Annotated in this window: 57 protein-coding genes (1 of these 57 cut by a window edge); 25 read left to right on the top strand and 32 right to left on the bottom strand. The window is 67.7% G+C overall.

What is annotated here, in order from left to right; all coding sequences use genetic code 11:
* The 3 genes from IU514_RS18585 to mutM form a co-directional block, all read right to left on the bottom strand.
* Positions 1 to 1036, bottom strand: partial view of a serine/threonine-protein kinase gene (locus IU514_RS18585; RefSeq protein WP_194932644.1) — the 5' portion only. It extends 1787 nt beyond the left edge of the window; the window shows 1036 of its 2823 coding nt (coding positions 1-1036); its start codon is at positions 1034 to 1036; its stop codon lies off the left edge, out of view.
* A gap of 100 nt (positions 1037 to 1136) precedes the next feature.
* Positions 1137 to 1700 carry an ECF-type sigma factor gene (locus IU514_RS18580; RefSeq protein ID WP_194932643.1) on the bottom strand — a complete coding sequence of 188 codons (564 nt, stop codon included), beginning with the start codon at positions 1698 to 1700 and terminating at the stop codon, positions 1137 to 1139.
* A gap of 100 nt (positions 1701 to 1800) precedes the next feature.
* On the bottom strand, positions 1801 to 2613 hold the full coding sequence (gene mutM / locus IU514_RS18575; RefSeq protein ID WP_194932642.1) for a bifunctional DNA-formamidopyrimidine glycosylase/DNA-(apurinic or apyrimidinic site) lyase: 813 nt from the start codon (positions 2611 to 2613) through the stop codon (positions 1801 to 1803).
* A gap of 46 nt (positions 2614 to 2659) precedes the next feature.
* On the opposite strand from mutM, the gene IU514_RS18570 reads away from it, so the two are divergent.
* From IU514_RS18570 to IU514_RS18560, 3 genes are all read left to right on the top strand, one after another.
* A complete protein-coding gene (locus IU514_RS18570) occupies positions 2660 to 3502 on the top strand; it encodes a CHAD domain-containing protein (protein WP_194932641.1) in 843 nt (280 codons plus the stop codon).
* A gap of 156 nt (positions 3503 to 3658) precedes the next feature.
* On the top strand, positions 3659 to 4846 hold the full coding sequence (locus tag IU514_RS18565; protein ID WP_194932640.1) for a DesA family fatty acid desaturase: 1188 nt from the start codon (positions 3659 to 3661) through the stop codon (positions 4844 to 4846).
* Positions 4847 to 4863: 17 nt separating this feature from the next.
* A complete protein-coding gene (locus IU514_RS18560; RefSeq protein ID WP_194932639.1) occupies positions 4864 to 5256 on the top strand; it encodes an EF-hand domain-containing protein in 393 nt (130 codons plus the stop codon).
* Between the two features lie 104 nt (positions 5257 to 5360).
* Here IU514_RS18560 and IU514_RS18555 read toward each other — a convergent pair whose 3' ends face one another.
* Together IU514_RS18555 and IU514_RS18550 are read right to left on the bottom strand one after the other, a co-directional pair.
* On the bottom strand, positions 5361 to 7022 hold the full coding sequence (locus IU514_RS18555; protein ID WP_194932638.1) for an MFS transporter: 1662 nt from the start codon (positions 7020 to 7022) through the stop codon (positions 5361 to 5363).
* A gap of 11 nt (positions 7023 to 7033) precedes the next feature.
* Complete coding sequence (locus IU514_RS18550) at positions 7034 to 8461, bottom strand: DcaP family trimeric outer membrane transporter (protein ID WP_194932637.1); 1428 nt, start codon at positions 8459 to 8461, stop codon at positions 7034 to 7036.
* Between the two features lie 368 nt (positions 8462 to 8829).
* Here IU514_RS18550 and acs point away from each other — a divergent pair, with 368 nt between their 5' ends.
* From acs to IU514_RS18505, 9 genes are all read left to right on the top strand, one after another.
* Positions 8830 to 10782 carry an acetate--CoA ligase gene (gene acs, locus IU514_RS18545; protein ID WP_194932636.1) on the top strand — a complete coding sequence of 651 codons (1953 nt, stop codon included), beginning with the start codon at positions 8830 to 8832 and terminating at the stop codon, positions 10780 to 10782.
* A gap of 109 nt (positions 10783 to 10891) precedes the next feature.
* A complete protein-coding gene (locus IU514_RS18540; RefSeq protein ID WP_194932635.1) occupies positions 10892 to 11560 on the top strand; it encodes a response regulator transcription factor in 669 nt (222 codons plus the stop codon).
* Positions 11561 to 11646: 86 nt separating this feature from the next.
* The gene (locus IU514_RS18535) at positions 11647 to 12684 is read left to right on the top strand and encodes an alpha/beta fold hydrolase (RefSeq protein ID WP_194932634.1); all 1038 of its coding nucleotides are present in this window, start codon (positions 11647 to 11649) and stop codon (positions 12682 to 12684) included.
* Between the two features lie 311 nt (positions 12685 to 12995).
* Entirely contained in the window at positions 12996 to 13418 is a 423-nt protein-coding gene (locus tag IU514_RS18530) for a hypothetical protein (RefSeq protein ID WP_194932633.1), read from the top strand.
* On the top strand, positions 13415 to 14158 hold the full coding sequence (locus IU514_RS18525; RefSeq protein ID WP_228760864.1) for a YidH family protein: 744 nt from the start codon (positions 13415 to 13417) through the stop codon (positions 14156 to 14158). Before IU514_RS18530 ends, IU514_RS18525 begins: the two co-directional genes overlap by 4 nt.
* Positions 14159 to 14256: 98 nt before the next feature.
* Positions 14257 to 15840, top strand: coding sequence for an arylsulfatase (locus tag IU514_RS18520; RefSeq protein ID WP_194932632.1), 1584 nt, complete (start codon positions 14257 to 14259; stop codon positions 15838 to 15840).
* A 107-nt stretch (positions 15841 to 15947) separates the two neighbouring features.
* On the top strand, positions 15948 to 17456 hold the full coding sequence (locus tag IU514_RS18515) for an arylsulfatase (protein ID WP_324187868.1): 1509 nt from the start codon (positions 15948 to 15950) through the stop codon (positions 17454 to 17456).
* 18 nt (positions 17457 to 17474) lie between these two features.
* Complete coding sequence (locus IU514_RS18510) at positions 17475 to 18404, top strand: HAD family hydrolase (RefSeq protein ID WP_194932630.1); 930 nt, start codon at positions 17475 to 17477, stop codon at positions 18402 to 18404.
* Positions 18401 to 19354 (top strand): formylglycine-generating enzyme family protein, encoded by a 954-nt coding sequence (locus IU514_RS18505; RefSeq protein WP_194932629.1) that lies wholly within the window; start codon positions 18401 to 18403, stop codon positions 19352 to 19354. Before IU514_RS18510 ends, IU514_RS18505 begins: the two co-directional genes overlap by 4 nt.
* 18 nt (positions 19355 to 19372) lie before the next feature.
* On the opposite strand, the gene IU514_RS18500 is transcribed toward IU514_RS18505, so the two are convergent.
* On the bottom strand, positions 19373 to 19738 hold the full coding sequence (locus IU514_RS18500; RefSeq protein ID WP_194932628.1) for a hypothetical protein: 366 nt from the start codon (positions 19736 to 19738) through the stop codon (positions 19373 to 19375).
* Between the two features lie 150 nt (positions 19739 to 19888).
* On the opposite strand from IU514_RS18500, the gene IU514_RS18495 reads away from it, so the two are divergent.
* From IU514_RS18495 to IU514_RS18480, 4 genes are all read left to right on the top strand, one after another.
* On the top strand, positions 19889 to 20533 hold the full coding sequence (locus IU514_RS18495) for a MarR family winged helix-turn-helix transcriptional regulator (RefSeq protein ID WP_194932627.1): 645 nt from the start codon (positions 19889 to 19891) through the stop codon (positions 20531 to 20533).
* Positions 20534 to 20624: 91 nt separating this feature from the next.
* On the top strand, positions 20625 to 20861 hold the full coding sequence (locus tag IU514_RS18490; protein ID WP_194932626.1) for a thioredoxin domain-containing protein: 237 nt from the start codon (positions 20625 to 20627) through the stop codon (positions 20859 to 20861).
* A 10-nt stretch (positions 20862 to 20871) separates the two neighbouring features.
* Positions 20872 to 21615 carry a hypothetical protein gene (locus IU514_RS18485; protein WP_194932625.1) on the top strand — a complete coding sequence of 248 codons (744 nt, stop codon included), beginning with the start codon at positions 20872 to 20874 and terminating at the stop codon, positions 21613 to 21615.
* A 51-nt stretch (positions 21616 to 21666) separates the two neighbouring features.
* Positions 21667 to 22212 carry a redoxin domain-containing protein gene (locus tag IU514_RS18480; protein WP_194932624.1) on the top strand — a complete coding sequence of 182 codons (546 nt, stop codon included), beginning with the start codon at positions 21667 to 21669 and terminating at the stop codon, positions 22210 to 22212.
* A gap of 9 nt (positions 22213 to 22221) precedes the next feature.
* Here the strand turns inward: IU514_RS18480 and IU514_RS18475 are convergent, their stop codons facing one another.
* From IU514_RS18475 to IU514_RS18420, 12 genes are all read right to left on the bottom strand, one after another.
* Positions 22222 to 22650, bottom strand: a complete 429-nt coding sequence (locus IU514_RS18475; RefSeq protein ID WP_194932623.1) for an EF-hand domain-containing protein — start codon at positions 22648 to 22650, stop codon at positions 22222 to 22224.
* Positions 22651 to 22719: 69 nt separating this feature from the next.
* Positions 22720 to 23160 (bottom strand): ion channel, encoded by a 441-nt coding sequence (locus IU514_RS18470; RefSeq protein WP_194932622.1) that lies wholly within the window; start codon positions 23158 to 23160, stop codon positions 22720 to 22722.
* 16 nt (positions 23161 to 23176) lie between these two features.
* Positions 23177 to 24226 (bottom strand): DUF2955 domain-containing protein, encoded by a 1050-nt coding sequence (locus IU514_RS18465; protein ID WP_228760863.1) that lies wholly within the window; start codon positions 24224 to 24226, stop codon positions 23177 to 23179.
* A 12-nt stretch (positions 24227 to 24238) separates the two neighbouring features.
* Entirely contained in the window at positions 24239 to 25372 is a 1134-nt protein-coding gene (locus IU514_RS18460) for an HlyD family secretion protein (RefSeq protein ID WP_194932621.1), read from the bottom strand.
* The gene (locus tag IU514_RS18455; RefSeq protein ID WP_194932620.1) at positions 25369 to 26931 is read right to left on the bottom strand and encodes an efflux transporter outer membrane subunit; all 1563 of its coding nucleotides are present in this window, start codon (positions 26929 to 26931) and stop codon (positions 25369 to 25371) included. The genes IU514_RS18460 and IU514_RS18455 overlap by 4 nt, the downstream gene beginning before the upstream one ends.
* Before the next feature lie 6 nt (positions 26932 to 26937).
* On the bottom strand, positions 26938 to 28053 hold the full coding sequence (locus IU514_RS18450; RefSeq protein ID WP_228760862.1) for an AI-2E family transporter: 1116 nt from the start codon (positions 28051 to 28053) through the stop codon (positions 26938 to 26940).
* 201 nt (positions 28054 to 28254) lie between these two features.
* The gene (locus tag IU514_RS18445) at positions 28255 to 31731 is read right to left on the bottom strand and encodes a hybrid sensor histidine kinase/response regulator (RefSeq protein ID WP_194932619.1); all 3477 of its coding nucleotides are present in this window, start codon (positions 31729 to 31731) and stop codon (positions 28255 to 28257) included.
* A 70-nt stretch (positions 31732 to 31801) separates the two neighbouring features.
* The gene (cls, locus tag IU514_RS18440; RefSeq protein ID WP_194932618.1) at positions 31802 to 33223 is read right to left on the bottom strand and encodes a cardiolipin synthase; all 1422 of its coding nucleotides are present in this window, start codon (positions 33221 to 33223) and stop codon (positions 31802 to 31804) included.
* Positions 33224 to 33316: 93 nt separating this feature from the next.
* Complete coding sequence (locus IU514_RS18435; protein ID WP_194932617.1) at positions 33317 to 33640, bottom strand: hypothetical protein; 324 nt, start codon at positions 33638 to 33640, stop codon at positions 33317 to 33319.
* Positions 33637 to 33864, bottom strand: coding sequence for a hypothetical protein (locus tag IU514_RS18430; RefSeq protein WP_194932616.1), 228 nt, complete (start codon positions 33862 to 33864; stop codon positions 33637 to 33639). The genes IU514_RS18435 and IU514_RS18430 overlap by 4 nt, the downstream gene beginning before the upstream one ends.
* A gap of 168 nt (positions 33865 to 34032) precedes the next feature.
* Positions 34033 to 34341, bottom strand: coding sequence for a YkgJ family cysteine cluster protein (locus IU514_RS18425; protein WP_324187867.1), 309 nt, complete (start codon positions 34339 to 34341; stop codon positions 34033 to 34035).
* A complete protein-coding gene (locus tag IU514_RS18420) occupies positions 34338 to 34976 on the bottom strand; it encodes a class I SAM-dependent methyltransferase (protein ID WP_194932615.1) in 639 nt (212 codons plus the stop codon). The genes IU514_RS18425 and IU514_RS18420 overlap by 4 nt, the downstream gene beginning before the upstream one ends.
* A gap of 490 nt (positions 34977 to 35466) precedes the next feature.
* Here IU514_RS18420 and IU514_RS18415 point away from each other — a divergent pair, with 490 nt between their 5' ends.
* Positions 35467 to 35658, top strand: a complete 192-nt coding sequence (locus IU514_RS18415) for a hypothetical protein (protein ID WP_194932614.1) — start codon at positions 35467 to 35469, stop codon at positions 35656 to 35658.
* Positions 35659 to 35711: 53 nt separating this feature from the next.
* Here IU514_RS18415 and IU514_RS18410 read toward each other — a convergent pair whose 3' ends face one another.
* The 12 genes from IU514_RS18410 to IU514_RS18355 all read right to left on the bottom strand — a co-directional run bounded on the left by IU514_RS18410 (position 35712) and on the right by IU514_RS18355 (position 44917).
* Positions 35712 to 36290, bottom strand: coding sequence for a DUF3011 domain-containing protein (locus tag IU514_RS18410; RefSeq protein WP_194932613.1), 579 nt, complete (start codon positions 36288 to 36290; stop codon positions 35712 to 35714).
* Positions 36287 to 36694, bottom strand: coding sequence for a penta-EF hand family protein (locus IU514_RS18405; RefSeq protein ID WP_194932612.1), 408 nt, complete (start codon positions 36692 to 36694; stop codon positions 36287 to 36289). The genes IU514_RS18410 and IU514_RS18405 overlap by 4 nt, the downstream gene beginning before the upstream one ends.
* 192 nt (positions 36695 to 36886) lie before the next feature.
* Positions 36887 to 37054 (bottom strand): 50S ribosomal protein L33, encoded by a 168-nt coding sequence (gene rpmG, locus IU514_RS18400; RefSeq protein ID WP_194932686.1) that lies wholly within the window; start codon positions 37052 to 37054, stop codon positions 36887 to 36889.
* A gap of 7 nt (positions 37055 to 37061) precedes the next feature.
* Positions 37062 to 37298 (bottom strand): 50S ribosomal protein L28, encoded by a 237-nt coding sequence (rpmB, locus tag IU514_RS18395; protein WP_194932611.1) that lies wholly within the window; start codon positions 37296 to 37298, stop codon positions 37062 to 37064.
* Positions 37299 to 37564: 266 nt separating this feature from the next.
* Positions 37565 to 39334 (bottom strand): DUF885 domain-containing protein, encoded by a 1770-nt coding sequence (locus IU514_RS18390; RefSeq protein ID WP_194932610.1) that lies wholly within the window; start codon positions 39332 to 39334, stop codon positions 37565 to 37567.
* Positions 39335 to 39530: 196 nt separating this feature from the next.
* A complete protein-coding gene (locus IU514_RS18385) occupies positions 39531 to 39857 on the bottom strand; it encodes a lipid-A-disaccharide synthase N-terminal domain-containing protein (protein WP_386760312.1) in 327 nt (108 codons plus the stop codon).
* A gap of 73 nt (positions 39858 to 39930) precedes the next feature.
* A complete protein-coding gene (locus IU514_RS18380) occupies positions 39931 to 40653 on the bottom strand; it encodes a glycosyltransferase family 2 protein (protein ID WP_194932608.1) in 723 nt (240 codons plus the stop codon).
* Between the two features lie 10 nt (positions 40654 to 40663).
* On the bottom strand, positions 40664 to 41644 hold the full coding sequence (locus tag IU514_RS18375) for an NAD-dependent epimerase/dehydratase family protein (RefSeq protein ID WP_194932607.1): 981 nt from the start codon (positions 41642 to 41644) through the stop codon (positions 40664 to 40666).
* A 127-nt stretch (positions 41645 to 41771) separates the two neighbouring features.
* The gene (locus tag IU514_RS18370; protein ID WP_194932606.1) at positions 41772 to 42677 is read right to left on the bottom strand and encodes a ParB/RepB/Spo0J family partition protein; all 906 of its coding nucleotides are present in this window, start codon (positions 42675 to 42677) and stop codon (positions 41772 to 41774) included.
* A complete protein-coding gene (locus IU514_RS18365) occupies positions 42674 to 43495 on the bottom strand; it encodes a ParA family protein (RefSeq protein WP_194932605.1) in 822 nt (273 codons plus the stop codon). Before IU514_RS18365 ends, IU514_RS18370 begins: the two co-directional genes overlap by 4 nt.
* Positions 43496 to 43592: 97 nt before the next feature.
* On the bottom strand, positions 43593 to 44258 hold the full coding sequence (gene rsmG, locus IU514_RS18360; protein WP_194932604.1) for a 16S rRNA (guanine(527)-N(7))-methyltransferase RsmG: 666 nt from the start codon (positions 44256 to 44258) through the stop codon (positions 43593 to 43595).
* Between the two features lie 53 nt (positions 44259 to 44311).
* Positions 44312 to 44917 (bottom strand): 4'-phosphopantetheinyl transferase family protein, encoded by a 606-nt coding sequence (locus tag IU514_RS18355; protein ID WP_194932603.1) that lies wholly within the window; start codon positions 44915 to 44917, stop codon positions 44312 to 44314.
* A gap of 314 nt (positions 44918 to 45231) precedes the next feature.
* Here IU514_RS18355 and IU514_RS18350 point away from each other — a divergent pair, with 314 nt between their 5' ends.
* Complete coding sequence (locus IU514_RS18350; protein ID WP_194932685.1) at positions 45232 to 45504, top strand: GlsB/YeaQ/YmgE family stress response membrane protein; 273 nt, start codon at positions 45232 to 45234, stop codon at positions 45502 to 45504.
* An 89-nt stretch (positions 45505 to 45593) separates the two neighbouring features.
* Here the strand turns inward: IU514_RS18350 and xth are convergent, their stop codons facing one another.
* The gene (gene xth, locus IU514_RS18345) at positions 45594 to 46361 is read right to left on the bottom strand and encodes an exodeoxyribonuclease III (RefSeq protein ID WP_194932602.1); all 768 of its coding nucleotides are present in this window, start codon (positions 46359 to 46361) and stop codon (positions 45594 to 45596) included.
* Positions 46362 to 46477: 116 nt separating this feature from the next.
* Between xth and ltaE the strand changes: the two genes are divergently transcribed.
* A complete protein-coding gene (gene ltaE, locus IU514_RS18340) occupies positions 46478 to 47497 on the top strand; it encodes a low-specificity L-threonine aldolase (RefSeq protein WP_194932601.1) in 1020 nt (339 codons plus the stop codon).
* A 180-nt stretch (positions 47498 to 47677) separates the two neighbouring features.
* On the opposite strand, the gene IU514_RS18335 is transcribed toward ltaE, so the two are convergent.
* On the bottom strand, positions 47678 to 49114 hold the full coding sequence (locus IU514_RS18335; protein ID WP_194932600.1) for a coniferyl aldehyde dehydrogenase: 1437 nt from the start codon (positions 49112 to 49114) through the stop codon (positions 47678 to 47680).
* A 119-nt stretch (positions 49115 to 49233) separates the two neighbouring features.
* Between IU514_RS18335 and IU514_RS18330 the strand changes: the two genes are divergently transcribed.
* From IU514_RS18330 to IU514_RS18305, 6 genes are all read left to right on the top strand, one after another.
* Positions 49234 to 49791, top strand: a complete 558-nt coding sequence (locus tag IU514_RS18330; protein WP_194932599.1) for a gamma carbonic anhydrase family protein — start codon at positions 49234 to 49236, stop codon at positions 49789 to 49791.
* A 119-nt stretch (positions 49792 to 49910) separates the two neighbouring features.
* Positions 49911 to 50588 carry an RDD family protein gene (locus IU514_RS18325; protein ID WP_194932684.1) on the top strand — a complete coding sequence of 226 codons (678 nt, stop codon included), beginning with the start codon at positions 49911 to 49913 and terminating at the stop codon, positions 50586 to 50588.
* A gap of 28 nt (positions 50589 to 50616) precedes the next feature.
* A complete protein-coding gene (locus IU514_RS18320) occupies positions 50617 to 51633 on the top strand; it encodes a stage II sporulation protein M (protein WP_194932598.1) in 1017 nt (338 codons plus the stop codon).
* Positions 51623 to 53191 (top strand): DUF4129 domain-containing protein, encoded by a 1569-nt coding sequence (locus tag IU514_RS18315; protein ID WP_194932597.1) that lies wholly within the window; start codon positions 51623 to 51625, stop codon positions 53189 to 53191. The genes IU514_RS18320 and IU514_RS18315 overlap by 11 nt, the downstream gene beginning before the upstream one ends.
* Positions 53188 to 54360, top strand: coding sequence for a DUF4350 domain-containing protein (locus tag IU514_RS18310; protein ID WP_194932596.1), 1173 nt, complete (start codon positions 53188 to 53190; stop codon positions 54358 to 54360). Before IU514_RS18315 ends, IU514_RS18310 begins: the two co-directional genes overlap by 4 nt.
* Positions 54357 to 55349 (top strand): AAA family ATPase, encoded by a 993-nt coding sequence (locus tag IU514_RS18305; RefSeq protein ID WP_194932595.1) that lies wholly within the window; start codon positions 54357 to 54359, stop codon positions 55347 to 55349. The genes IU514_RS18310 and IU514_RS18305 overlap by 4 nt, the downstream gene beginning before the upstream one ends.
* The last annotated feature ends 83 nt before the right edge of the window (positions 55350 to 55432 follow it).

Raw genomic sequence — 55432 nt, 5'->3', positions numbered from 1 at the left:
GCTGCTCGGGCCGCTTCGACAGCGTCTTGAGCACGATGTTGTCGAGGTCGCCGGCGAGCTGGCGCGCACGGCGCCGCAACAACGGCGTGTCGGTTTCCGCGTCCTCGGCGTGGCGCAGCACCGTCTGCGATGGCCGCAGCGGGTCGGTGGCGAGGATCGCCTCCTCCCACTCCGCGTCGGTCTGGCGCTTGAGCTTGTACGGCTTGGTGTCGGTGAGCAGTTCGTACAGCACCACGCCCAGCGAGTACACGTCCGTCATGGTCGTGACCGGCTCGCCGCGGATCTGCTCGGGTGCCGCATAGTGCAGCGTGAACGTGCGCACGCCGGTGCGTGTCTGCTCGACCATCGGCGCGTCGTTGTCGAGCAGCTTGGCGATGCCGAAGTCGAGCAGGCGGATGTCACCACCCGGCGTCACCAGAATGTTGGACGGCTTGAGGTCGCGGTGGACGATCAGGTTGGCGTGCGCGTGGCTGACCGCGTCGCAGATCTGCTGGAACATGCGCAGGCGCGCTTCCAGCGGCGTGCGGTGGTTGCGGCAGTAGTCGGTGATCGGCTCGCCTTCGACGTATTCCAGGGCGAGGTACGGCAAGCCGTCGCTGCTGACGCCGGCATCGAGCAGACGCGCGATGTGCGGATGCGCCAGCCGCGCCAGGATCTGGCGCTCGCGTGAGAAGCGCAGGCGCAGATTGGTATCGGTCAGGCCTGGGCGCAGCAGCTTCAGCGCGACGCGGCGCTGGTACAGGCCGTCGGCACGCGCGGCCAGCCACACCTGGCCCATGCCGCCTTCACCGAGCAGGCTTTCCAGCCGGTACGGGCCGATCTCGCTTCCCGCCCTCGCGCCCATCATCGGCGCGATCAGCGGCTCGGCCATGAAGTCCTGGCTGTCCTGCTCCAGCGACATCAGCGACTCGATTTCGTCGGCCAGCACCGGATCGGCCTCGCGCAACGTGCGCAGCCGCTCCACGCGCTCGTCTACGTCGAGCTCGAACAACGTGTCGAGCAGCGGGGACAAACGTTGCCAGCGCTCGGTGTCCATGTCGGATCAGCTCAACGCAACGCTGAGCGAGGGACGCCGCCGGGCCCCGCGAGGAGCCAGTCCCGAGCCCGACCGGTGAGCGCGGGAGGACATCACGGTCTCAGGCGTCTTTCAGCGAGGCCAGCAGGTACAGGCGGGCCTTTTGCCAGTCGCGGCGGATGCTGCGTTCGGAGCGTTGCAGCAGCGCGGCGATTTCCAGTTCCGACAGGCCGGCGAAGTAGCGCAGCTCGACCACCTGCGCCAGGCGCGGATCGACACCGGCCAGCTTGGTCAGCGCGGTGTCCAGGCCCAGCGTTTCCTCGTCCAGGCGCAGGCCGCCTTCGACGTCGTCGGGGAGTTCGGTGACGCGGTGCAGGTCGCCGCCGCGTTTCTGCGCCAGGCGCTGGCGTGCGTAGTCGACGACGACGCTGCGCATCGCCGAGGCGGCGTAGGCGAAGAAATGCGCGCGGTCGTCGAACTGCGCCTCGCGGCGGCCGACGAGCTTGAGGTAGGCCTCATGCACGAGGGCGGTCGCATCCAGCGTCTGGCCGTGCTGGCCGGCGAGCTGGCGTCGCGCCATCGTGTGCAGTTCCTGATAAAGCGTGGACAGGACGCGATCCAATGCGCCGCGGTCACCTTCACGTGCTGCATCCAGCAGTAGCGTGATGTCGGCGGTATCAGCCATGACTCCCCCACTGGTTATGGCCCGACTATAACGCCTCCCCAAGCGGGTGACGCGTGAATGCAGTGGCCCGGTACTTGCTACGACGGGTGCACCTCGCGCCTCAACGCTGGCAGTGGCCGCACCACACGGTGGTCCGCTGGCCGATCGCCGCCTGCCTGAGCGGCCGCCCGCAGCGCGGGCAGGGCTCGCCTCCGCGGCCGTAGGCGGACAGTTCCTGCTCGAAATAGCCGGGAGACCCGTCCGGGCTGATGAAGTCGCGCAGCGTCGTGCCACCGCGCGTAATGGCGTGACCGAGGATGCGGCAGATCGCCTCGGCCAGCGCCACGTAGCGTTCCCGCGACACCTTGCCGGCGGCGCGCAAGGGCGACACGCCGGCCTCGAACAGCGCTTCGGCGACGTAGATGTTGCCGACGCCGACCACCACGCGCTGGTCCATCAGGAAGGTCTTTACCGGCGCGCTGCGTCCGCGGCTCAGCCGGTACAGGTAGTCGCCGTCGAACTCGTCCGACAGCGGCTCCGGCCCGAGCCCGGCGAGCAGTTCATGCACCTCGCCCGGCGGCTGCCAGAGCAGGCAGCCGAATCGTCGTGGATCGTTGAAGCGCAGCAGACGGCCCGTGTCGAGGACGAGGTCGACATGGTCGTGCGCCCGCACCAGCGTGTCCGCCGGCACGACGCGCAGGCTGCCCGACATGCCCAGGTGCAGCAGTGCGCTGCCCGCCTGGGTGTCCAGCAGCAGGTACTTGGCCCGGCGGCGCACGGCGTCGATGCGCTGGCCGGGCAGCACGCGCTGGATTTCCTCGGCGATCGGCCAGCGCAGGTCGGGCCGGCGCAGGGTGGCCGCGGTGACGATGTGGCCTTCGACGTGCGGCGCGAGACCGCGACGGGTGGTTTCGACTTCGGGCAGTTCGGGCATGGCGTCAGCGTACTATCGGCAGCAGTCACTCGCTCCGCCGGTGCCCATGCCACCCCGCCAGGCCAGCGCCTCCGACTCCACGGCATCGCCGGGCACGGCGCTTTGCGCGTACGCACTGGGCGAACTGGACGCGTCGCTCGCCGCCCTGGGTTGCCATGGCGAAGCGCTGCACGAGGGCGTGCACCAGGCGCGCAAGGCGCTGCGGCGCACCCGCGCGGCGCTGCATCTGGGCGACGGCATCCTCGGACCGGGCATGGCCGTGCTGGATCGCGAACTGCGCACGGTCAACACCGGCCTGTCGAACCTTCGTGACGCCCATGCGCTGGTCGAAACGCTGGAGCGGCTGCTCGAGGGCAAACTCGATGGGCACACGCGGACGCTGATCAAGCAGGTGCATCAGACCGCCCTCGCCGCCCGCGCGGCGCGCACCGAAAGCGAACTGGATGCCGACCCGGATCTGGGCCGGCGTCGCGAGCTGATCGCGGTGTTGCGCGCGGCAGTGCCCGCGCTGTCCTGGTCGCGCCTGACCGATTCGGCATTGCGCATCGCACTGGCGGACAGCGACCTGCGGATGGACCAGGCCAGGGCTCGCGCGGTGAGCACCGGCCACGACGACGACTGGCATCGCTGGCGCCGCCGGGCGCGCCGGGCATCGCAGCAGCGACGCGGCCTGGAGGCGATCGGTCTCGACCCTGGGCAAGGCAGTCCCTTCGGTTTCGACAAGCACACCACCGAACGGCTGGGCCAGGCGCAGGATCTCACGCTGCTGCTGGACCACTGCGGTGCCGACTCCCCGTTCAGTCTCCCCGAACGCGAAGCGGTGAAGGCGTTCGCCAAGCCTTCGCTGGCACGTCTGCGCAGGCAGATCGCCGGCGCCGCGACTGAATAGCGGGCGTCCCGGGACCCTAACGCCCTTGCGACGGGGCATGAACGACCCCATCACGAATCCCGGCCGTACCGGCGCGAACGGTGGTACCCAGGTGGCATGATCACGCGCGGGATCGTGCCTTTTCGCCGGTCCTCCTGCGGTTCCCCGGAGTCATCAATGCCCGTTTCCCTGCTCGATTTCCTCGCCGGCGGCCTCATTCAGGCCAGCTGGGGCCAGTTGCTGATCTACCTGCTGGTGGTGACGCAGCTGACCATCTTCTCGGTCACGCTGTACCTGCATCGTTCGCAAGCGCATCGCGCGGTCGACTTCCATCCGGTGCTCGCGCACTTCTTCCGGTTCTGGAGCTGGCTGACCACCTCCATGATCACCAGGGAGTGGGCGGCGATCCATCGCAAGCACCATGCGAAGTGCGAGACCGAGGAAGACCCGCACAGCCCGATGTTCAAGGGCATCGACACGGTGATGTGGCGCGGCGTCGAGCTGTACCGCGCGGCCCGTGGCGAGCGCGAGGACATCGAGAAGTACGGCAAGGGCTGCCCGGACGACTGGATCGAGCGCCACCTCTACACCCCGCACGCGACCTTCGGACCGACGCTGATGCTGATGATCAGCTTCGCGCTGTTCGGCTTCGCCGGCGTTGCGGTGTGGGCAATCCAGATGCTGTGGATCCCGTTCTGGGCCGCCGGCGTCGTCAACGGCCTCGGCCACTGGTGGGGCTACCGCAACTTCGAAACCACCGACACCGCGACCAACCTCACTCCGTGGGGCTTCTGGATCGGCGGCGAAGAGCTGCACAACAACCACCACGCCTTCCCAAGCTCGGCCAAGTTCGCCCTGCGCAAGTGGGAGTTCGACATCGGCTGGTTCGCGATCAAGGGCCTGGAAAAGGTGGGCCTGGCCAAGGTGCTGCGCGTAGCGCCGACGCTCGACGTGCGCCCGAACATCGCCATGCCCGACGGCGAGACGCTGAAGGCGCTGCTCGCGATCCGCTTCCAGGCGATGACCGATTACTACCGCAGCGTCACGCTGCCGGCGCTGCGCGAAGCCAAGTTCAAGCTGCCGCGTCAGCTGCGCCACGGCCTGGCCGACGGCGGCCGCTGGCTCGACGACGACAAGCGCGCCAAGCTGCAGGCGTGGGTGGCCGAGCGTCCGAAGATGGCCACGCTGGCCGACTTCCGCGCGCGCCTGGCGCAGGTGCTGGACGACCGCTCGCACGATGCGCAGGCCACGCTGGCCCGACTGCAGGCGTGGTGCAACGAGGCCGAGGCCAGCGGCATCCAGGCGCTGCAGGCGTTCTCGGCCCGCCTCAAGGGCTACGCGCTGGCACCGGCGCGGGCAGCCTGATCCGGGGCTACCGCACGATGCGTCCGCATCACGAAAGGCCCGCGCCCTCCCGCGCGGGCTTTTTCTTTTCCGCTCCGCGCACCGCGAACCTGTTCGCGGTGCTGGTGCTCGCGGCTTCTATGCCGGCGCTGGCACAGGTGAACGCCACCGGCGATTACCTCTCGCGCATGGACGGCGACCGCGACGGCCGCGTCTCGCTCGCCGAATACCAGGACTGGATGAGCTACGCCTTCACCCGCATGGACACTGACGGCGACGGCATCCTCAGCAGCGCCGAGTTGCCCGGCGGCCGCGGCCAGCCGATCAGCCTCGTCGAACACCGCGAGAAACTGGCCGCCACATTCGGACGCCAGGACCGCAACCGCGACGGTTATCTCAACGCCACCGAACTGGCGGCGCCGCCGCAGTAGGACTCGACCGGGGTAGCCCGGCGGCAGCTCGGCCCTCCTCCCCTGCATACAACAACGCCGGCACGAAGCCGGCGTTGTTGTCGTGCGAACCGCGATGGGGAGGGTCAGTCGCGGATGTCCACGTCCTTGGTCTCGCGCAGGAACAGCGAGCCGATCACGAACGTCATCAGCGCGATGACGATCGGGTACCACAGGCCGTAGTACATGTTGCCAGTGGCCGCGACGAGCGCGAACGCGATCGTCGGCAGAAACCCGCCGAACCAGCCGTTGCCGATGTGGTACGGCAGCGACATCGAGGTGTAGCGGATGCGGGTCGGGAACAGCTCGACCAGCCACGCCGCGATCGGGCCGTAGACCATCGTCACGTAGATCACCAGGACGGTCAGGATCAGCAGCACCATCGGCTTGTTGATGCGCGCGTCGTCGGCCTTCTCCGGATAGCCACCGGCCTTCAGCGCGGCCTTCAGTTCGCCGCCGAACGCATCGCCCTTGGCCTTGCCGTCTTCCTTGGTCAGCCCGGCGCCTTCGTAGCCGGCCACCTCGGTGGCGCCCACGCTGACCTTGGCGACGGACCCGGCCGGTGTCGGCTGGATCGTGTACGGCACGCCCGCCTTGGCCAGCGCCGCGGTCGCGATGTCGCACGAATTGGTGAAGACCTTCTTGCCGATCGGGTCGAACTGGAACGAACAGGTCGACGGATCGGCATGCACGACCGCGGGCGCACTGGTGCGCGCTTCCTCGATCGCCGGGTTGGCGTAGTGCGTGAGCGCCTTGAACAGCGGGAAGTAGGTCAGCGCGGCGATCAGGCAGCCGGCCATGATGATTTTCTTGCGGCCGATCTTGTCTGACAGCCAGCCGAAGAAGATGAAGAACGGTGTGCCGAGCGCCAGCGCCGCGGCGATCAACAGCCAGGTCGTGGTGGCATCGACCTTCAGCGACTGCGTCAGGAAGTACATCGCGTAGAACTGGCCGGCGTACCAGACCACGGCCTGGCCGGCGGTGGCGCCGAGCAGCGCCAGCAACACGACCTTGCCGTTCTTGGTGAAGAAGCTCTCGGTGATCGGCGCCTTCGACTGCTTGCCCTCGGCCTTCATCTGCTGGAACAGCGGCGACTCGTTGAGCTGCATGCGGATCCATACCGACACGCCCAGCAGGACGATCGACAGCAGGAACGGAATGCGCCAGCCCCAGGCCTCGAACGCCTCGGTGCCCAGGTAGGTGCGCACGCCCAGGATCACCAGCAGCGACAAGAACAGGCCGATCGTCGCCGTCGTCTGGATGAAGCTGGTGTACAGGCCGCGCTTGCCGTGCGGCGCGTGCTCGGCGACATACGTCGCCGCGCCACCGTACTCGCCGCCCAGCGCCAGGCCCTGCAACAGCCGCAGGGCGATCAGGATCGCCGGGGCGGCGAAGCCTATCGTCGCGTAGTTGGGCAGGATGCCGACCAGGAACGTCGACAGGCCCATGATCACGATGGTGACCAGGAACGTGTACTTGCGGCCGATCATGTCGCCCAGGCGGCCGAAGAAGATCGCGCCGAACGGCCGCACGGCGAAACCGGCGGCGAAGGCGAGCAGCGCGAAGATGAAAGCGCTGGTTTCGTTGAGGCCGCTGAAGAATTGCTTGGCGATGATCGCGGCGAGCGATCCGTACAGATAGAAGTCGTACCACTCGAACACGGTGCCCAGGCTGGACGCGAAGATGACCTTCTTGTGCCCTTGGGTCAGCGCGCCCGTATCGGGTGCATTGGCGGTGATGGTGGACATGGTGGTCGGCCTCAGAAGTTGTACTTGACGTGCGTCTGCAGGCGATTGAGGTCGCCGCGGTCCCCGTTTTCGAGTTCACGCTGGCCCCAGATCAGCTCGGCACCGAGGTCGAGCTTGGGCAGTGGCGTGTAGATCAGGTTCAAGTGCGCCGACTGCGCACCCTTGGTGATGCCAAGTCCGGTCAGGCGGGTTTCGTTGTCGTACTCCGCCCGCGAGTAGAACAGGTTGCCGCGCAGCTTCGGCGAGAACACGTGGCGCCAGCCGACGAAACCGGCGATCACGTCGATGTTCTCCAGTTCGCCCGCGGCGTCGAGCACGGCGTCGTTGTTGAGCGCCAGGCCGATGTAGCGGCCGATGCCGCTGCCGCCGGTGATCATGTAGCGCAGATCGTCGTTGGCGCCGACGTTGAACCTGCCCGACACGCTCACACCGTAGCCGGTGCTGTCGTCGTCCTGGTCGAGCGGGCCGTTCTGGTACTTCAGCTGGCGCACCAGGCCTGCGATGCCGAAATGGCCCCAGTCGCCCTTGGTGAGGTAGCGCGCGGTGAAGTCGGGCATCGGGCCATCGTCTCCGGAGACCTGCGCCATATTGCCATTGAACGGCGTGTACACCGTCTCCGGGTTCTCCATCGAGAATGACCAGGGGCCGGTGGTGTAGCGCAGTTGCGCCTGGCGCACGAACACCGTGCCTTCGGTCGGGCCCAGGAAGTCGACGGTATCCGGCATCGCCGCCACGTCCTGGAAGTTGCTCCACGTCTGGCCGGCCAGCCAGCCGTTCCACTGCACGTAGGCCTGGCGCAGCGTCAGCGCATAGGTGTTGGTGGCGACCTCGTTGCCGGTGAAGGCGGTGCTGCCGCCGCCGAACAGGTCGAACTCGAGGTAGGCCTTGAGCTTGTCGCCGCTGTCCAGATCGGTGTCGGCGCCGAACCAGAAGCGCGAGAAGTTCACGCCCATGTCGGTGTCGGCGCCATCCTCGTTGGCGTTGCCCGCGCCCACCGGAATGGCCTTCGGCACGTAGAACAGGCGGCCGACGGTGCCGTCGGGGATGTCGCCGTCGTTGGTCTGCGTCACCGAGGCGTCGAGCTTGATGAAGCCGCCGTAGGTGAAGCGCGTGCCAGGGTTGGCGGTGGCCATGATCGGGGCGCTCTGGATCGCTGGCTTGGCCGTGGCGGGTGCGCCACCCGGCACCGCGACAGGCGCCGCTGCGACAGGCGTGGCGGGCGCGGGTGCGGCCTTCGCCTCTGCGGTTTGCGCCTGCTGCTGCGCCGCCAACTGCTTCACCATCGCTTCGAGCTGGGCGACGCGCGCCTCCAGCTCCTGCTCCTTTGCGGTCTGCGCGAACGCGACGCCCGGCAACACCAGCGCGACCAGCAATGCGGCCGCAAGCGGTCGGTGCAACAACGTGCGCCGGCCCCGCGGCGTTGCAATGCATACGGACATGATTCCCTCCCAGAGGAACGCCGTGCTCTTGCACGGTCGCGAGCAGCCTGCTGGCCGATCGCGCTGCACATCCATTCGCCATTGGTCGTAGCGGCTCGTCGCCGGGCTCGACCCGGCACCGTCGGCTCCGCGGCGCAGGACCGCCGTCATACCCGCGAAGGCGGGGATCCAGCGACTCAAGCCATTGAAATCCAAGGCACGGCATTCCCGGCTGCGCAGGAGCGATGGCTTCGCTGGCGCAGCGGCCCGTCACCCGCGTTTACGACTATCGTCTATAGCGTTCTGCCGCGACGGCGATCACGGATGCGGCACACTTCCTTGCCGGCCCCGCACCCGGCCCACCTTTACCAGCGCAGTTGGAGCACGCCATGAACCACCCCGCCACCGTCTACCCGATCGATGCGGATTTCGCCGCCAAGGCGAAGATCACGCGCGAGACGTACGAACGCCTGTACGCCGAGTCGGTGGCTCAGCCGGAGGCGTTCTGGGGCCGCGTCGCCCAGCGCCTGGACTGGTTCAAGCCACCGACGAAGATCAAGGACGTCAGCTACAAGCTGGAAGACTTCCGCATCCGCTGGTACGAGGACGGCGAGCTCAATGCCAGCGTCAACTGCCTGGACCGCCACCTCGACGCGCGCGGCGACAAGACCGCGCTGATCTTCGAGCAGGACGACCCCTCCAAGCCCGCACAGCACATCAGCTACCGAGAGCTGCACGAGCGCGTCTGCAAGCTGGCCAACGCGCTGCGCTCGCTCGGCGTGCGCAAGGGCGACCGCGTCACGATCTATCTGCCGATGATCCCGGAAGCGGTGGTCGCGATGCTGGCCTGCGCGCGCGTCGGCGCCATCCACTCGGTGGTGTTCGGCGGATTCGCGCCGCAGTCGATCGCCGACCGCGTCGCCGACTGCACCAGCAAGCTGATCATCACCGCCGACGAGGGCCTGCGCGGTGGCAAGAAGATCCCGCTGAAGGGCAACGTCGATGCCGCGCTCAAGCTGCCCGGCACGAATACCGTTGAGACCGTCCTGGTGGTGCGCCATACCGGCGCCGCGGTGGACATGCAGATGCCGCGCGACCGCTGGTACGACGCCGTCGTCGAGGACCAGCCCACCGACTGCGCACCCGAGCGCATGAATGCCGAGGATCCGCTCTTCATCCTCTACACCTCGGGTTCGACGGGTAAACCCAAGGGCGTGCTGCACACCACGGGCGGCTACCTGGCGTATGCCAGCTACACGCACGAGATGGTGTTCGACATCCGCGACGACGACATCTACTGGTGCACCGCCGACGTGGGCTGGGTCACCGGCCACAGCTACATCGTCTATGGCCCACTCGCGAACGGCGCCACCGCGGTGGTGTTCGAGGGCGTGCCGAACTACCCGGACGTATCGCGCTTTTGGCAGGTCATCGACCGCCACCAGGTCACCGTGTTCTACACCGCACCGACCGCGATCCGCGCACTGATGCGCGACGGCGACGAGCCGGTGAAGCGCACTTCGCGCAAATCGCTGCGCCTGCTCGGCACGGTCGGCGAGCCGATCAATCCCGAAGCCTGGCGCTGGTATCACGAAGTGGTCGGCGACAGCCGCTGCCCGATCGTCGACACGTGGTGGCAGACCGAGACCGGCGGCATCCTGATCACGCCGCTGGCCGGTGCGATCGACCTCAAGCCGGGATCGGCGACCAAGCCGTTCTTCGGCATCCAGCCGGCGCTGGTCGATGCCAACGGCGCGCGGCTGGAAGGCGAGGCAGAGGGCAACCTGGTGCTGCTGGACTCGTGGCCCGGCCAGATGCGCACGGTGTACGGCGACCATCAGCGCTTCATCGACACCTACTTCCGCACGTATCCGGGCACGTATTTCACCGGCGACGGCTGCCGCCGCGACGCTGACGGCTATTACTGGATCACCGGCCGCGTCGACGACGTCATCAACGTCAGCGGCCATCGCATCGGCACCGCCGAAGTCGAGAGCGCGCTGGTCTCGCACCCGAAGGTGGCCGAGGCGGCGGTGGTCGGCTTTCCGCACGACATCAAGGGCCAGGGCATCTACGCCTACGTCACGCTGATCGCCGGCGAGGCGAGCAGCGATGCGCTGCGCAAGGAACTGATCGCCCACGTGCGTAACGAGATCGGACCGATCGCCACGCCCGATCACCTGCAGTGGGCACCGGGCCTGCCGAAGACGCGCTCGGGCAAGATCATGCGCCGCATCCTGCGCAAGATCGCCGAGAACGCTCCCGAACAGCTCGGCGACACCTCGACGCTGGCCGATCCTTCCGTGGTCGAGAACCTGGTGAAGGAACGGCGCGTGCCGTGATGCTTTGCTCCTTCCCCCGCTCGCGGGGGAAGGCCGGAACGAGGACCGCTTCCGCGATCCTCACCCCCACCCGGCCCTCTCCCGCTCTTGGGAGAGGGGGAGACCGTGCATGCCCACCCTGCTCATCGCCGACGACCATCCGCTGTTCCGCGAAGCACTGCGCGGCGCGGTCGCACGCGTGTTGCCGCAGGCGCAGTTGCGCGAGGCCGACAGCGTCGATGCGTTGTACACGCTGGTCGACGCCGAGCCCGACGCCGACCTGCTGCTGCTCGACCTGAACATGCCCGGCGCGCAGGGCTTCAGCGCACTCGTACACCTGCGAGCACTGCATCCACAACTGCCCATCGTGGTGGTGTCCGCGCGCGAGGAACCGGCGGTGATGCGGCGTGCGCTCGACCATGGCGCCGTCGGATTCATTCCCAAGTCCGCCGATGCGGCCACGCTCAACGAGGCGATCACCCGCGTGCTCGAAGGCGACCGCTGGGCACCGGCTGCGGCGCTGTCGGCACCGGCCGCGAAGGCCGAGGAGCACGACGCCGCACAACGCCTGCGCGACCTCACCCCACAGCAGTTCCGCGTGCTGCAGATGCTCGGCGCCGGCCTGCTCAACAAGCAGATCGGCTACGAACTCGGCGTGTCGGAGGCCACCGTGAAGGCGCACGTCACCGCGATCCTGCGCAAGCTCGGCGCCAACAACCGCACCCAGGCCGTGCTGATCGCCGGACGTCTCGCGCTCGATCCTGGCGCGATCGTGCCGCCACCGGAGGAGAGCGACTGAGCACGGCCGCCAACGGTTGAGCGCAGTGACATCCCACATGCCTTCCTGCACCATCGCGGCTCCTCCAGTCGCGAAGGGAAGCACCGATGAAGGCAGGAAAGTCCCGCTGGCAAGCGCTCGCCTTGTGCGCGCTGGTCTCCTCGTCCGCCATGGCGGCTTCGGACGCGGGCGATGCCACGTCCAAACCGGCCCTGCCCCAACCCGACCCGGCACTGGACGTATACGCGCAAGCCGCGCGGCTCGTCGACATCGGCGGCGGTCGGCGCCTCAACCTGCGCTGCAACGGGCCTGAAGCAGCAACCACGGTGGTGCTCGAAGCCGGCTTCGGCGCGGACTCTCTCAGCTGGTCGCGGCTGCAGCCGCTGCTCGCCGGCAGCATGCGCGTGTGCTCCTACGATCGCGCCGGTTACGGGTTCAGCGACGGCGGACCTCTTCCGCGCGACATCGATGCGGAAGTCGCGGATCTCCACGCGCTCGTCCGTGCTGCAAGTCTGCGCGCACCGTTCGTCCTGGTCGGCCATTCGCTGGGCAGCAACATCGCCCGGCTGTACGACCGGCAGCACCCGCAGGACGTCGCCGCGCTGGTGCTGGTCGATCCGCCGCCGCAGGGCATCGCCGCGTTCTCACCGGAGTACCAGGCACGGGAGAAAGCAATGCTGCCGCAGATGCTCAAGGCCTATCGCGACTGCGAGCAGGGTGCGAAGGCCGGCACGCTGGCAAAAGATCCGCCTCCCGAGCTGAAGGCCTGTCTGCGCGGGCCCGATCCGCGCTACAGCGACAGACTCAACGCTGCCATTCGCGAGTCGAAGCTGCGTCCCGGGTTCTGGGATACGGTGATCTCCGGATCCGAAGCGAAAGCGGCCTTGTTCGAGCCGTCGGTAAGCGGAAGCGAACGGCATGGCAGCAAGCCGCTGGTGGTGCTTTCGGCCGTCGATGCCTATGCCGGTGCGCCGCCGCCGATCCGCGACGCGCTGCAGCCCGCACAGGCCGCCACGCATCGTGCGCTGGTGGCAACCTCCAGCCGCGGTCGCCTGGTCGAGGTGAAGGGATCGACGCATGACATCCAGATGGACCAGCCTGGCATCGTGGCCGACGCCGTGCGGAGCGTGATCGCCTCGCCGTGAATCTGGCGCCGGTACCACGTACCGATGCTACTGCCCGACGCAATTTGCACCGCGTGCGCGCAATGCGCACGCGTTCGCATGACCGCCATGTGAAGGCGAAGCGACACGGCCAGAACTTCGCGACCACACGACTCGCGACCACACGACACCGTCCCGTCACGGTGCTTTTACGTTTCTGACTTCAGCATCGGCTTCCGCCTCTGGCGGTGCTTTTCCTCCCCGCGTTCATGCACGCGCATGTCTCCGCGACCGGAGGAATGCGCGCGGCGGTGCGGCATCGGGCGATGCCGGAAGATCGCACGGGGAGACCGATGGATTCGATCGTGGATGTCCTGCAGCGTTTCTCGCATGACCTGTACGGCAGGCTCACCGGACCGATGCCGTTCCGCCTGGTCCTGCAACCCGGCGTGGCCCTTTACCTCGCTGCGCGAGACGGCATCAAGGATGCGCGCACTGGCCGCGATCCGTACCTGTGGCACATCGTCACCACCGATCAGGCCTCGCGCAGCAAGGCCTGGCGGGAGGGCGTGACCGCAGTCACGCGCCTGCTGATCCTCGGCGTGGTGATGGACGTCATCTACCAGGTCAAAGTGTTCGGCGGCTTCCCGTATCCGCTGGAAGCCTTCGTGGTCTCCTTCACGCTCGCCTTCCTTCCCTATCTGCTTTTCCGCGGCCCGTTCGCGCGGATCGCGAAGTGGTGGATGCATCGGCACCCAGGAGCGAAGTCGCCATGACCGAAAAGAAGACAGCACCCTCATCCGAACTGGTGCGGCCCGAACGGCTGGAAACGACGCCGGTCAAACCGATGCCGCGGCCGGAGCATGTGGCCGAGACACCGGTCCCGCCGATCCCCGACGTGGATCGCTCGAAACCCGATCTCGCATCGGTCGATTACTCGGCCTATCGCACCGGCCTTTCAAACCACCGCACTGGTTTGTCCGAGCATCGTACGCAGTTGTCGGAGTACCGGACCGATCTGTCCACGCACCGCACCGATCTGTCCGAGTTCCGCACCGATCTGTCCGAGCATCGCACGGACCTTTCGACCAACCGCACCGAGATGTCGATGCGGCGCACCGGCATGTCGTTCCAGCGCACGCGCATGAGCGCGGACCGCACGCTGATGTCGATCATGCGCACCGCGCTGTCGCTGATCGGTTTCGGCTTCACGATCTTCCAGTTCTTCGGCCACCTGCAGTCGTCGAAGATCCTGATCGCCACCAGCCACGCGCCGCGCAACTTCGGCATCGCACTGGTGGCGCTCGGCATCCTGATGCTCACGCTCGGCATCGGCTACCACGTCGTCTTCATGCGCAGCCTGCGCGCCGAACGCGGGGCAATGAAGGGCGAAGGCCTGATCCATGGCGAAAGCCCCTACCCGATCTCCCTGACCCTGATCACCGCCAGCCTGTTGTGGGTCCTCGGGTTGCTTGCCATCGCCAGCATGGCGTTCAACCTCGGCACGCTCGGCTAGGAGATGCCCCACCGTTTCATCGCTCGTTTCGAAATCCCCCAGCAATCCGGTCGCCGGCAACGTTGACGGGATGCCCCACCCCACGGAGGAACGAAAGCATGGCAACCGCGAAGAAGGCAGCAAAACCGGCAACATCCAGCAAGGCCAAGCCAGGCGGCAAGAAGCCCAACATCCTGGTGATCTGGGGCGACGACATCGGAATCGCCAACCTGAGTTGCTACACCCACGGATTGATGGGCTACAAGACGCCCAACATCGACCGCATCGCCAACGAAGGCATGCGCTTCACCGATTCCTATGGCGAGCAGTCGTGCACCGCGGGACGCTCGTCGTTCATCACCGGGCAGAGCGTGCACCGCACCGGCCTGTCCAAGGTCGGCATTCCCGGCGCGGCGCAGGGCATGGTCGAGTCGGTGGTCACGATCGCCTCGCTGCTCAAGGACCAGGGCTATGCGACCGGCCAGTTCGGCAAGAACCACCTCGGCGACCTCAACAAGCACCTGCCGACGGTGCACGGTTTCGACGAGTTCTTCGGCAACCTCTACCACCTCAATGCCGAGGAAGAGCCGGAGATGGACGGCTATCCCAAGGATCCGCGCTATCGCGAGCAGTTCGGCCCGCGCGGCGTGATCCACAGCTGGGCCACCGACAAGGACGACAAGACCACGCACCCGCGCTGGGGCAAGGTCGGCAAGCAGAAGATCGAGGACACCGGCTCGCTCAACCGCAAGCGCATGGAGACCTGCGATGACGAGTTCGTCGCCGCCGCCAGTGACTTCATCAAGCGCCAGAACAAGGCCGACCAGCCGTTCTTCGTGTGGTTGAACACCACCCACATGCACTTCATCACCCACACCAAGCCCAGCAGCCTGGGCCAGGCCGGCGACCACCAGTCGCCGTACCACGACACGATGGTGGACCACGACAGGAATGTCGGCCAGATGCTCGACCTGCTCGACGACCTGGGCATCGCCGACGACACCATCGTCATCTACTCGACCGACAACGGGCCACACATGAACTCGTGGCCGGACGCGGGCATGACGCCGTTCCGCAGCGAGAAGAACACCAATTGGGAAGGCGCTTTCCGCATCCCCGAGCTGATCCGCTGGCCAGGCCGCATTCCTGCGGGCGCGGTGTCCAACGACATCATCCAGCACCACGACTGGCTGCCGACCCTGTTGGCGGCGGCCGGCGACACGACCTGCATGGACCGGCTCAAGAGGGGCACCACGGTCAACGGGCGCAAGTACAAAAACCACATCGACGGCTTCAACCTCCTGCCATACCTGACCGGCGAGGAGAAAGAATCGCCGCGCAAGTGGTTCTTCTACTTCAGCGACGACGGCGACGTGCTCGGCATACGCTGGCAGAACTGGAAGATCGTGTTCATGGAACAGCGCTGCCGCGGCACGATGCAAGTGTGGGCCGAGCCGTTCACGCCACTGCGCATGCCCAAGATATTCAACCTGCGCATGGATCCCTACGAGCGGGCCGACGTGACGTCGAATACGTACTGGGACTGGATGATCCACAACGCGTTCTGGATCTACGGCGCGATGGCTGCGGCCACGAAGTTCCTGGAGACCTTCGTTGAGTTCCCGCCGGCGCAGCTGCCCGGTGCGTTCAACCTGGATCAGGCGAAGCAGAAGATGTCCGAGGTTCCTCACGGCTCAAGCTGATCGATCCGGTTCCGGGCGGCGCCTTGCCGCCCGGAACGCGCCAGCACCTGGGCACCTGAGCGCCGCGGTGCCCGACTCACGAAGCGAAAGAGCGAGGAGAGATGGCCGTGGCCAAGAAACAAGATGCCAAACCGAACATCCTTTTCATCATGGGTGACGACATCGGCTGGTTTAATCCCAGCTGCTACAACAGCGGAATAATGGGCTATAAAACGCCCAACATCGACCGCATCGCAGCGGAAGGCGCCCGTTTCACCGACTGGTATGCGCAGCAAAGCTGCACCGCCGGACGCGCCGCCTTCCTCACCGGACAATCGCCGATCCGCACCGGCCTCACCAAGGTGGGCCTGCCCGGCGCCGATCTCGGGCTAGGACCCGACGATCCGTGCATCGCGCAAGTGCTCAAGGCGCAAGGTTATGCCACCGGCCAGTTCGGCAAGAACCATCTCGGCGACCGCGACGAGCACCTCCCGACGATGCACGGCTTCGACGAATTCTTCGGCAATCTCTACCACTTGAATGCCGAGGAAGAGCCGGAGAATGAGGACTATCCGAAGGATCCGAAGTTCAAGGAGAAGTTCGGCCCGCGCGGCGTGCTCAAGTGCAAGGCCGACGGCAAGGGCGGACAGACGATCGAGAATACCGGCCCGATGGGCAGCAAGCGGATGGAGACCGTCGACGAGGAATTCCTCGCCAGCGCCAAGGACTTCATCAAGCGCAACCACGATGCCGGAGGGCCGTGGTTCTGTTATTTCAACTCGACCCGGATGCACGTGTTCACGCACCTGAAAGCGGAGTCGAAGGGCAAGACCGGGCTCGGCCTCTATCCCGATGGCATGGTCGAGCATGACGGTCATGTCGGCGAGTTGCTGAAGCTGGTGGACGACCTTGGTGTCGCCGCCAACACCATCGTCGTGTACACCACCGACAACGGCGCCGAATGTTTCACCTGGCCCGATGGCGGAACGACACCGTTCAAAGGCGAGAAAGCGACCAATTGGGAAGGTGGCTTCCGCGTGCCGTGCGTGATCCGGTGGCCGGACGTGATCAAGCCAGGGACGATCGTGAACGACATCTGCGCGCACGAGGATTTCCTGCCTACGTTCGCTGCGGCGGCGGGCGACGGCGATGTCGTCGATCGCGCAAGGAAGGGCGGGAAGATCGGTGACAAGAGCTTCAAGGTGCACCTCGACGGATACAACCTGATCCCGGCCTTCAAGGGCGAGACGGAGCAATGGCCGCGTGAAGGCTTTGCCTATTGGAGCGACGACGGCGAGCTGATGGCAGTGCGAGTCCGCCAGTGGAAGGTGGCCTTCATGGAGCAGAACACCGAGACGAATCACAAGACACCGCTCGGCGTCTGGCAGGGCGGGTTCACCGGACTGCGCGCGCCCATGTTGTACAACTTGCGGTCAGACCCGTTCGAGCGCGGACCCGAAAGCATCTACTACGGCGACTATTCCGCGCATCGGATGTTCCTGTTCGTGCCCGCACAGGCAATCGTCGGCAAGCTGCTCGAGACCTTCAAGGAGTTCCCGCCGCGCGCCAAGGCCGCGAGCTTCACTGTCGGCGATGCGATGGACAAGATCGCGACGGCGAGTCCAAACCAGAACTGACACCGGAGAGGAGCGCGCATGACGAGCAGCGATGTCGAGTGCATGGAATGCTGGAACGACGGGCCACCCAAGGAAGCCATCGTCGACTTCGTCGAGCGTGTCACCCGCGAAGGCGGTCCGGACTACGTCCCACCCGCCGAGCGGATTGCCGCCTTCGACAATGACGGAACCCTGTGGTGCGAGTTCCCGATGCAGGTGCAGGTGTTCTTCGCCCTCGCCGAAGTGAAACGGCTGGCAGCCCAGGATCCCTCGTTGCTGCAGAAGCCGGCGTTCAAGGCCATGGTCGACGGCGACCTGAAAGCGCTGGCGTCGCTGCCGAAGAAAGAGGTGTTCGAGCCCGCCTTCGCCACGCATGCCGGGATGACGGTGGAGGAGTTCCACGAGAACGCGCAGCGCTGGCTGGCGCAGGCGAAGCACCCCACGCTGAAGCAGCCGTTCACCCAGGGCGCGTACCTGCCGCAGTGCGAACTGCTGACCTACCTGCGCGTCAACGGCTTCAAGACGTACATCGTCACCGGTGGCGGCGTGGAGTTCGTCCGCGTCGTGGCGGAGGAGCTGTACGGCATTCCGCCGGAACAGGTGATCGGCTCCAGCACGAAGATGAAGCTCGACACCGTCGACGGAAAGACGGTGCTCCGCAAGCTGCCCGAGCTCGCCAGCTTCGACGACCGCGACGAGAAGGTCGTGAACATCGCCCTGCATATCGGCCGCCGGCCGATCTTTGCCTTTGGCAATTCCGACGGCGACCTGGCGATGATCCGCTACACGCTGGGCGGAGACGGTCCGCGCATGGCGTGGTACCTGCATCACGACGATGCCGAGCGCGAGTTCGCCTACGACCGCGATTTCAAGCTGAGCCCGCTGCGCGAAGGCCTGGATCGCGCGGCGGAGTACGGTATTGGTATGGTCAGCATGAAGAACGACTGGCGAGAGGTGTTTGCCCGATGACAGCCGTACTCCCGCAGACTCCGGCGGCTTCGCTGGAAAACATGGTCCGCATTCCCGGCGGAACCTTCATGATGGGTTCCGACCAGCACTATCCCGAGGAAGCGCCCGCCCACAAGGTTTCGGTTGATCCTTTCTGGATCGACAGGCATTGCGTCACCAACGCGCAGTTCGCGCGCTTCGTTGCCGAAACCGGCCACGTCACTCTGGCCGAGCGCCCCGCCAATCCCGACGACTATCCCGGCGCCGACCCCGCGCTGCTGGCGCCGTCGTCAGTCGTGTTCGTGCAGCCTCCCGGGCGCGTCGACCTTCGCAACCATTACAACTGGTGGAACTACGTGCAGGGCGCGAACTGGCGCCATCCGTATGGCCCGCAGTCGTCGATAGAAGGAAAGGAAGATTTTCCGGTCGTGCACGTCGCCTTCGAGGACGCGCTGGCGTACGCGGAATGGGCCGGCAAGTCGCTGCCGAGCGAAGCCGAGTGGGAATTCGCAGCGCGCGGTGGGCTGGACGGCGCCGAGTTCTGCTGGGGCGATGAAATGACGCCCGGGGGCCAGTACATGGCCAACACCTGGCAGGGCGAGTTCCCGTGGCAGAACCTGGTCGAGGACGGCCACGCGCAGACCGCGGCGGTGGGCTCGTATCCACCCAACGGTTACGACCTGTACGACATGGCCGGCAACGTCTGGGAATGGACCACCGACTGGTACCAGCAGCACGGCGAGATCCAGCAACACGCCTGCTGCACGTTGCACAACCCGCGCGGCGGCAACCTCGAAGGCAGCTTCGATCCGCGCAGCCCGCAGGTCAGGATCCCGCGCCGCGTCATGAAGGGCGGCTCGCACCTGTGCGCACCGAACTACTGCCGGCGTTATCGCCCGGCCGCGCGCATGGCGCAGCCGATCGACACCTCGACCTGCCATCTCGGGTTCCGCTGCATCGTGCGGGAGTGATCCCGCACCACACGTTCGTCAGGTTTGCTGGCCGGCGAACACCACCGCAGAACCGAACGCGGCCAGCAGCGTGCAGGCGGCATACACCAGCAACATCGCGCCGGTCGCCAACGCACCGTGCCTGGCGCCGCGGGAGCGGAAGAAGTAGTACGGCAGCGCGACAACAGCCAGCGCGATCACGCCGACGTTGAGCCACGGCGAGCGTCGATAACCACGTTCGCTCGCGTCCAGGTGGTACCAGGCGAACACCAGGAACAACGACACCAGCGTCCACGCCATCGCCGACGGCGGGAAGTCGATGCCGGGGTAGAAGTACTGGTCGACCATGCCCGACACGAACGAGGTGGCGGCCATGGCGATCAGCACGCGCTGCTTCGAGTTCAAGCGATTTCCCCTGCGCCGCTCGGCGCTGTCCCTGAATGGATCGTCGGCGTCGTGCCAATGACGGGTCAAGCCTCAGCCTGAATGCGCGGGCGAGGCCGGTCCGACGAACGGCGCTTGATCTATACAGTTAGGAGTCCTAAGTTAATTGCCATGACAACGCCTACCTCCCCTCGCGAACAGGCCGCCGCCGGGCTGGAACAGCTGGCCTCGCTGATCCGGGCTCAGTCCTGGCGGCCGGACGGGACGCCCTCGCTGCCGCCGACGCAGGCCGCGGTGATGCGGATGCTGGTCGGGTCGTCCGAGGGCATGAAGGCACGGCAGATCGCCGAGCGCCTGGGCATCTCGGCGGCGAGCCTCAGCGACTCGCTCAAGGCGATGGAGTCCAAGGGTTGGATCCGGCGCGAAGCCGACCCGGCCGACAAGCGAGCCTCGCTCGTGCGCCTGGCTCCTGCCGGTGAGTCCATCGCCCGACAACTTCGCGAACCCGGGCAAGGCATCGCCAGCCTGGTGCAACCGATGCACGAACGCGACGTCGGCGCACTGCTGCGCGTCACGCAGCTCCTTGTGCTCGAGGCGCAGCGCCAGGGCCTGGCCACCGGCGCACGCACCTGCCTGGGCTGCCGCTTCTTCCGCCCCAACAGCACCGGCGACGCGCGGCATCCGCATTTCTGCGAGTTCATCTCGCAACCGTTCGGCGATCCCGAGCTGCGCACCGACTGCGCGGAGCAGTCGCCCGCCGACGCTCACCGTCTTGCCGCGAACGCCGAAGGCTTCCGGCTCCACGCACCGCCCTGAGGCGGAAACAAATGGGCGGCGCCCGACTGCCATCGGACGCCGCCCGGATCCCCCACCCACCCGATCAAGAGCAAGCAAGAGGAACGAAAGTATGCGCCAGAAGGCCGTTTTCTATCACGCCGGTTGTCCCGTCTGCCTCGACGCCGAGCGTCAACTCGCACAGTCGCTGGACCCGCAGCGGTATGAAGTCGAGATCGTCCACCTCGGCGAGGCGCGCGAGCGCGTTCGCGAAGCCGAGGCGGCAGGCGTGAAGTCCGTGCCTGTCCTGCTGCTAGGCGGCATCCCGTTGCACATCAACTTCGGCGCCGATATCGCCGACCTGCACTGAGGACATCGCCATGAAGACGCTAACGCTCGCCCTCGCGCTGGTCCTGGGCGCTACCGCCGCACACGCGCACGATGGCGCGAAGCACCAGGGCGGAATCCAAGTGAAATCGGACAAGGCTGTCAAAGCCGATTTCGACATCATCCACGCCAAGATCACTACCGAGAAGAACATCGCCACGTTCCACATGGCGGTATCGGGCAAAGCCGGGCAGACGCGCCCTGCCGCCACCGGCAAGCTCGCCGGCAGCGACGTGTTCTCGTACGTGTGGCCGACCAGCATCGATCCTTACGAAGTTGGCTTCGAACGCGGTGCTGGCATCCTGGCGATGGCGATCACCGCGCACCCGGATTTCGACGACACGCCGCTCTACGACGAGAACGGCGACGGCAAGCGCGACAACGACGGCAACCTGTGGCACAGCCATTGGGTCGTGCTGAAGCCGAACGAGGCGTGCGGCCCCGGCGCGCTGGCGGTGGTCGACATCCCCGAAGGCCAGAAGCCGCGACTGCCGAAGACCTGGCCGGGCCTGCCGATCCTGCTCGACAGCCCGGGCTGGAGCCCGACGCTCACCTCCGAGACCGTCGAGGTGAAGGTGCCGTTCGACGACATCGGCGTGGTCACCGCCGGCAGCTTCGACGGCGTCACCGCCGGCCTGCGCGTCAACGCCAGCGTGCACGCTCCGCTGCTGTGCGTGGTCGACGTGTTCAAGGTGGCTTCGGGCGACCTCAGCCTGCCCGGCAAGCCCAACAAGTGACGGAGTGACCGGCATCGGCGCGTCCGATGCCGGCATCCGCGGAGAGATTTCATGACACAGCTTCATCCCATCGCGCCGGCCTGGCAGGTCGAGCGCTGGTTCAATACCGACAAGCCGCTCAGCCTGGAGTCGCTGCGCGGCAAGGTCGTCGTGCTCGAAGCGTTCGAGATGCTGTGCCCCGGCTGCGTCAGCCACGGCCTGCCGCAGGCGCAGCGCGTACATGCGACGTTTCCGTCCGACCGCGTGGCCGTGATCGGGCTGCACAGCGTCTTCGAGCACCATGAGGCGATGCCGCCCGTCGCGCTGAAGGCATTCCTGCACGAGTACCGCATTCCGTTCCCGGTAGCAGTCGACCAGCCCTCCGCCACCGGCCCGATCCCGGAGACGATGCGTGCCTACGCGATGCGTGGCACGCCGACGCTGACGCTGATCGACGCCGAGGGCCATATCCGCCACCAGCATTTCGGCCAGGTCAGCGACCTCGTGCTCGGCGCGCAGATCGCCACGCTGGTCAACGAGGCGATGACGCTGGACACGGCGGAACGCACGCCTGTTGCCAGCGGTGGCCGCTGCGACGGCGACGCCTGCGAGGTGTAGGAAAGGGCGTTACGGCCTGACGCGGACGCCGAAGCCGGAACGCAATTCGGCCACGTCGAGGTTGCCATCCCGATTGCGGTCGAGCCACGTGAAACGCATTTCCGTCGCGCGACGCAGTTCGTCCTCGTTGAGCTGGCCGTCGCGGTCCAGGTCGGCGATGACGATCCGTTCGGAGGCCGAGGTCGCGCCGTCCTCCTGCGCGCCACCCATGAGCGACTGCAGCTCGGCCGCGGACAGTTGCTTGTCTCGGTTGCCGTCCATCGTCTCGAACGCGACATCGCTGTCGTACTCGTACTTGCTCACCACGCCGTCCTGGTTGACGTCGAGGAATGCGAAACGAGCCTCCGCCGGCTCGGCCGTTTCCTTGTCATGGCCCATGGCCGGCACGGCAACACACAGGGCGATCAGCAACGTGGCGATGCGGGGAGCGCTGGACATGGTCGGTTCCGGATGCGTGAAGTACCTGCATGGCGCAACGCTACGGCAGCCGGAAAGCGGACAGCCCGGTCAGACCCTTCCGCTCCGCGCCGCCCGGGTCTTGCTGAAGGCGTCCTGCAACGTCGTCATCAGTGCCGCCGTCGAGACGCCGATCATCAGCACGCCGTTGATCGCCTCGAGTGCGCCGAGCAGACGGTGGCGCTCGGACATGACGATGTCGCCGTAGCCCAGGCTCGCGAAGTTGACCGCCGAGTGGTACACGGCCGCGTCCAGCGTTTCGAACTCGCCCAGCAGCATGAACACGACAGCCCAGACCACCAGCTGCACAAGATTGCCGAGCACCAGCAGCGTCATCACGGAGTTGAGCGTGAGCAACGTCGACCAGAGCGTGGGATTGCTCCCCAGGATGTCGTGGCGCGAGTAGTAGCGCAGCGCCACCACGATCAGGACGGACTGCAGCAACAGGCAGACCGCCATCGTCGAAAGTCCAATCACGACATTCAGCAACATGGCAGGTCTCCAAGGGTCATGCGAGGCGGGTGCGACGGGCGATCCGGTAAGCGCGAAGCCGCTCCAGCACCAGGATCGCCAGCCAGGCATACAGCGTGACCGCGACGAACAGGGCGAACCGTTTGGCGAAAGCTTCGTAAACGTCGCCGCCCTTGCTGTCCTCCACTGCAGGACCGATCAGGATCAGCATCGTCACGCCGACGTTGATCCAGAAGGAGGCCGGTAGGCGCGTGGCGATGGCGCCGTACAACTTGCCGCCCAGGTACAGGCCGAACAGCAGCATCCACAACGCGAACATCCACAGGCCAGGCCACAGCTTCAGTGCGAACCAGAACACGAAAGCGAAGACGCCAGCCAGCAATGTGGATCCGAGCAGCTGGTAGCCGGCGGCACGCGCGGTGATCGCTGAGCCCTGCTGCCCAAGCAGGACCGCCTTCATGATGATCGCCATGTAGGCAGAAGGATTTGAGAGGGCCATCAGCACCGGCGGCAACACGATCGCGGTGGTTCGCAGCGCGATCCACAGCGACTGATGCATGTCGGTGGCCGCCGCCTTGGGCGAAGTGGCCGTGACCCGGTCCTCCGGGAAGAACGGATAGACGATCCACTGGCAGACGATGGCCAGGCCGAGGCCGATCAGCAGGGCCTCCACGATGGCGCGGGCAAGGGCGTGCTCCATGAGCCCGGCGGCAGGAATCATCGTGATGCCGATCGTCAGCAGCGTCGCCACCGCCCCCTTTCCCAGCCCCACGCTCATGTAGGTGCTGACGAACAAGCCGGCCGCGATCATCATCACGCCCGTCAGCGGGTAATGGCGCAGCACCGGTGTGAGCACCAGCCCGGCGCCGAGGGTGATGGCCACCACCAGCATCAGGCCGAGCAGGCCTTTCGGGCCCATCGGCGGAGCCGGCGCCGCCGTCAGGGTGATCGCAAGCAGGGGCGCCAGGAACGGCAACGGCATCGCCAGACCGTAGGCCAGCGCCAGTGCGAGCGCCGCAACGGTGCCGAACCGGAACGTACGCCTGGCGGCCAGTGGCATCACGGCATGGGGCTCAATCGTGCTCATCAGGATCCGAGCTCAGTAGGCGTAAGTCAGCCAGCTCGCGACGCGGATGTAGAGCTTGCCCAACAGCCGCAGGGGCCCGCCGCCTTCGCCATACGCGATGACCGCCGCCTGCCCACCCACGCGCAGTTGCTCGCGCAGCGCGGAGTCCTGCGCGGCGTCGAAGCCGACGATCACGGGGAAGCGTTGCGATTGCCGCAACCAGTCGCGATCGTTCTCGACGCTGGGCAGCGTGCCTGCAGGAGGATTGCTTCCCTCACCGACGCCCAGGCCAATGCTGCGCACCGAGCCCTTGAATACGCGCCCCGGAAGGACGTCGAACACGATGTCGACCGGGGTTCCCACCTTCATGTGGCCGAGGTTGTTCTCGGTGAACTCGGCGTTGATCCATACGTCGTGGATGGCGACCAGCGTCAGGACCGGACTGCCGGTGCCGGCATAGAGGCCCACGTCAGTGCGCAGGTCGGTGATGACGCCGTTCGACGGCGCCCTGACCACGGTATTGGCAAAGTCCAGCTGCGCCTTGTCGACTGCGGTCAGCGCGGTCTGCAGCACCGTGTTCTCCTCGACGCGGTCGCCACCCATCTGGTCGATCGCGCGCCGGATGTCGGCCTCGGCGGCGGCCACCTGGGCAGTCGCCTGCTGCAGAGTGGCATCGGCGATCTCCTGGCGGCGCACCGAAATCGTGCCGGGATCTTCCTCGCGCAGGCGGCGCAGGCGTGTCGCATCCTGCCGCGCCTTCACCTCGTTGGCGCGCGCCGCCTGCAGGTTGGCGCGGGCGGCTTCCACCGTCGAGGCGCCGGCACCGACTTGCCGACGCGCGTGGGCGAGATCGGAACGGGCCTTGTCCAGGGCAATCCGGTACTGCGACCGATCGACTTCCAGCAACGCCTGCCCCGCCTTGACGGTCTGGTTGTTGCTGACGGACAGCCGGGTCACCGCACCGGCGACCTTCGGCGCCACGCCCACCACGTAGCCCTCGATCCTGGCCTGCGACGTGTACGGCGTGTAGCGGTCGGCGAGCAGGTACAGCACCAGACTGAGCGCGATCACGCCGGCGACGATGCGTCCGCCCTTGCGGACGGAGCGCGCCGCTGCCTGGCCACCATCGCCTGCGGCGGCGGCAGGTTGTTCGTCGCTTGCGCTCATCTCTGGCTCCCCGTCTCGATGGGCGGCTCGTGCAGTCTGTCCGGAAGCGGTGCGGTCAGCAGATCGCCCCAGTCGGTCCTTGCCCGCATCTCGTCACGGACCGGTTGCGGCACGATCGCCTCCATCGGCATGTCCACCCAGCCGCCACCGAAGGCCTTGTACAGGGTGATGACCGCGCTGATGTGCGCGCTGTCGTTGAGCAGTTCGCGCTCGGCCTGGGTGAACATGACCCGCTGTGCGTCCAGCACGCGATCGAAGTCCGCATAGCCCTCCTGGTAGAGCGTGTTGGCCAGGTCGAGCGAGCGCTCCGCGGCACGGGCGGCGCCACCCAGCGGTTCCTGCTGCTCGCCCGTCTTGACCACGACGATCGCGGCATCGTCGATCTCCTGCGCGGCAAGCAGGGCGCTGTTCCTGAACTGTTCGATCGCCTCTTGCAGCCGCGCATCCTGCAAACGCACGTTGTTGCCGATCCGGCCGTAGTCGAAGATGTTCCATCTCAGCGCAGGGCCGGCCGCGAAAGTCCGCACTTCGGGGCTGCCGTCGACGCTGCTGGTGGACCAGCCGATGCTGCCCACGAGCGAGATGGCCGGGAAATAGTCAGCCTTCGCAATCCCGATCTGGGCCGACTGCGCCGCGACCTGCCACGCCGCGGTGCGCACGTCCCGGCGTCGCAACAACAGCCGGGCCGGAAGGTCTCCGATCGCCACGGCCCTGACGTCCGGCAGGGGGCCACTCACCGATGCCAGTTCCGGCATGTCGCCCGGCAACCGTCCCAGCAGGGCCGACAGGGCGTTGCGGATCCTGACCAGGTTCGACTCCAGCTCCGGAATGAGCGCCACCGTGCCCAGGTATTGCGACTTTGCCGACTGCAGGTCCAGTTCCGATTCCTCGCCGCTCTCGAAGAGCCGCTGGGTGATCTCGAGGCTGCGCTTCTGGATCGCGGCGTTCTTCCTGGCAATGTCGATCCGGAGCAACGTCGTGCGGTACGCGTAGTACAGGTCCGCCACCTGCGCGCTCAACAGCACCTGCACGTCCTGCTGGTTGGTGATCGAGGCGAAGAACCCCGCTTCCGCGGACTCGACGCCGCGCTGGAAGCGACCCCAGAAATCCAGTTCCCATATCAGGTCGAAACTCGCGCTGTAGGCGGTGAAGTGCTGGTCCTTGTCGGGCGCCTGTCCCCCGCTTTCGTGGTTGTCGACATAAGTGGCCGCGCCGTTGACCTGCTGCACCTGCGGATAGCGGTTGGCGCCAGCGATGCCGAGCACGGCCCGGCTCTCCAGGATCCTCAATCCGGCGATGCGCAGTGTCGGATTTTCCCGGCGTGCGGTCTCGATCAGGCCGTCCAGCACCGGATCGTTGAAGGCACGCCACCAGAAGCGCAGGTCGACCTGCGTCTGCTGCTCGGGGCTTTCGACCTGGCCATACAGGTCGGACTGCCACGCCTTGAGCCAGGCCAGTTCGGGCTCCCGGTAGTCCGGACCGAGGGTGGTGCATGCGGTCGCCAACGCGGCCGCCGCCACGACAGACGCGATGCCGAGTCCTCGCGCCCCCTGACTCATGGTCGCCTAGCTGGGATCGCCAGGCGGAGTCGCGGTGGCGGCCTGCTCGTCCTCGTCGACCCAATCGACGAAGAGCGTGTAACCCACGGCCAGCAGCACCGCGCCGATGAAAAGGCCGGTGATGCCGGCCGACGCCATTCCGCCGATCGCGCCGATCAGGATCACCAGCATCGGTGCGTCCACGCCGCGACCTAGCAGCAACGGCTTGAGCACGTTGTCCACCGCGCCGGCCAGGACGAAGACCACGGTGAAGACGACCTTGAGGAGCGTGGACATCTCGTCGTCCGCCACCCACAGATAGATCACGGCAGGCAGCGCGATGATCAGCGCAGGCAGTTGCAGGATGCCGAGGAACATCACCAGCAGCGCGAGCACCCCCGCTGCCGGGATGCCCGCGAGCAGGAAGGCCATGCCCAGCAGCATGGCCTGGATGAAGGCCACGCCCACCACGCCAGTGGCCACGGAGCGTACGGTCGCCACCGACAGCTGGACCAGCCGCGGCCCGCGCTCGGGATCCGTCAGGCGCACGACGATGCGTTCGATGGCACGGCCGCCTTTCTTGGCGTAGGCCATCATCACGCCCGCCACGGCGATGGCGGCGAAGAACAGCAGGGCCGCCGCCGCGCCGCCTCCGGCCAGCGCCAGCGCCTTGCGCGAATACTCCCGGATGAGATCGAGGTTCCCCTTCAGGAACGCCGGCAGGTTGGAGGCCGCCTCGCTCCACGCGGCGTATAGCGGCTGGCCCACCAGCGGCCATTCGGCGATCTTCGGGTTGGGCGCCGGGACCGCCAGCGTGTGGTTTTCGACGGCGGTATGCAGGTCGCCCAGCTGGATGGCGACCGCGCCGCCCAGCAGCACGAGCGGGATGCCCAGCAGCAGCAGCAGCGCCAGCACCAGCACCGTGGCCGTGAGTCCGCGCCGGCCGCCGAACCACCGCAGCATGCGCATGTACAACGGGTAGAGCGCGATGGCCAGGATCATGGCCAGGATCACGAGACCCGAGAAGGGCAGGAACACGCGCACGCACATGATCACCAGAAACGCGATCAGCCCCAGCTGGATCAGCGTTTCCATCAGGTCCGTGGTCACCAGCTTGCGAAGCGTCGCCTGGTCTATGTTCATTTGATGGACCCTCCGGATGTCCGCCCGGACCTACGTCCAACAGGCCCTGCTTCGATGCCTGCAGCGAAGCACATGCGGCCCGACACCGCTTGGCGGGCCCTCCCCGTACTACGTCACTCGACCGTGGACTCGGCCAAACCTCCGGGCGATCCGAGGCAGGGACTCGCCCCGCCGCCATCGATCCCGGATCCGGGCAGTCCGCTACGCCTGCGCCACCTGCCGCTGCGCCGCCAGGAATGCGCGCAACGAGGCCGGCTTGACCGGCTTGGTCAGCACGCTGCAGCCGTGCTCGCGTGCGGCGAGCTTGAGCGCGTCGCTGCCGTCGCCGGTCAGCAGCGCGGCCGGCAGCTGGCGACCGGATTGCGCGCGCAACGCGTCGATCACGCCCAGGCCATCGAGGCGGTCGTGCAGGTGGTAGTCGACCAGCGCAACATCGGGTTGCTCGGACAGCAGCGCGAGCGCGCCGTCGACGTTGACCGCGCTCAGCACGGTCACGCCCCAACGCTGCAGCAGCGCGCGCATGCCGTCGAGGATCTCGCGATCGTTGTCCACGCACAGCACGCGCAGTCCGGCCAGCGAGTCGCCGCCGATGACGAGGTTCGACTCCGGCAAGGGCGCGGCATACATCGCGCGGCCGAACGGCACGGTGATCGAGAACACGCTGCCGATGCCGACCTTCGAACGCACGCGCAGCGGATGGTCGAGCGTGCGCGCGATGCGCTGGCAGATCGACAGGCCGAGGCCGAGGCCGCGCTCGCCGCCGATGCCGGGCTGATCGAAGCGGCGGAACTCGTCGAAGATCTGTTCCAGATGATGCTCGGAGATGCCCGGCCCGGTATCCCACACCTGCAGCTCGACCGCGCCTTCGCGCACGCGCGCGGCGATCAGCACGCCACCCTGGCGGGTGTAGCGCAGCGCGTTGGCCAGGAAGTTCTGCAGCGCCCGGCGCAGCAGGCGGCGGTCGCTGCGCACCGGACGCGGCCGATCCGGCGCGCGCACGCGCAGCTGCAACCCGCGTCCGGCCGCCACCGGCGCGTACTGCGCGACCAGCTCGCGCAGCAGTTCGTTGACGTCGAAATCGACGATCTCGATGCGCAACGCACCGGCGTCCAGCCGCGAGATGTCGAGCAGGCCATCGAGCAGGTCCTCGGCGGCGCGCAGCGAGGCATCGACGCGTTCGGCCAGGTGCGCCTGCTCGCCGGTGTCCTGCGATTCGCGCAACGCGGTGGCGAACAGCCGCGCGGCATTGAGCGGCTGCAGCACGTCGTGGCTGATCGCGGCGAGGAACCGCGTCTTCGACTGCTGCGCCGACTGCGCCTCGCGCGTGCGCTCCTCGACGCGCTGCTCCAGCGTCTCGTTGATGACCTTCAGGTCTTCTTCCGCGCGCTTGTAGTCGGTGACGTCGCTGTAGCTGGTGACATAGCCGCCACCCGGCAACGGGCGTCCGCGCATTTCGATGACCTGGCCGTTGGCGCGAACACGCTCGAACACGTGCGGCGCGCCTGCGCGCAGGTGGGCGAGGCGCCTGCGCACCTGCTCGTCGATCGCGCGTTCCGAAAGCGGGCCTGCGCCCATCTCGCCGCGCTCGGCGTTCCAGCGGATCAGGTCGCTGACCGGCCGGCCGACGTAGAGCATGCCGTCGGGGTAGTCGAACAGCTCCTGGTAGCGGCGGTTCCATGCGACCAGCCGCATCGCCGGATCGACCACGCTGACGCCCTGGCTGATGTTCTCCAGCGTCGTCGACAGGATCTGCCGGTTGAAACGCAGTTCCTGGTTGGCCTCGTCGAGCAGCGCGACGACCTCGCCCAGTTCCATGCCGGAACCGCGCAATGCCGTGGTGAGTGTCAGTCGCGCCGACGCGGCGCCGATCGCTGAGGCGAGCAGTCGCTCGGTGAATTGCGCCAGCGCACGGTCGGCCGGCTGCTCCGGTTGCCACGGTCGGGCCTGCTGCTGCGCATGCTCCTCGAACGCGCGGCGGGCGTTGCGCTCGCCGACGATGCGCTCGGCCAGCGCCAATAGGTCGCCGGCGCGGACGTTGCCGGCCCAGCCGCCGGGCCCGAGCGCAGGGCGTTGCGCGTAAGGATCCAGGTAAGGCGCGGCCAGCAGTTGTTCCTGCAATCGCGGCCGCTGCCGGACCGACACGAACACGAACGCGCCGATGTTGAACAGCAGCGACCAGAACGCGCCATGCGTCAACGGGTCCCAACCCTGCAGGCCGAACAGCTGCTGTGGCCGCAGCCACTCCACGCCCAGCGGCCCCTGTTCGATCCAGCCGCCTCCCAGCCAGCCCACCTTCGCCAGCGCCGGCAGCATCAGCGTGTACAGCCACACCAGCGCGCCCGCCGACAGGCCGGCGTAGGCACCGGCCCGGCTGGCACCGCGCCAGTACAGGCCGCCGATCAGCGCCGGCGCGAACTGCGCGACCGCGGCGAATGCGAGCAGGCCATGCTGCGCCAGCGTGTCGCCGTTCGCGCCCGCGTAGTGGGCGGCGCCGCGATGGTAGGCGTAGGCCATCATCGCCAGCACCAGGATGGTGATGCGTCGCACCCACAGCACCTGCTTGTCGATGCTGTGCTTCTCGTGCAGTGCACCGCCGCGCAGCAGCAGCGGCATCACCAGGTCGTTGCTGACCATCGTCGACAGCGCGACGCTGGCGACGATCACCATGCCGGTCGCGGCCGAGAAGCCGCCGATGTAGACGAACAGCGCCAGCGTGTCGTGGTTCAACGCCAGCGGCAGCGCCAGCACATACGTGTCGGGCGAGACGCCGCTGCCGGCCAGCAGGGCCTGGCCGGTCAACGTGATCGGCACGACCAGCAGGGTGACCAGCAGCAGGTAGCCGCCGAACATCCAGCGTGCCGGACGCAGGTCACCCGCGTCCTGGCACTCGACCACGGCGACGTGGAACTGGCGCGGCAGGCACAAGATCGCGGCGAACGCGAGCAGCGTCTGCGCGACGAAACCGGCCGGCACGCCGGGCGCGGTCACGACGCTGGCCGCCTGCACCATGCGCTCGGGCAGCCAAGCGGTACCGGGCAGGTGCACCAGCGCGAACAGGCCGATCGCGACGAAGGCCACCAGCTTCACCAGCGATTCCAGCGCCACCGCCAGCACCATGCCGCGGTGGTGTTCGGTGGCGTCGACCTGGCGCGTGCCGAACAGGATCGCGAACACCGCCAGCAGCAGTGCGACCCAGAACGCCGGATCAGCCAGCATGCCGACGTTGCCGGGGACGCCGGCCAGCACCTGCACGCTCATTGCCACGGCCTTGTACTGCAGCGCGACGTACGGCACCGCCGCCACCAGCGCGACGCTGGCGACCAGCGCGGCGAGCCCCGGCGCTCGGCCATAGCGCGAGGACAGGAAGTCGGCGATCGAGACGATGCGGTGCTCGCCGGAGATCAGCACCAGCCGTTCGAGGATGCGCCAGCCAAACGCCAGCATCAGCAGCGGGCCGAGATAGATCGGCAGGAAACCCAGGCCGGTGCGCGACGCGGTGCCGACCGCGCCATAGAAGGTCCACGACGAGCAGTAGACGGCCAGTGCCAGCGAATAGATGGCCGGGCGCAACCAGCGTCCGCGGGATCCGGTGCCGCGCCGGTCGCCGACATGGGCCACCGCGAACAACAGGCCCACGTACGCGACCGACACCAGCAGCAGCAGCCAACCCGGGATCACCGGCAACCCTCTTTTCGCATCGTCGCCCGAGTGTAAGGGCGATCCGGCGCACCGGCACGGAGCCGCATGGCTACATCAGCGAATCGGCCAGCCTGGCAATGCCTTCGCGACTGCGCCGCCAGCGGGGGCGTCCGCTCCAGCGCGCCAGGTCCAGGCGCTCGGCGTCGTCCAGGTAACCGGCCTCGATGCCGCGCAGTCGCGCCACGACGCCGGCGTCGTAACACAGCAGCCCGGCCTCGGCGTTGAGTGCGAACGAGCGGATGTCGAGGTTGATCGAGCCGATCAGGGCGATGCCGTCGTCGACGCTGAGATGCTTGGCGTGCAGGAAGTGTGGCCGGTAAAGCGCGATGTGCACGCCGCAGCGAAGCAGCTCCTCGTAGTAGGCCTCCTGAGCCCAGCGCGTGAGCGGCTTGTTGTTGCTGGCCGACAGCACCAGCAGCACGTCGACCCCCGCCAGCGCGGCGATGCGCAGCGCGCTGAGCGTGGCGTCGTCGGGCACGAAGTACGGCGTCGCCAGCACCACGCGTTCGCGTGCGCGCTGGATCAGCGCGATCACGACGTCGCGCGCGTTCTGGAACGGATACGCCGGTCCGCTCGGCAATACCTGCGCCGCCACGGTGCCCGCGGCGCCGTCGCCGTCGCCGCCACCGACCTCGAGCTGCTCGCCGGTCTCGATCAGCCAGTCGCTGGCGAACAGCGCGGCCAGCTGCCGCACCGCCGGGCCGCGCGCTCGGACGACGAGCTCCCGATTGGGATGGCCGGGAACGAAGCTGGCGTCGGCCAGGTTCTGCGAACCGATGTGGCCGGTGTGGCCGTCGATCACCGCCAGCTTGCGATGGTTGCGCAGGTCCATGCGCGACAGCGAGCGCCATGCCAGGCCGCCAGCGAGCATCGCACGCACGTCGACGCCACTCGCGCGCAGCGGTCGCGCCCACGCGCGCAGGCCCGGCTTCGCGCCGACCGCATCGAGCAGGACGCGACAGCGCACGCCGCGCCCGGCCGCGCGCTGCAGGGCGTTCGCGACGCTGCGGCCGATGCCGTCGTCATACATCAGGTAGTACAGCAGGTGCACTTCATGCGTGGCGGCGTCGATGTCGGCCAGCAGGCGCGCGATCGATTCGTCGTAGCGGTCCAGCAGCTCGACGGCGTTGCCGCTCATCGGCATGAAGTCGCCCACCCGTTCGGCCAGCCGCGCGACGTCCGCGACTTCGTCTTCCACGGACTGCGGCGCCCAACGCAGCTGCTTGAGGCCGGCCTGTCGATGGCGGATCAGCTGCGACGCGCGCGCCTGGCGGATGCGCCGCTGTTTGGCCAGCCACGGATGACCCAGCACCAGATAGAGCGGCAGGCCCAGCAGCGGCACGAACCCGACCAGCAGCAGCCAGCTGCGCGCGGCGGCCGGCGCGCTGCGCGTGGGAATCCACGCCAGCGCCGCCAGGCGGATCAGCCAGTCGAGCAGGAACAGCCAGTAGCCGGGAGACAGGTCGGACATCGCGGCATTGGAGCAGGCACCGGCCGCCCGGAAAGTGAAGGGCCCCGCGGCTGCCCAAAGCCCGGATCGAAGCCGATCCGACCGCCGCTGTCGCTACCAGCCTTTCAGGAGAATGCAGAACAACAATGCCAGGCCCATGAGCACGGTCGCCCGGTATGCCGTCAGGATGCCGGGACGCCGGCTCCTGCAGAAGCGGATGACGCTTTTGTCGCCCTGTTCGAGGAAGCCGTACTCACGCACGTAGCGCGCGACCGCGAAGACACCGGTGGCGGCCCTGGTGCCGGTGGAACCGAACGCCTGCGTCCATTGACCTGGATGACGCGCGCGGAACTGTCTGACAAAAACCGCGACGACGACGTTCTCGATGCCGAAGGCGATGAGGAACGCAACCAGTGCAATAGCCGTGAACTGGTTCAAGTCCCGTGTCGTCGGATGTAGCGTCGCGCTGCGGAGTCGCTCGACAGTTCGGCGTGGCCGCGCGCGTCGACCTCTTCGCGTATCCGGCTCCACATGTCGCTCGGCACCGCGCTCTCATGGAGCTCGCCGAGATAGGCAAATGCCCCGGTCTCTCCGGAAGGCAGGAAACAATCGGGCAGGACCAGACAGGACCCGCTGGGTCGCATGTAGATGGCAAGGATCATGAAGGGCTCGCAGTAGCGGGATGCACGGAGGCCCGAGAGCACGGCGCAGCGACTGCGACCGAGTGCGGCTTCACCATACAGGCTTTACGCCACCCATGCGCACGAGCATGGCGCGAGCGGGGGGCGTTATTCAGTCCCGTCCGCAGCGTGGACGGATGACCGATGACGTCATGCAAGCACGATGTCGATCAGGTGCCGGTCACGGTAACGCTCCCGCTCGGATCGGCAATAGGCGCTGCCCATCGAGAATTTCCGGCATACGGAGGGACGCTGCTCGTAGATGCTGCAGTTCATCTTCGAGTGGTCCACTGCCGCGCACCAGCCGTCCTCGTCCTTTCGCATGACTTCGGGCCCGTCCGGCAACCTGTCGACCAGGTGCCTTGGCACGTTGTCCCCAGGCATGAGCACGACCGTAAGCCGGCAACAGACCGCATCGCAGCGATCACACGAAACCTCCGAGCGCTTCTCCAGCGTCACGGCACTGCCCTCGCGACGCGTTCGGGCGAACGCCTGAACTTCAGCAGGCGAATGCGAAACCTGAAGTCCTGATCGTCGATCGAGGGTCGCAGCACGTTGCCCGCGAATCCCTGCGCCTGCATGGCACGGGTGAATGGCGCGCTCACGCCCCTTCCGGGATCGGTGATGACGATCTCCGCGTTGGGTGCGGCATGCCTGAGCACGAGGCGGCTCAGCCTTGCACCATCGTCGCCTTCACGAAGCACGTCGCTGCCGATGATCAAATCGAATTGTCCTGCATCAGGGTCCGGTACGGCCCAGGTAATGTCGCGGTAGGCGATGCGATCCATCCCGTTGAGGGCGGTGTTGTATGCAAGGAACGCTTCCGCGAGAGGGTGATGGTCACTCGCGGTGATGTCGGCGCCGCGCTTCTTCAGTACCAGGCTCGGCAAGCCGAGACCGCAGCCTATTTCGAGCACTCGAAGACCGGCCACGGCGAATCCGTTCATGGTTTCCGCAAGCACCCTGGCCGATGGCCAGAGGTGACCGAACTGACTCGGTTGCGCGGTATCGGCGCATCGGTTCAGGTCGCTCAAGGCGCGCAGGCGAAAGACATGCGTGCCCACGTTGACCGTGAGCTTGCAGGTGGAATCCAAGCGAGCGCTCCTCTTGCCAGCCGATTTCAGAAGCTGGACGTGTGTGGGCGCGGGCGGGCGACGAATGAAATGTCGGACGAAACGCGGAAATCGTGCCGCGCCACGATGCTACGCCCTTATTCCGCGGAAAACCGGAATTTCTTTCGGTTTGCGCGTCCTGGACCGCACTTATGGCGCATACTCGGGAACACTTACCCGGAAGGATGTGAATGAGCCACCAGGTCGCGCTATTCACCTTTACGCTGGGTACGGGTCAAAGCATCGGTCCGTCTTCATTGCAGGAGCTTTGGAGACGTGCGTGCCAGTCTCCGGATGTATCCGTTGGCAGGCGCGAACCGGGCCATCGCGACGATCGTCCCATCTATACGCTTTTCGCACCCACCAGCCTCGGCGATCTCCCGGCTGTCGAGCTGCGAATTCGCGAACTGCTCGACCATCGCGGATTGCGGGCGTCGTTCATTGCCAGGCACCCATAGGCGCAGGGAGCAGCATGAGCACCAAGAAGAACCAAGGCCGCCCATCAGGGTCGTTCGACTCGAAGCTCGAGGGTGCTCAGGCAAAGCGGATCATCAGTGACCGCATCGCCGAGGATCTGCTGCGATTCAAGGATCGCGGTGGAAGCATCGAAGTACTGGGCACCACCCGGGTGCTGAAGCGGATCGACGAACCGCCTGCCACGTGACGCACCCGGCTACCGCCTGAATGGCGACGCCATGCGCGAAGCAGCGCGCGCGATCAGTAGACGACGAACTCGGCGCGGCAACCGTCGTCGACCCACACCGAATGGCGATCGCGCCCCCACGACTGTCCGTAACGACACGGTGACTTGCTCAGCTGGCGGCGGATGTCGACGTCGCCGCGTGAGCCCGGCAGCGGGCAGCTGACATAGCGGTTGTCGTTGGATTCGCAACGGAAGGAATAGCCGTCGTAACGGCCGTCATCGTCATTGCGGTCGTCGTCGTGATGCTTGGAGGCAAGTACCGCGGCTCCGAGCAAGGCCACCACCGCTGCGGCCGCGACGGCATTGCTGTTGCTGTTTCCGCTGCTGCCGGATGACTGGCTTCCGACGGCGAACTCGGCGCGGCATCCGTGCGTGACCCAGATGCGGTTGCGATCGTAGCCCCAGGTGTCGTTCTGCCAGCAGCCTTGCGAGCTCAACTGCCGCGACAGCGTGACGCCACCGCGCGTGTCGGCCGGGCACGACTGGTACTGGCCGCCGCTGGATTCGCAACGGACGATGTTCTGCGCGTGCAGCACGGGCGCCGCGAGGTACAGCCCCCCGAGCGTGGCAGCGAGGACGAACAGGCGGCTCATCGGCCTTCCTCCTTCATTCCGGCGCGCGCGCGGGCGTAGCTCTCGATCTCGACGGGCTCCAGGATGCCGTCGCGGTTGGCATCGAAGCGGTCGAACACCGGACGCAGCGCATCGGTGTAGTCGTCGAAACGCACATCGCCACTCGCCTGCCGGCTCTCGCCGACCACGACCATGTTCTTCGGCACCTCGTTGCCTTTCAGCACGCCATCGTCGTCGCGGTCGGCATGACCGAAGCGGCGCAGCAGCGAGTTGCGGTATTCCTCGTAGTCGATGCGGCCGTCGCCGTTGCGGTCCATGCGTTCGAGCATGCCCGATGCGGTCACCGGCACCTGGTCGGGCGGCTGCGACCATGCGGGGCACGACACCACGGCCAGCACGCCGGCCAACCAGTACCTGCGCAACATCGCCGCCTCCGGTGGGGGCGCCCGGCAGCCGTCATGGCCGCCGGAAACGGAGCGCTAGCGAAACACGCACGCCGTTAAGCGATCGTGGAAGCGGCGACGGACCGAGGCGCGCGCAAAAGAAAACCCGCCTTGCGGCGGGTTTCCTGTGGAAGCAATCAGCGATGTCGTTCGCGCCAGGCGCGAACGCCTGCATCACTTGATCTTGCCTTCCTTGTACGGCACGTGCTTGCGAACGACGGGGTCGTACTTCTTGACCTCCATCTTGTTCGGGGTGTTCTTCTTGTTCTTGTCGGTCGTGTAGAAGTGACCGGTGCCGGCAGTGGAGATCAGGCGGATCTTGTCGCGCTTGGAAGCCATGATTCAGTCCTCAGATCTTTTCGCCGCGGGCGCGCAGGTCGGCCAGGACGGCGTCGATGCCGTTCTTGTCGATGGTGCGCAGGGCAGCGGTGGAAACGCGCAGCTTGATCCAGCGGTTCTCGGAAGCGACCCAGAAGCGGCGCTCATGGAGATTCGGCAGGAAACGGCGGCGGGTCTTGTTCATGGCATGCGAGACGTTGTTGCCAGTCGTCGTTCGCTTGCCAGTTACTTGGCATACACGGGACATACGCACCTCGAGAGGTAATGAGGCTTCCCTTAGCCAGGGAGGCGGCGGCCCCACCGTCGGCGCCAGACCGGCGACGCGGTACACGATGCGGGGGGTTTCCCTCGCTGCCGGTGGCGGTCGGAATCGTGCTTCCGGACCGCCCGGTCCCGGCCCGTCCCTGACTGGGATGGAATGCCGACCGGACGCAGCGAGCCGCGCATTATGCCCGGAACCCAGGTCCCGGGCAAGCACTTATCCACAGCCCCGGCCGGGGCCGCGGCCGGCCATCAGCCGGCCTTGGGCTTGTCCTGCGCCGACTTGGCGATGAAGGCGCGGACCTGCTGTTCCAGTACCGGCAGCGGCACCGAGCCCTCGCTCAGCAGCGCGTCGTGGAAGGCCTTCACGTCGAACTTCGGTCCGAGCGCCTTTTCGGCCTCGGCACGCAGCCGCACGATCGTGATCTCGCCGAGCTTGTAGCTCAGCGCCTGGGCCGGCCAGGAGATGTAGCGGTCGACTTCGGTGGTGACCTCGTGCTCGCTCAGTGCGGTGCGATCGCGCAGGTAGGCCAGGGCCTGGTCGCGGGTCCAGCCCTTGTGGTGGACGCCGGTGTCGATGACCAGACGGCAGGCGCGCCACATCTCATAGGTCAGGCGTCCGAACTCCTCGTACGGCGTCTGGTAGATGCCCATCTCTTCACCGAGCTTCTCGCTGTACAGGCCCCAGCCCTCGCCGTAGGCGGAGATGTAGGTCTCGCGGCGGAACGCGGGCAGGTCGCCCTGCTCCTTGGCCAGCGAGCCCTGAAGGGCATGCCCCGGGGCGGACTCGTGCAGGGTCAGCGCCGGCAGGTTGTAGAGCGGGCGCGACGGCAGGTCGTAGGTGTTGACCCAGTAGGTGCCCGCGCCACCGCGGCCGCTGGTCCAGAACGGCGCGATGTCCGGCGGCACCGGCACGATCGTGAAGCGGCCGCGCGGCAGCGTGCCGATGACCTTGCCGATCTCGCCGTCTACGCGCTTGGAGATCCAGGCGGCGCGATCGAGCAGCTCCTGCGGCGTGGTCGCGTAGAACTGCTTGTCGGTGCGGAGGAACTTCAGGAAGGCCGCGAACGTGTTTTCCTGGGGCGGGCCTTTAAAGCCCACCTGCTTGATGATCGCGTCCATCTCGCCCTGGATGCGCGCGACTTCCTCAAGGCCGATCTGGTGGATCTGCTCCGGGTCCAGGTCCAGCGTCGTGTACTCGCGGATCTGCTGGCGGTAGTAGGCCTCGCCCTCCGGCATCTGCTCGGCGCCCAGCGTGGTGCGCGCCTTCGGCACGTACTCGTCGCGGAAGAACGCCAGCAGCTGGCCGTAGGCCGGCACCACGCGCTCGCGGATCGCGGCCAGGCCGGCCTCGCGCAGGCGCGCCTGCTCGTCGGCGGGGATGGAGGCCGGCATCTTCTTGAACGGCTCGTAGAAGTTCGACTTCGACGGGTCCTTCAGGTCCGCCACGGCGGCGATGGAGACGTCACGACCGTCCAGGACCGCGCGCGGCACGCTGAAACCGCGCCCCAGACCGGCGCGCATGTTGTCGATGTTCTGGCCGAAGTAACGCGGCACGTCGCGCAGGCGGTCGATGTAGGCGCGGTAGTCCTCGGCGTTGCGCATGTCGCGCCGGCTCATGAAGCTCAGGTTCGACCAGAACGAGGAGTCCGAGTTGAACGGCATCTCGTAGCCGCGCAGGCGCACGTCGGCGGCAAGGTTCTCCACCTGCGCGCGGTAGACGGCGAAATTGACCTGGTTCTGCGCGCCCAGCTGCTTCGCGTCGACGCCGTCGAGCTGGCGCAGCACGTCGTCCCACACCTTCAGCCGTGCCGCCTGGCTGGCCGCGTCCACGGACGGGAGCTGATGCTGGTTGCCGGATGCGTCGTTGTCCTCGTCGGAGGTGCCCAGTTGCGCCTGCCGCCACTGCCACTCCTTCTTGTAGATGGCTTCGAAGCGGGTGTCGGCGGCGCCGGCGAACGCGGCCGTGGAGGCCAGGGCGAGTTGGGCCGACAGCGCGGCGGCAAGCAGCAGGCGTTTCATGCGGGATTGAATGAGTTCGGAAGGCGCGAAGCCCCGATCTTCGCATCCCGCGGGCGGGCGCGGTTGGCCGATGTTGTCTGCCGCGGGGCCGGCCGGTGCTGCCGTCCGTTCGTCCTGAGCGTAGCGAAGCGGAGTCGAAGGATGAGCGGACGGGACTGCCGCCCCTAGGCCGCAACGAACGGCGAAGGACGCCGGCTCAGTGGCTGGCCTTGTCCCGGTGCCAGCCGCGATGCCGGATGTCCAGGTACAGGCTGTAGGCGGCAGTGAAGGACGGGAACAGGTTCTGGATCACGCCCACCGAGTCCTGCTTCTGCGAGAACAGGAAGTAGCTCAGCGTCATCGCGCTGCCGACCAGGCTCATGTACCAGAACAGCCGCGGGATCACCGGCTTGCCGTGCTTGCGCGAAGCGAGGAACTGCACGAGCCAGCGTCCGCCGAACATCAGCGCGCCGGTCAGGCCGATGATCTTCCACGGCGACATGTGCAGGCCGGTCCATTCCAGCCACGCGATCGGGTGGTTCATGAAGTCGAATTCCATGGCCGTCCTCGCTTTGTTTTCCCTTCCGCGACAGGGCCACGGCGGGGAGGGAATCCGATCAGACCTCTTCGGTCCGCGTGACCTTGCCGCGCCGGATCAGCCAGGCGACGCCGCGCAGGTCGGCGATGCCGACCAGGGCGCGGTTGAGGTTGTTGTACTTGGAGACGCCGGCCGAACGCGGACGGTGGTTGACCGGCACGCTGACCGTCTTCCAGCCAGCACGCTGCATCAGCGCGGGCAGGTAGCGGTGCATGTGGTCGAAGTACGGCAGTTCGAGGAAGGCCGCGCGCTCGAACAGCTTGATGCCGCAGCCGGTGTCGGGAGTGTCGTCGCGCAGCATGCGCGCGCGGATCGCGTTGGCCCACTTCGAGGCCCAGCGCTTGCTGCCGCTGTCCTGGCGATTGACCCGCCAGCCGGCGAACAGCTTGATCTCCGGCGCCGCCTTGGCGCGCTCGGCGATCAGCTTGGGAATGTCGGCCGGATCGTTCTGGCCGTCGCCATCGAGCGTGGCGATCCACGTGCCACGCGCGGCCTTGACGCCACTGCGCACGGCGGTGCTCTGTCCGCTCTGCGTGACGTGGTGGACCACGCGCAGCTCAGGCACTTCGGCCTTGAGCGCGCGCAGCACCGCGAGGGTGTCGTCGCGCGAGTGGTCGTCGACATAGACGATCTCGAAATCGGCGACGCCGCGCAGCGCGGCGGTGATCTCGTGCACCAGCGGCGCGACGTTGTCGCGCTCGTTGAACACCGGGACGACGACGGAGAGTTGGGGTTGGCTCATGGATTCGCGATCAGGCCTTGTCGCCGAAATAGACATCACCGAAATAAGTCCGGCACCACTCGACCACCTGCGGCAGGCCGGCCTCGATCGAGGTGGCCGGCTCGAAGCCGAAGGCAGCCTTGGCGCGCGAAGTATCCGCCATGGTCTCGATCATGTCGCCTGGCTGCATCGGCTTGTACACCTTCTGGGCCACCACGCCGGACGCCTGTTCGATGACCGCGATGAAGCGCTCCAGTTCCACGGGCGTGTGGTTGCCGAGGTTGAAGACCCGGTGCGGCGGCTCGCCGGTGGGCGGATGCTCGAGCGCGCCCAGCACGCCGGCGACGATGTCGTCGATGAAAGTGAAGTCGCGGCGCATCCGGCCGTGGTTGAAGACATCGATCGGGCGCCCGGCCAGCACCGCACGCGAGAACAGCAGCGGCGCCATGTCCGGGCGGCCCCACGGGCCGTACACGGTGAAGAAGCGCAGACCGGTCGAGCGCAGGCCGTACAGATGGGCATAGGTATGCGCCATCAGCTCGTTGGCGGCCTTGGTCGCCGCGTACAGCGAACGCGGCTGGTCGACGCGCTGGTCCTCGGAGAACGGCGGCGTGGCCGAATCGCCGTAGACCGACGAGGAACTCGCGTACACCAGATGGGCGATGCCGCGATGGCGGCACAGCTCCAGCATGTTGACGAAACCGGCGAGGTTGCTGTCGACGTAGGCGTGCGGGTGCGTCAGCGAATAACGCACGCCGGCCTGCGCGGCGAGGTGGATCACGCGCTCGGGGCGCACCTCGTCGAACAGCGCGGCCAGGCCTTCACGGTCGATCAGGTCGAGCGTGCGGATGTCGACGTCCGGGCACAGCGCGGCGACACGGTCGCGCTTGATCTGCGGATCGTAGTAGTCGTTGTAGCTGTCGAGGCCGATCACGGCCGCGCCACGGGCGCGCAGCGCGCGGCAGGTGTAGGCGCCGATGAAACCGGCGGCGCCGGTGACGAGAATGGTCATGGGTGAATTCTAGCCGGTGCAATCCACGAGGAAGGCATCACGGGCATGAAGCGCCCTCATCCGCCCTTCGGGCACCTTCTCCCGCGGGCGGGAGAAGGGAATCAATCGGGCTTACCGCACCCGGCAGTCAATCGACCTTGCCGCGCAGCTTTTCCAGCACGCCTTCGAGCGAGTCGAGGTCGGAGTAATGGATGACCAGGCGGCCGCGGCCACCGCGGCCGTGCAGCACGTTGACCTTGGTCTGGAGCGACTCCGACAGCTCGCGTTCGAGCGAGACGATGTCGGCGGCGGGCTTGGACTTGGCCGGCTTGGCCCTGGCCGCGCTGCTGCCCGGGATCATGCCGGCGGCGAGCTGCTGCACGCGATGTTCGACCTCGCGCACCGACCATTCGTGATCGGCGGCCTGGCGCGCGAGTGCGATCGCCGCCTGCGGCGTCAGCGCCAGCAGCGCGCGGGCATGGCCCATTTCCAGCGCGCGGGTTTCGACCAGCACGCGGATTTCCTGCGGCAGTTCCAGCAGGCGAAGCAGGTTGGACACCGCGGCGCGCGAACGGCCGACCGCCTCCGCCGCCTGGGCGTGGGTCAGGTCGAACTCATCGATCAGCCGCTGCAGCGCAGTGGCTTCTTCCAGCGGGTTGAGGTCCTCGCGCTGGATGTTCTCGATCAGCGCCATCGCGACCACGGTGCGGTCGTCGACCTCGCGGATCACCACCGGGATTTCGCTCAGGCCGGCCAGCTGCGTGGCGCGCCAGCGGCGTTCGCCGGCGATGATCTCGTAGCGCTTGCCGCCGATGTCGCGCACGACGATCGGCTGGATCACGCCCTGCGCCTTGATCGACTCGGCCAGCTCGGCGAGCTTGTCCTGGTCCCAGTGCTTGCGCGGCTGGTACTTGCCCGGCGCCAGCGCATCGACCGGCAGGTGCCTGAGGACGTCGCCCTCGACGGCCTCCAGCACCGGCGCCTCGGCGGCTGCCTTCGGGCCGAGCAGGGCCTCCAGGCCGCGTCCGAGGCCGCGTTTCTTGGCCACGCTCATGCCGCGGTCTCCTTCAGCTCGACCGGACGGGCCGCCTGCTTGGCTGCCTGCTCGCGCTCGCGCTGGCGGCGCAGCACTTCACCGGCCAGGCCGAGGTAGGCGATGCCGCCACGGCTGGCGTGGTCGTAGCCGACGATGCTCTGGCCGTGGCTCGGCGCCTCGGCCAGGCGCACGTTGCGCGGCACGATGGTGCGGAACACGCGGTCGCCGAAATGCTTGGTGAGCTCGGCCGACACAGCGTTGGCGAGGTTGTTGCGCACGTCGAACATGGTGCGCAGCACGCCTTCGATCTCCAGCGCAGGGTTGAGCTTGGCCTTGAGCGCGTCGATGGTGTCGAGCAGCGCGCTGATGCCTTCCAGCGCGTAGTACTCGCACTGCATCGGCACGATGATCGAGTCGGCGGCGGTCAGCGCGTTGAGCGTGAGCAGCGACAGCGCCGGCGGGCAGTCGATCAGGATGTAATCGTAGTTGGCGCGCAGCGGGGCAAGCGCGGCCTTGAGGCGCTGCTCGCGGCCCGACTCGCCCATCAGGCTGATCTCGGCCGCGGTCAGCTCGATGTTCGCCGGCAGCAGGTCGAAGTCCTCGGCGGTGCGCTTGAGGATCGATGCCGCATCGGCCTCGCCCAGCAGCACGTCGCAGATCGAGGTCTCGATCTCGCGCTTGTCGATGCCGCTGCCCATCGTGGCGTTGCCCTGGGCATCGAGGTCGACCAGCAGCACGCGCTTGGGCGTGCGTGCGAGCGCGGCGGCCAGGTTGACGGCAGTGGTGGTCTTGCCGACCCCGCCTTTCTGATTGGCGACGGCGATGATACGGGCCATGCGGCTCGGTCCTGGGCTGTGTACGGGAGGTTTCCGGCGTGGGGCCGGAAAATGATTATGCCCCGACGGAAGGCCCTGCGCGGTACCGCCTGGCTGACTAGGCGGCCCCGCGTCCGACCACGACCAGGTGGCGCTCGGCGGCCAGGCCGGGAACCGTGAGCGGATAAGCACTTTGCAGGGCCCAGCCCGCGGGCAGTGCGGCTATCTCATCGGCCGGGTAGACGCCCTTCATCGCCAGCAGGCGGCCTTCCGGCTGCAGCAGGTGCCCGCCGAGCTCCAGGATCAGCGGCAGCGTCGCCAGCGCGCGGGCGGTGATCGCATCGAAGGCGCCCGGCTCGTCGACGTCCTCGATCCGCGACTCGACCACGCGCACGTCCTTCAGCCCCAGCTGGCGGACGGCCTCGCGCAGGAACCGCGCCTTCTTGCCGTTGCTCTCGACCAGCGTCACCCGCAGGCCCGGCTTGACGATGGCCAGCGGGATGCCCGGCAGGCCGGGGCCCGTGCCGAGGTCGGCCAGCGCGCCACCGCGGGCGACGAGGCCGTCGACGTAGGGGTGCATCGCCAGCGAATCGAGCAGGTGCTTGTCGACCATCTCCTGCGGGTCGCGCACCGCGGTGAGGTTGTAGGTCTTGTTCCAGCGCGCGAGCAGCGCGAGGTAGTCCAGCAGCGGCGAGGCCAGTGCCGGGTCGAGGTTCAGCGCAACCAGGCCGGACTCGAGGCGGCGGCGCAGCGCGGGATCGAAGGAGGTGGAAGCGTCACTCATAGGGTGCGCAGTATCGCCGATCGCGCGGCTCTCTCTGCTTGATCAGTCGAAGGTCAACGTTCCCGCCAGGCCAACGCGCCGAGGTAGTCCGGCGCCGGCTGCAGTTCCTTCAGTCGCCATTGCGATGGCTCGCCGAGTTCGGGATCGCATTCCACCAGGCACAGGCCGCCGGGCTGGTAGGGCGTTCCCGTTTCGCCGAAGCGCAGCCGGTGCAGGCCGAAGGAAATGCCTTGTCCATGCGCCTTCAGCACTGCCTCCTTGGCGCACCACAGGCGCAGGAAGGCGTGGTCGCGCACGGCCGCCGATGGCGCGGCGTGCAACCAGTCCAGTTCGGGCGGGGTGAAGAAGCGCGCCGCCAGTTCCAGCGCCCGCGCCCGCGGGCGCAGCCGTTCCAGGTCGATGCCGAGCTGCACGCCCTCGCCCAGTGCCACCACCAGGCCGTCGCCGCTGTGGCTCCAGTTGCAGTCCCAGCCGGCCAGGCCGCCGACGAATCGAGGCCGGCCGCGCTCGTCGCGGACCAGCGGCAGTGCATCCGCGGCGATACCCAGCGCTTCGCCCAGCCACGCGCGCGCCAACGGTTCGCCGGGCTGTCGCGGCTGATGCGGCAGCCATGCCCAGCGCACGCTTTCGCGATCGGAGATGGTCAAGGAGTCGGACATGGACAGGAGGATTCGTGGACGGACAGCGTAAGGCAATGCCGTCATGTCCGGCGCTGATCCGCATGCCGCATCGCTGGCGCGGCATGCGATCGACGCACCCGAAAACTGACGCTCAGCGTCACTCGTGCATGCGCGCATACGTCGATTTCACTCGGCGATCATCGCCGCGGAACAACTTTCGGAAGTCGACGGAAACGCTTGTTTTCAAGGCAATACATCGCTGACATCGCCATCACGCCTGTGCGCACATGCTCGCATCGCCCCAGTCGCGGGCTCGCGATCCATCTCGGTACGGACAAGGAGACACCAGCATGATGGGCATTCTTATCTGGCTGATCGTCGGCGGAGTCATCGGCTGGTTGGCCAGCCTGATCATGAAGACCGATGCACAGCAGGGCATCTTCCTCAACATCATCGTCGGCATCATCGGCGCCTTCCTGGGCGGCTGGCTCGGCGGCATGCTCGGCATCGGCGGCGGCGACATCAACGACGGCAACTTCAGCCTCACCGGCCTGCTCATGTCGCTGATCGGTGCGATCGTGCTGCTGGCGATCGTCAACCTGTTCCGGCGCGGACGGGTACGCTGACGACCTGACATCGCCTGCGTCGCCGCATCATGAAAAAGGCCCGGCAATGCCGGGCTTTTTTTGTGCCTGGCGCGCCGCTGCGCGTGCGGTCAGCCCAGCTCCACCCAGGCCGGCGCGTGGTCACTGGGACGATCCCAGGTGCGCGGCTCGCGGTCGATGCCGGACGCGACGCAGTGCGGGCGCAGCGCTTCCGAGACCAGCGTCAGGTCGATGCGCAGGCCCAGGTTGCGGCGGAACCCGCCCTGGCGGTAATCCCACCAGCTGAAATCGCCGGCTTCCGGATTGAGTGCGCGGTACGCATCGTGCAGGCCGAGATCGTAGAGCCGGCGCAGCGCGGCCCGCTCGGCAGTCGACGTCAGGATATGGCTGTCGTTCCACACCAGCGGGTCGTGCACGTCGCGATCGTCGGGCGCGATGTTGAAGTCGCCCAGCACGACCATGCGCGGATGCCGTTGCAGCTCATCGGCGATCCAGTCGTGCACCGCCTCCAGCCAGCGAAGCTTGTAGCCGTATTTCTCGGTGCCGACGTCCTGGCCGTTGACGACATAGAGATCGACGATGCGCAGCTCGCCGACCGTGGCGGCGATCACGCGCCGCTGCTCGTCCTCGAAGCCGGGAATGCCGATCTGCACGTCGCGCGCGCTCTCGCGCGAGAGGATCGCGACGCCGTTGTAGGTCTTCTGCCCGGCGAACACGCTGCGATAGCCCGCCGCGACCAGCGCGTCGTCGGGAAAACGCGCGTCATCGAGCTTGGTTTCCTGCAGGGCGACGATGTCGGGCGCTGCCTGCCCGAGCCATTGCTCGAGGTGCGGCATGCGGACGTTGAGGGAATTGACGTTCCAGCTGGCGATCTTCATGGCACCAGTTTAACGGGGGCGCCCGCCGCTGCGACCGACGTCCACGTCCACGGCCGCGGGACGCTGCCATACTCCGGGACTCGACCCTCGAAGCCGGCTTTTCGGAAGTGCACCTCATGGACTGGATCGACCTGCGCAGCGATACCGTGACCCAGCCGACCGCGGCGATGCGCGAGGCGATGATGGCCGCCGCCGTCGGCGACGATGTGTATGGCGAAGACCCCACGGTCAATGCGCTGCAGGAGCGGCTGGCGTCCGACCTCGGCTTCGAGGCGGGGCTGTTCGTCCCCAGCGGCACGCAGTCGAACCTGATCGGTCTGATGGCGCACTGCCAGCGCGGCGACGAATACATCGTCGGCATGGACGCGCATACGTACAAGTTCGAGGGCGGCGGCGCGGCGGTATTGGGGTCCATCCAGCCGCAGCCGATCGTGCAGCAGGCGGATGGCACGCTGCCCATCGATGCCGTCGAGCGCGCGATCAAGCCGATCGATCCGCACTTCGCCCGCAGCCGGCTGCTCTGCCTGGAAAACACCTGGCACGGCTGCGTGCTGCCGATGGACTACCTGGCGCAGGCACGCGCGCTGTGCGACCGGCGCGGTCTGGCGCTGCACCTGGACGGCGCGCGCCTCTACAACGCCGCGGTCGCGCTGGGAGTGGCACCGCGCGAGATCACGCAGCACTTCGACAGCGTCTCGGTGTGCCTGTCGAAGGGCCTCGGCGCGCCGGTCGGCTCGGTGCTGCTCGGCACGAGGGCGCTGATCGATGACGCGCGACGCTGGCGCAAGGTCACCGGCGGCGGCATGCGCCAGGCCGGCATCCTCGCTGCGGCCGCGCTGTACGCGCTCGATAACAACGTCGCGCGGCTGGCCGACGACCACGCCCGTGCCACGCGCCTCGACGAGGCCCTGCGCGGCCTGCCCGGGATAGACGTAGTCACTCAGCAGACCAACATGGTGTTCATCGACGTGCCGGTGGCGCGCCTGCCTGCATTGCGCGAGCAGATGGAGGCCGCGCGCGTCCGCCTGTCGATCGGCTACACGCCGGCGATCCGGCTGGTCACGCACATGGATGTCGACGACGCGGGATTGGATCGCGCGATCGCGGCGCTGCGGGCGTTCGGGTCGGAAGGCTGATCGAGGCCGCGTTTCGTCACCGCCCGTCCATCCTTCGACTCCGGGCCCATGGCCCTACGCTCAGGACGAACGGTGAGTGATCCCACTAGACCAAAGCAGACCCACTGACCATCCCCGTTCGTCCTGAGCGTAGCGCAGCGGAGTCGAAGGATGGACGGGTGGAAACCCGAAGGCGGATGCCTACTTCGCCAGCCACCTCACCATCGCGTCGATCTTGCCGCTGTAGGGCGGCTTGAGCAGGTCGCTGCCGGCGAAGCGGCGCTGGCGGAACACCGGCAACAGCTTGCTGAAGGTGTCGAAGCCGGTGCGGCCGTGGATCGCACCGATGCCGCTCGGGCCGATGCCGCCGAACGGCAGGTCGTGCGCGCCGAAATGCAGCAACGTGTCATTGACGGTGACGCCGCCGGAGAGCGTGCGGCCGAGGATCTTCTCGATGCTGTCAGCGCGCTCGCTGAAGGGATACAGCGCCAGCGGCCGGTCCATCGCGTTGATGCGGGCGATGGCGTCGTCCAGCGTGCGATACGACAGCACCGGCAGGATCGGGCCGAAGATCTCGTGACGCATCACTTCGGAGTCGGCCGTGGGTTCGATCACCAGCGTCGGCGGGAACAGGCGGTCCTGCGCGCGTCGCGCGCGCGCATCGTCGTCGGCGCCGGCGGTCAGTGGTTCGACCACGCGCAGGCCGCGCGTGCGTGCATCGTCGACGTAGCCGCGCAGGCGCGCGTACTGCAGGTCGTTGATGATGCGGGTGTAGTCGTGCGGCGTGCTGAAGTCGCCATACCGCGCCTTCAGTTCGGACGTCAGCGCTTCGACGAAGGCATCACGGCGCGCCTCGTCGACCAGGACGTAATCCACGCCGATGCAGGTCTGGCCGGCGTTGAACCACTTGCCGGTGGCGATGCGTGCGGCCGCGCGTTCGAGCGGGAAGTCTGGGCAGACGATCGCCGGCGCCTTGCCGCCCAGTTCCAGCGTCACCGGCGTCAGGTTCGGCGCGGCCGCGGCCATGACCTTGCGGCCGACCGCGGTCGAGCCGGTGAACAGCAGGTGGTCGAACGGCAGCGCGGCGAACGCGGCGCCGACCTCCGGTCCGCCCAGCGCCACGGCCACCCGCTCGGCCGGGAAGACCTGCGAGAGCAGTTCACGCAGCCAGAGGCTGGTGCGCGGGGTGTGCTCGGAGGGCTTCAGGAAGACGTGGTTGCCGGCGGCAATCGCCGACACCACCGGCACCAGCGCCAGGTTCACCGGGTAGTTCCACGGCGACAGGATGCCGACGACGCCGACCGGTTCCGGCCGTACCTGTGCGCTGGCCGGCCAGAAGCGCCAGCCGACCGCGGCGCGACGCGGCTTCATCCAGCGGCGCAGGTGGCGCAGCGCGTGGTCGATCTCGGCCAGCACGATCATCGCTTCCGACAGCAGGTTCTCGTGCTCGCTGCGGTGGCCGAAGTCGGCGCGGATGGCGGCGTCCATCGACGGAATCGCGGCGCGGAAGGCGTCGCGCAGCCGCACCAGGTCAGCCCGGCGCTGGGCCCGGTCGGGGCGGTGTGCCTGCCAGGCGCGGCGCAGGGCGGCGTGGGTGGAAGCCAGTTCGTCGAGCGGCGTATCGGCGGTGATGTCCATACGCCGGAGTTTAGACCGGTGCCGGCCTGCCGGAAGGGGGCCCCCGGAATCTGTCCGTTCAACCGCCCGTGGTGGCCGGATCGCCCGCCACCGGGACGATGCGCGACTAAACTATCCACATGACCATGCGCCCCTACCTCGATACGTTCCCGACCCACGGCGAGAGGGTCTATGTCGACCCCGCTGCCACCGTGATCGGCGATGTCACCCTCGGCGACGATGTCTCGGTCTGGCCGGGCTGCGTGATCCGCGGCGACGTCAATTCGATCCGCATCGGCGCGCGCACCAACGTGCAGGACGGCACGATCGTGCACGTGACGCACGAAGGCCCGTTCACGCGCCCGGGCGGCTTGCCGACGGTGATCGCGAACGACGTCACGATCGGCCACGGCGCGATCATCCACGCCTGCACGCTCGACGAGTTCTGCCTGGTCGGGATGGGCGCGAAGGTGCTCGACGGTGCGCGCGTGCATCGCTACGGCTTTGTCGGCGCAGGCGCAGTGATCGCGCCCGGCAAGGAGGTCGGCGAGGGCGAACTGTGGCTGGGCAATCCCGCGCGCTTCGTGCGCAAGCTCAGCGAGCGCGAGATCGAGCAGCTGCATTACAGCGCCCAGCACTACGTGCGCCTGAAGGACCGCTACCTCGGCATGGCCACCGGCCACGTGCTGACGCGCTAGTCAGCCTCGACCCGGCCCGGTTAGAGTCCCCGCAAGGATCGCAGGGGGATGGATGGAGCCGTGGTACCTGATCGCCGACGTCGTCGTCGCCAGCGCCTGATCGACGACGCGCCGGAATGATGCTCGACACCTACCGCCAGGTCGTGACGCCGGAAGGTGTCGCGCTGCACCTGCCCGCCGCGGGTCCGGTGCCGCGTGCGCTGGCGTGGGTGATCGACCTGGCCATCCGTGGCGCGCTGATGATGGCGTGCTCGATGGTGCTGGGGCTGCTCGGCCGCGGTGGCCTCGGCCTGTTCGCCGTGCTGATGTTCGCGGTGGTGTGGTTCTACCCGGTGGTGTGCGAGGCGGCCTGGGGCCAGACGCTGGGCAAGCGCGTGCTGCGCCTGCGCGTGGTCGCCGCCAACGGCGCGCCAATCGGCTGGCTGGCTTCGTTCGTGCGCAACCTGCTGCGCGTGGTCGACATGCTGCCGTTCGGCTATGCGTGCGGGCTGGTCGCCAGCCTCGCCGATCCATGGGGCCGGCGCCTGGGCGACATGGTCGCCGGCACGCTGGTCGTGCACGAGACACGCGACCACGAACCGCGTGCGGCGCCGATCAATCTCGCCACGCCGCCGGCGGTCACGCTGCTGCCCTACGAACAGGCGGCACTGATCGCCTTCGCCGAACGCGCACCGCGGCTGACGCCGGCGCGGCAGGTGGAACTGGCCGAACTGGCCGAGCCGCTGGTCAATGCGCGCGGCCCGGTCGCGGTGGAGCGGCTGTATGGCATCGCCAACTGGCTGCTGGGGCGGCGATGACGATGCAACGAACCGGACTCCGCGCCCCGTGAAGCAGGACGCCTTCGTACGCCGCCACCAGGACGAGTGGGACGAGCTGGAAACCTGGCTCGACGCACGTGGCGACAGCCCGCGGCGTGCACGCGCCTCGCGTCGCGGCTGGACCGGGCTGCCCGACCACGAAGTGCCGGCGCGTTACCGGCGCCTGTGCCAGCAGCTCGCCCTCGCCCGCCGCCGCGGCTACAGCCCGGTCGTCACCGAGCGGCTGCAATCGCTGATGCGGCGCGGCCACGACCTGCTCTATCGCACGCCGGCGCCGCACTGGCGGCGCGCGGCGGAATTCCTGCTGGCCGGCTTTCCGCGGCTGGTGCGCGAGGAACGCGGCTGCATGCTCGCCGCCGCGGCGCTGTTCTGGCTGCCGCTGCTGGCCACGTTCATCGCCATCCAGTGGCGCCCGGAACTGGCCGGCGCATTGTTCGATCCCGGCCAGCTCGCGCAGTTCGAGTCGATGTACGACCCGGCCGACCCCAGCCGCCGGCTCGGCCGCGACAGCGGCACCGACGTGGCGATGTTCGGCCACTACATCTGGAACAACATCAGCATCGGTTTCCGCACCTTTGCCAGCGGCCTGCTCGCCGGCGTCGGCACGATCCTGGTGCTGATCTTCAACGGCGTGATCATCGGCGGCGTGGCGGGCCACCTGCAGGCGATCGGTCACGGCGATCCATTCTGGCGCTTCGTCGCAGGGCACTCGGCTCCGGAGCTGACCGCGATCGTGATCTCCGGCGGCGCCGGTCTGCGGCTCGGACTCAACCTCATCGCACCGGGCCAGCGGCGTCGCATCGATGCCCTGGTCGACGGCGGGCGCCGCGGCGCGCTGCTGTGCCTGGGCGTGCTGGCGATGCTGGTGTTCGCCGCCTTTGTCGAAGCGTTCTGGTCGTCGATCGGGTCGATCCCGGCGGTGATCAAGTACGCGGTCGGTGCCCTGTTGTGGGCGCTGGTGGGCGCTTGGCTGTGGCACGGCGGGCGCGGTGCGCTGCCGGGCGAGGACGCCGATGCGCATTGAGACGCTGACCGTCGCGTTGCGGCCCCGCACCGCCTGGGAGGCGGTGGAGCTCGGCATGGCACTGGTGCGCCGCCACGCAGCGGCGATCTGGACGCCCTGGCTCGCGCTGACGCTGCCGGTGCTGGTGCTCGTCAACTTGCTGGCGTGGTCGATCGGCGCGATCTGGCTGGCCGGGCTGGCGATGTGGTGGCTGAAGCCGCTGTTCGACCGCATTCCGCTGTACGTGCTGGCGCACGCCGTGTTCGGCGACGTGCCGGCGCCGCGGCGCACGCTGCAGGCGCAGCGCCATTGGGGCATGCGCTGGATGCCCGCCTACCTGACATGGCGCCGGTTTGGCCCGGTGCGCTCGCTGTACCTTCCGGTGGACCTGCTCGAGGGCGGCCGCGGCGAGGATGCACGCCACCGCCGCCGCGCGCTCGGCACACCGGTGTACGGCGTCGGCGTGCTGCTGACGTCGGTATGCCTGCATTTCGAGTTCGTGCTGGTGCTGGGCGCGGGAATGCTGGCGCTGTTGTTCATCCCCGGCGAGTACGTCGCCGAAACCGCGCGCTGGGCGTGGAACGAGCTGAGCCGCCAGCCCGTGTGGCTGCAACTGTCGGGCAATGCCGTGGCATGGCTCGCGACGACGCTGGTCGAGCCGTTCTTCGTCGGCGCGGGCTTCGGGCTCTACCTCAACCGCCGCACCGAGATCGAAGGCTGGGACATCGAGATCGTGTTGCGCCGCCTGCGCACGCGACTGGTCAAGGCGGCTGCACCGCTGCTGCTGGTACTGGCGCTGTCCGGCGTCGCCATGCCGGGCCACGCGCAACAGGCCAAAGCGGAGGCGCCGGCGCCGGTGCAGAAGAAGACCGCCGCGGCGAAGGGACCGCCGACCCTGCCGAAGGTATTCGGGTCGTCGCTGGCCGACGACCGTGGCCTGCGCGAAGCCGTGAAGCAGGCGTATGCGGACCCGTCTCTCTCGCCGAAGAAGAAGGTCGTGCGCTGGCAGCCGCGCGACAAGTCCAAGCCGCTCAATCTGGGCAAGTCGCCATTGCTGGAATGGCTGGCGGCGGCGTTCGCCGCGATCATGGAGTACGGCCTGTGGGTGTTGTTCGGCTTGCTGGCCCTGGCACTGGCGCTGACCTCGCCGCGCTGGTGGCGCTGGCTGCGCGACGGCATCGCGAGCGAGGAGCCCGAGCCCGACGCGATCCGCACCGCTCCCGCAGCGGAACACGATGCGTTGCCCGAAGACCTCCCGTCGGCGATCCGCCGACTGTGGCGTGCCGGCCGCGAGCGCGATGCGCTGGCACTGCTCTATCGCGGCAGCGTCGAATCGATGGCGGCACGTGCGGAAGTCGTGCTGGTGCCGGGCGCGACCGAAGCCGAATGCCTGCGCGCCTCGCGCCGCCTGCCATCGGCTGACGACCGCGAGGCCTTCGCCCAGGCCGTGCGCACCTGGCAGTACGCCGCCTATGCACATGGCCTGCCGGCGACCGACGATTTCGAGGCCTTGCTGGACACGCTGAGCCAGCGCTTCGCCTGGAACAGTCGCGGCACCTCCGCGGGAGTGCAGGCATGAAACTGCCGGCCTCGAGCATGCGTGTCGTGCTGGTGACCTTGCTCGTGATGGCCGTGCTGGGCGCACTCGGTACGTGGTGGTGGCGCACGCACGAACGCGTCGAGGAATGGATCGACCTGCCGCGTACCGGAGAGGCCGCGGTCAACCCGCTGTACGCGCTCAAGCTCGCACTCCAGAAGGACGGCGTGACGGTGCAATCGCGCCGCCGCCTGCAGCGCGAGGAAGTCGTGCTGGGCAAGCGCGATACCGTGCTGCTCTACAACGACCCGCGCACGCTGCTGGCCGCCGACGCGAAGGCGCTGCTCGCCTGGGTGCGCGATGGCGGGCACCTGATCGTGCGCACGCCGCCCCTGGGCCTGCTCGGCGAATCCACGCACGTGCCGTTGCTGGCCGAACTCGGCGTGATACCCATGGGCAACGCCCGGGGCGTGTCCGCCTGCGTGCCGATGCAGGTCGCGGGCGAGGACTCGCACGTGGAGTTCTGCCGCGGCCGCCGCTTCAGCCTCGGCAGCGAGGGCGTGGACATGCCGGAGAAGCCGCGCCTGACCTGGCAGAGCGATTCCGGCTATGTCTTTGCCCGCTTCGCGCGCGGCGCCGGTGCCGTGGACGTCATCTCCGAGCTCGATTTCCTCACCAACGAGAAGCTCAGGGACGTGCCGCACGTGGCGCTCACGCGGCAGCTGCTCGCACCGAACTACCGCGCCGGCACCGTGCACCTCGTGTACGCCGCGCAGGTACCGTCGCTGTGGGCCACGCTGCTTTACCACAGCTGGATGGCGTGGCTGCCGCTGATGCTGGCGCTGCTGGCCTGGCTGTGGACCCGCATGCAGCGTTTCGGCCCGCTGTTGCCGGAGCCTCCCGCCGAGCGCCGCTCGCTGCTCGAACACATCACCGCCAGCGGCGAGCACCTGTATCGCTACGGCTACGCACACCTGCTGCACGAAGCGGTGCGCGGGGCATTCCTGCGGCGTCTGCGCCGCGTCGATCCGCAGGCCGCCGCACTCGAAGGCGAGCCGCAGGTCGCGGCCATCGCCGAACGCTTCGCCCTGCCCGCGCATGACGTGCGCGCGGCGCTGACCACACCCATCGCGCGCGACCACGCCGCCTTCCGTTCGCGCATCGCCACGCTGATCCGCCTGCACAACCTGCTACGAGAGCCGCACACATGAATGCAGACGCCGCCATTTCCCTGTCCCCGATCACCGGCACCGACCTCGCGGAACGCGCGCAGGCCGTGCGCAAGGAAATCGGCAAGGCCTTCATCGGCCAGGAGCAGGTACTGGACCAGATACTGATCGCACTGCTCGCCGGCGGCCACGTGCTGATCGAAGGCGTGCCCGGCCTCGGCAAGACACTGCTGGTGCGGGCGATGTCGCAGGCACTGGACTGCAGCTTCGCGCGCGTGCAGTTCACGCCCGACCTGATGCCCAGCGACGTCAGCGGCCACGCGGTGTGGAACCCGAAGACCGAGACCTTCAACATCCGCCGCGGCCCGGTGTTCACGCACCTGCTGCTGGCCGACGAGATCAACCGCGCACCCGCCAAGACGCAGTCGGCGCTGCTGGAGGCGATGCAGGAAATGCAGGTCACGATCGAAGGGCACAGCTTCCCGCTGCCGCCGCCGTTCCTGACGCTGGCGACGCAGAACCCGGTCGAGCAGGAGGGCACGTACCCGCTGCCGGAAGCGCAGCTCGACCGCTTCCTGCTGAAGGTGCTGATCGGCTATCCGTCGCGCGCCGACGAGAAGCGCATGGTCGCCGCGGTCAGCCAGGGCCGCAGCGCCGCGGACTTCGACCTCTCGCAGGTGCGGCGCGTGCTGGGGCCGCAGGAGATCGTCGCGATGCAGGCCGGTACCGCACAGGTCACCGTCGACGAAGCGGTGATCGACTATGCGGTACGCATCGTGTCCGCCACCCGCGACTGGCCCGGCATCGCGCTCGGTGCCGGACCGCGCGGCAGCCTCGCGCTGGTGCGCGCCGCGCGCGCCCAGGCCGTGCTGTCGGGGCGCGACTTCGTCACGCCCGACGACGTGCGCGAGATCGCCAAGCCGGCGCTGCGCCATCGCATCGCGCTGGCACCGGAACTGCAGATCGAAGGCCAGGAGCCCGACGACGTGTTGCACGCGCTGCTGGCCAAGGTCGAGGCGCCGCGGAAGTGATGATGCGGCCGCGCCGCATGGCTTTTCCCCCTCTCCCGCTAGCGGGAGAGGGCCGGGGTGAGGGCAGACGAGCGCCGGAACGT

Origin of the sequence: Lysobacter niastensis, assembly GCF_015453285.1 — a bacterium.
Taxonomy (GTDB): domain Bacteria; phylum Pseudomonadota; class Gammaproteobacteria; order Xanthomonadales; family Xanthomonadaceae; genus Lysobacter_J; species Lysobacter_J niastensis.
This window is presented reverse-complemented; position numbering and strand designations above follow the sequence as displayed.

What these genes read in the sequence shown, in the direction of transcription:
- IU514_RS18565 (WP_194932640.1), top strand. Translation starts at nt 3,659, where the DNA reads ATGCCCGTTTCCCTGCTCGATTTCCTCGCCGGCGGCCTCATTCAGGCC.
- IU514_RS18365 (WP_194932605.1), bottom strand. Translation starts at nt 43,495, where the DNA reads ATGGCCCGTATCATCGCCGTCGCCAATCAGAAAGGCGGGGTCGGCAAG.
- IU514_RS18510 (WP_194932630.1), top strand. Translation starts at nt 17,475, where the DNA reads ATGACGAGCAGCGATGTCGAGTGCATGGAATGCTGGAACGACGGGCCA.
- IU514_RS18335 (WP_194932600.1), bottom strand. Translation starts at nt 49,114, where the DNA reads ATGGACATCACCGCCGATACGCCGCTCGACGAACTGGCTTCCACCCAC.
- IU514_RS18430 (WP_194932616.1), bottom strand. Translation starts at nt 33,864, where the DNA reads ATGATCCTTGCCATCTACATGCGACCCAGCGGGTCCTGTCTGGTCCTG.
- IU514_RS18535 (WP_194932634.1), top strand. Translation starts at nt 11,647, where the DNA reads ATGAAGGCAGGAAAGTCCCGCTGGCAAGCGCTCGCCTTGTGCGCGCTG.
- IU514_RS18560 (WP_194932639.1), top strand. Translation starts at nt 4,864, where the DNA reads ATGCGTCCGCATCACGAAAGGCCCGCGCCCTCCCGCGCGGGCTTTTTC.
- mutM (WP_194932642.1), bottom strand. Translation starts at nt 2,613, where the DNA reads ATGCCCGAACTGCCCGAAGTCGAAACCACCCGTCGCGGTCTCGCGCCG.
- IU514_RS18555 (WP_194932638.1), bottom strand. Translation starts at nt 7,022, where the DNA reads ATGTCCACCATCACCGCCAATGCACCCGATACGGGCGCGCTGACCCAA.
- IU514_RS18530 (WP_194932633.1), top strand. Translation starts at nt 12,996, where the DNA reads ATGGATTCGATCGTGGATGTCCTGCAGCGTTTCTCGCATGACCTGTAC.
- IU514_RS18390 (WP_194932610.1), bottom strand. Translation starts at nt 39,334, where the DNA reads ATGAAACGCCTGCTGCTTGCCGCCGCGCTGTCGGCCCAACTCGCCCTG.
- IU514_RS18405 (WP_194932612.1), bottom strand. Translation starts at nt 36,694, where the DNA reads ATGTTGCGCAGGTACTGGTTGGCCGGCGTGCTGGCCGTGGTGTCGTGC.
- IU514_RS18480 (WP_194932624.1), top strand. Translation starts at nt 21,667, where the DNA reads ATGACACAGCTTCATCCCATCGCGCCGGCCTGGCAGGTCGAGCGCTGG.
- IU514_RS18470 (WP_194932622.1), bottom strand. Translation starts at nt 23,160, where the DNA reads ATGTTGCTGAATGTCGTGATTGGACTTTCGACGATGGCGGTCTGCCTG.
- IU514_RS18385 (WP_386760312.1), bottom strand. Translation starts at nt 39,857, where the DNA reads ATGAACCACCCGATCGCGTGGCTGGAATGGACCGGCCTGCACATGTCG.
- IU514_RS18380 (WP_194932608.1), bottom strand. Translation starts at nt 40,653, where the DNA reads ATGAGCCAACCCCAACTCTCCGTCGTCGTCCCGGTGTTCAACGAGCGC.
- IU514_RS18370 (WP_194932606.1), bottom strand. Translation starts at nt 42,677, where the DNA reads ATGAGCGTGGCCAAGAAACGCGGCCTCGGACGCGGCCTGGAGGCCCTG.
- IU514_RS18540 (WP_194932635.1), top strand. Translation starts at nt 10,892, where the DNA reads ATGCCCACCCTGCTCATCGCCGACGACCATCCGCTGTTCCGCGAAGCA.
- IU514_RS18325 (WP_194932684.1), top strand. Translation starts at nt 49,911, where the DNA reads ATGCTCGACACCTACCGCCAGGTCGTGACGCCGGAAGGTGTCGCGCTG.
- IU514_RS18495 (WP_194932627.1), top strand. Translation starts at nt 19,889, where the DNA reads ATGACAACGCCTACCTCCCCTCGCGAACAGGCCGCCGCCGGGCTGGAA.
- cls (WP_194932618.1), bottom strand. Translation starts at nt 33,223, where the DNA reads ATGTCCGACCTGTCTCCCGGCTACTGGCTGTTCCTGCTCGACTGGCTG.
- IU514_RS18520 (WP_194932632.1), top strand. Translation starts at nt 14,257, where the DNA reads ATGGCAACCGCGAAGAAGGCAGCAAAACCGGCAACATCCAGCAAGGCC.
- IU514_RS18375 (WP_194932607.1), bottom strand. Translation starts at nt 41,644, where the DNA reads ATGACCATTCTCGTCACCGGCGCCGCCGGTTTCATCGGCGCCTACACC.
- ltaE (WP_194932601.1), top strand. Translation starts at nt 46,478, where the DNA reads ATGGACTGGATCGACCTGCGCAGCGATACCGTGACCCAGCCGACCGCG.
- IU514_RS18415 (WP_194932614.1), top strand. Translation starts at nt 35,467, where the DNA reads ATGAGCACCAAGAAGAACCAAGGCCGCCCATCAGGGTCGTTCGACTCG.
- IU514_RS18410 (WP_194932613.1), bottom strand. Translation starts at nt 36,290, where the DNA reads ATGAGCCGCCTGTTCGTCCTCGCTGCCACGCTCGGGGGGCTGTACCTC.
- IU514_RS18455 (WP_194932620.1), bottom strand. Translation starts at nt 26,931, where the DNA reads ATGAGTCAGGGGGCGCGAGGACTCGGCATCGCGTCTGTCGTGGCGGCG.
- IU514_RS18505 (WP_194932629.1), top strand. Translation starts at nt 18,401, where the DNA reads ATGACAGCCGTACTCCCGCAGACTCCGGCGGCTTCGCTGGAAAACATG.
- IU514_RS18315 (WP_194932597.1), top strand. Translation starts at nt 51,623, where the DNA reads ATGCGCATTGAGACGCTGACCGTCGCGTTGCGGCCCCGCACCGCCTGG.
- IU514_RS18475 (WP_194932623.1), bottom strand. Translation starts at nt 22,650, where the DNA reads ATGTCCAGCGCTCCCCGCATCGCCACGTTGCTGATCGCCCTGTGTGTT.
- IU514_RS18305 (WP_194932595.1), top strand. Translation starts at nt 54,357, where the DNA reads ATGAATGCAGACGCCGCCATTTCCCTGTCCCCGATCACCGGCACCGAC.
- IU514_RS18550 (WP_194932637.1), bottom strand. Translation starts at nt 8,461, where the DNA reads ATGTCCGTATGCATTGCAACGCCGCGGGGCCGGCGCACGTTGTTGCAC.
- IU514_RS18525 (WP_228760864.1), top strand. Translation starts at nt 13,415, where the DNA reads ATGACCGAAAAGAAGACAGCACCCTCATCCGAACTGGTGCGGCCCGAA.
- IU514_RS18460 (WP_194932621.1), bottom strand. Translation starts at nt 25,372, where the DNA reads ATGAGCGCAAGCGACGAACAACCTGCCGCCGCCGCAGGCGATGGTGGC.
- IU514_RS18485 (WP_194932625.1), top strand. Translation starts at nt 20,872, where the DNA reads ATGAAGACGCTAACGCTCGCCCTCGCGCTGGTCCTGGGCGCTACCGCC.
- IU514_RS18355 (WP_194932603.1), bottom strand. Translation starts at nt 44,917, where the DNA reads ATGTCCGACTCCTTGACCATCTCCGATCGCGAAAGCGTGCGCTGGGCA.
- IU514_RS18580 (WP_194932643.1), bottom strand. Translation starts at nt 1,700, where the DNA reads ATGGCTGATACCGCCGACATCACGCTACTGCTGGATGCAGCACGTGAA.
- xth (WP_194932602.1), bottom strand. Translation starts at nt 46,361, where the DNA reads ATGAAGATCGCCAGCTGGAACGTCAATTCCCTCAACGTCCGCATGCCG.
- IU514_RS18350 (WP_194932685.1), top strand. Translation starts at nt 45,232, where the DNA reads ATGGGCATTCTTATCTGGCTGATCGTCGGCGGAGTCATCGGCTGGTTG.
- IU514_RS18465 (WP_228760863.1), bottom strand. Translation starts at nt 24,226, where the DNA reads ATGAGCACGATTGAGCCCCATGCCGTGATGCCACTGGCCGCCAGGCGT.
- IU514_RS18450 (WP_228760862.1), bottom strand. Translation starts at nt 28,053, where the DNA reads ATGAACATAGACCAGGCGACGCTTCGCAAGCTGGTGACCACGGACCTG.
- acs (WP_194932636.1), top strand. Translation starts at nt 8,830, where the DNA reads ATGAACCACCCCGCCACCGTCTACCCGATCGATGCGGATTTCGCCGCC.
- IU514_RS18330 (WP_194932599.1), top strand. Translation starts at nt 49,234, where the DNA reads ATGACCATGCGCCCCTACCTCGATACGTTCCCGACCCACGGCGAGAGG.
- IU514_RS18490 (WP_194932626.1), top strand. Translation starts at nt 20,625, where the DNA reads ATGCGCCAGAAGGCCGTTTTCTATCACGCCGGTTGTCCCGTCTGCCTC.
- rpmB (WP_194932611.1), bottom strand. Translation starts at nt 37,298, where the DNA reads ATGTCCCGTGTATGCCAAGTAACTGGCAAGCGAACGACGACTGGCAAC.
- IU514_RS18570 (WP_194932641.1), top strand. Translation starts at nt 2,660, where the DNA reads ATGCCACCCCGCCAGGCCAGCGCCTCCGACTCCACGGCATCGCCGGGC.
- rsmG (WP_194932604.1), bottom strand. Translation starts at nt 44,258, where the DNA reads ATGAGTGACGCTTCCACCTCCTTCGATCCCGCGCTGCGCCGCCGCCTC.
- IU514_RS18310 (WP_194932596.1), top strand. Translation starts at nt 53,188, where the DNA reads ATGAAACTGCCGGCCTCGAGCATGCGTGTCGTGCTGGTGACCTTGCTC.